The sequence below is a fragment of the Pseudoalteromonas sp. SWXJZ94C genome, from assembly GCF_015864385.1.
Lineage (GTDB): Bacteria > Pseudomonadota > Gammaproteobacteria > Enterobacterales > Alteromonadaceae > Pseudoalteromonas.
The window spans coordinates 115,344-155,734 of record NZ_JADYXF010000003.1; the positions used below are offsets into that span (position 1 = coordinate 115,344).

39 protein-coding genes (1 of these 39 only partly in view) are annotated in these 40,391 nt (G+C 36.8%); 12 read left to right on the forward strand and 27 right to left on the reverse strand.

Annotated features, from left to right (window positions below):
• The 10 genes from I6F65_RS02085 to galU form a co-directional block, all read right to left on the reverse strand.
• Positions 1 to 434, reverse strand: the start of a protein-coding gene (locus I6F65_RS02085) for a glycosyltransferase (protein WP_197111314.1). Its footprint begins 505 nt before the window's first position; only the first 434 of its 939 coding nucleotides appear in the window; the start codon lies at positions 432 to 434; its stop codon lies beyond the left edge, outside the window.
• Between the two features lies 1 nt (position 435).
• On the reverse strand, positions 436 to 1,545 hold the full coding sequence (locus I6F65_RS02090; RefSeq protein ID WP_197111316.1) for a glycosyltransferase family 4 protein: 1,110 nt from the start codon (positions 1,543 to 1,545) through the stop codon (positions 436 to 438).
• Complete coding sequence (locus tag I6F65_RS02095; protein ID WP_197111318.1) at positions 1,546 to 2,697, reverse strand: glycosyltransferase family 4 protein; 1,152 nt, start codon at positions 2,695 to 2,697, stop codon at positions 1,546 to 1,548.
• A complete protein-coding gene (locus I6F65_RS02100; RefSeq protein ID WP_197111320.1) occupies positions 2,694 to 3,737 on the reverse strand; it encodes an acyltransferase in 1,044 nt (347 codons plus the stop codon). Before I6F65_RS02100 ends, I6F65_RS02095 begins: the two co-directional genes overlap by 4 nt.
• Positions 3,738 to 3,916: 179 nt before the next feature.
• On the reverse strand, positions 3,917 to 5,374 hold the full coding sequence (locus tag I6F65_RS02105; RefSeq protein WP_197111322.1) for an oligosaccharide flippase family protein: 1,458 nt from the start codon (positions 5,372 to 5,374) through the stop codon (positions 3,917 to 3,919).
• Complete coding sequence (locus I6F65_RS02110; protein ID WP_197111324.1) at positions 5,367 to 6,284, reverse strand: glycosyltransferase; 918 nt, start codon at positions 6,282 to 6,284, stop codon at positions 5,367 to 5,369. The genes I6F65_RS02105 and I6F65_RS02110 overlap by 8 nt, the downstream gene beginning before the upstream one ends.
• A 2-nt stretch (positions 6,285 to 6,286) precedes the next feature.
• Positions 6,287 to 7,291, reverse strand: a complete 1,005-nt coding sequence (locus I6F65_RS02115) for an NAD-dependent epimerase (RefSeq protein WP_197111326.1) — start codon at positions 7,289 to 7,291, stop codon at positions 6,287 to 6,289.
• On the reverse strand, positions 7,288 to 7,677 hold the full coding sequence (locus I6F65_RS02120) for an acyltransferase (RefSeq protein ID WP_197111328.1): 390 nt from the start codon (positions 7,675 to 7,677) through the stop codon (positions 7,288 to 7,290). The genes I6F65_RS02115 and I6F65_RS02120 overlap by 4 nt, the downstream gene beginning before the upstream one ends.
• Before the next feature lie 163 nt (positions 7,678 to 7,840).
• Positions 7,841 to 9,202: a UDP-glucose/GDP-mannose dehydrogenase family protein gene (locus I6F65_RS02125; RefSeq protein WP_197111330.1), complete on the reverse strand. Its 1,362-nt coding sequence runs from the start codon at positions 9,200 to 9,202 to the stop codon at positions 7,841 to 7,843.
• A gap of 28 nt (positions 9,203 to 9,230) precedes the next feature.
• Positions 9,231 to 10,121 (reverse strand): UTP--glucose-1-phosphate uridylyltransferase GalU, encoded by an 891-nt coding sequence (gene galU / locus I6F65_RS02130; RefSeq protein ID WP_197111332.1) that lies wholly within the window; start codon positions 10,119 to 10,121, stop codon positions 9,231 to 9,233.
• Between the two features lie 266 nt (positions 10,122 to 10,387).
• On the opposite strand from galU, the gene I6F65_RS02135 reads away from it, so the two are divergent.
• The 4 genes from I6F65_RS02135 (at position 10,388) to I6F65_RS02150 (ending at position 15,030) form a co-directional block, all read left to right on the forward strand.
• Positions 10,388 to 11,086, forward strand: a complete 699-nt coding sequence (locus I6F65_RS02135; protein ID WP_197111334.1) for a transglutaminase-like cysteine peptidase — start codon at positions 10,388 to 10,390, stop codon at positions 11,084 to 11,086.
• Positions 11,070 to 13,076: an EAL domain-containing protein gene (locus I6F65_RS02140; RefSeq protein ID WP_197111336.1), complete on the forward strand. Its 2,007-nt coding sequence runs from the start codon at positions 11,070 to 11,072 to the stop codon at positions 13,074 to 13,076. The genes I6F65_RS02135 and I6F65_RS02140 overlap by 17 nt, the downstream gene beginning before the upstream one ends.
• Positions 13,077 to 13,098: 22 nt before the next feature.
• Positions 13,099 to 13,650 (forward strand): hypothetical protein, encoded by a 552-nt coding sequence (locus tag I6F65_RS02145; protein ID WP_197111338.1) that lies wholly within the window; start codon positions 13,099 to 13,101, stop codon positions 13,648 to 13,650.
• Between the two features lie 63 nt (positions 13,651 to 13,713).
• Positions 13,714 to 15,030 (forward strand): O-antigen ligase, encoded by a 1,317-nt coding sequence (locus I6F65_RS02150; RefSeq protein WP_197111340.1) that lies wholly within the window; start codon positions 13,714 to 13,716, stop codon positions 15,028 to 15,030.
• 601 nt (positions 15,031 to 15,631) lie between these two features.
• On the opposite strand, the gene I6F65_RS02155 is transcribed toward I6F65_RS02150, so the two are convergent.
• The 13 genes from I6F65_RS02155 to yceD all read right to left on the reverse strand — a co-directional run bounded on the left by I6F65_RS02155 (position 15,632) and on the right by yceD (position 25,615).
• Positions 15,632 to 16,411 (reverse strand): TatD family hydrolase, encoded by a 780-nt coding sequence (locus I6F65_RS02155; protein ID WP_197111342.1) that lies wholly within the window; start codon positions 16,409 to 16,411, stop codon positions 15,632 to 15,634.
• A 12-nt stretch (positions 16,412 to 16,423) separates the two neighbouring features.
• A complete protein-coding gene (locus I6F65_RS02160) occupies positions 16,424 to 16,750 on the reverse strand; it encodes a PilZ domain-containing protein (protein ID WP_024612057.1) in 327 nt (108 codons plus the stop codon).
• 11 nt (positions 16,751 to 16,761) lie between these two features.
• The gene (locus tag I6F65_RS02165) at positions 16,762 to 17,676 is read right to left on the reverse strand and encodes an AAA family ATPase (protein WP_166114862.1); all 915 of its coding nucleotides are present in this window, start codon (positions 17,674 to 17,676) and stop codon (positions 16,762 to 16,764) included.
• A gap of 1 nt (position 17,677) precedes the next feature.
• Positions 17,678 to 18,304, reverse strand: a complete 627-nt coding sequence (gene tmk / locus I6F65_RS02170) for a dTMP kinase (protein WP_166114865.1) — start codon at positions 18,302 to 18,304, stop codon at positions 17,678 to 17,680.
• A 7-nt stretch (positions 18,305 to 18,311) separates the two neighbouring features.
• Complete coding sequence (mltG, locus tag I6F65_RS02175; protein ID WP_166114868.1) at positions 18,312 to 19,298, reverse strand: endolytic transglycosylase MltG; 987 nt, start codon at positions 19,296 to 19,298, stop codon at positions 18,312 to 18,314.
• Positions 19,292 to 20,116: an aminodeoxychorismate lyase gene (gene pabC, locus I6F65_RS02180; protein ID WP_197111344.1), complete on the reverse strand. Its 825-nt coding sequence runs from the start codon at positions 20,114 to 20,116 to the stop codon at positions 19,292 to 19,294. Before pabC ends, mltG begins: the two co-directional genes overlap by 7 nt.
• A gap of 59 nt (positions 20,117 to 20,175) precedes the next feature.
• Positions 20,176 to 21,414: a beta-ketoacyl-ACP synthase II gene (gene fabF, locus I6F65_RS02185; protein ID WP_024612915.1), complete on the reverse strand. Its 1,239-nt coding sequence runs from the start codon at positions 21,412 to 21,414 to the stop codon at positions 20,176 to 20,178.
• Positions 21,415 to 21,631: 217 nt separating this feature from the next.
• Positions 21,632 to 21,868, reverse strand: a complete 237-nt coding sequence (gene acpP / locus I6F65_RS02190; protein ID WP_002962377.1) for an acyl carrier protein — start codon at positions 21,866 to 21,868, stop codon at positions 21,632 to 21,634.
• Positions 21,869 to 22,118: 250 nt separating this feature from the next.
• Complete coding sequence (gene fabG / locus I6F65_RS02195; protein ID WP_197111346.1) at positions 22,119 to 22,865, reverse strand: 3-oxoacyl-ACP reductase FabG; 747 nt, start codon at positions 22,863 to 22,865, stop codon at positions 22,119 to 22,121.
• A gap of 11 nt (positions 22,866 to 22,876) precedes the next feature.
• Positions 22,877 to 23,803, reverse strand: coding sequence for an ACP S-malonyltransferase (gene fabD / locus I6F65_RS02200; protein WP_197111348.1), 927 nt, complete (start codon positions 23,801 to 23,803; stop codon positions 22,877 to 22,879).
• A gap of 55 nt (positions 23,804 to 23,858) precedes the next feature.
• Entirely contained in the window at positions 23,859 to 24,899 is a 1,041-nt protein-coding gene (gene plsX, locus I6F65_RS02205) for a phosphate acyltransferase PlsX (protein ID WP_024612914.1), read from the reverse strand.
• An 11-nt stretch (positions 24,900 to 24,910) separates the two neighbouring features.
• The gene (gene rpmF, locus I6F65_RS02210; protein WP_002962381.1) at positions 24,911 to 25,081 is read right to left on the reverse strand and encodes a 50S ribosomal protein L32; all 171 of its coding nucleotides are present in this window, start codon (positions 25,079 to 25,081) and stop codon (positions 24,911 to 24,913) included.
• Between the two features lie 9 nt (positions 25,082 to 25,090).
• Positions 25,091 to 25,615, reverse strand: coding sequence for a 23S rRNA accumulation protein YceD (gene yceD, locus I6F65_RS02215; protein ID WP_166114877.1), 525 nt, complete (start codon positions 25,613 to 25,615; stop codon positions 25,091 to 25,093).
• Between the two features lie 130 nt (positions 25,616 to 25,745).
• Between yceD and I6F65_RS02220 the strand changes: the two genes are divergently transcribed.
• Entirely contained in the window at positions 25,746 to 26,345 is a 600-nt protein-coding gene (locus I6F65_RS02220) for a nucleoside triphosphate pyrophosphatase (RefSeq protein WP_024612912.1), read from the forward strand.
• An 8-nt stretch (positions 26,346 to 26,353) separates the two neighbouring features.
• On the opposite strand, the gene I6F65_RS02225 is transcribed toward I6F65_RS02220, so the two are convergent.
• Both I6F65_RS02225 and rluC read right to left on the reverse strand, forming a co-directional pair.
• Positions 26,354 to 27,016: an HAD-IA family hydrolase gene (locus I6F65_RS02225; protein WP_197111351.1), complete on the reverse strand. Its 663-nt coding sequence runs from the start codon at positions 27,014 to 27,016 to the stop codon at positions 26,354 to 26,356.
• Complete coding sequence (rluC, locus tag I6F65_RS02230; protein WP_024612910.1) at positions 27,013 to 27,972, reverse strand: 23S rRNA pseudouridine(955/2504/2580) synthase RluC; 960 nt, start codon at positions 27,970 to 27,972, stop codon at positions 27,013 to 27,015. Before rluC ends, I6F65_RS02225 begins: the two co-directional genes overlap by 4 nt.
• A gap of 772 nt (positions 27,973 to 28,744) precedes the next feature.
• Between rluC and rne the strand changes: the two genes are divergently transcribed.
• Entirely contained in the window at positions 28,745 to 31,924 is a 3,180-nt protein-coding gene (gene rne, locus I6F65_RS02235; protein ID WP_197111353.1) for a ribonuclease E, read from the forward strand.
• A gap of 136 nt (positions 31,925 to 32,060) precedes the next feature.
• On the opposite strand, the gene I6F65_RS02240 is transcribed toward rne, so the two are convergent.
• The gene (locus I6F65_RS02240; RefSeq protein ID WP_197111355.1) at positions 32,061 to 33,002 is read right to left on the reverse strand and encodes a hypothetical protein; all 942 of its coding nucleotides are present in this window, start codon (positions 33,000 to 33,002) and stop codon (positions 32,061 to 32,063) included.
• Positions 33,003 to 33,489: 487 nt separating this feature from the next.
• Positions 33,490 to 34,509: a nucleoid-associated protein YejK gene (gene yejK / locus I6F65_RS02245; RefSeq protein WP_197111357.1), complete on the reverse strand. Its 1,020-nt coding sequence runs from the start codon at positions 34,507 to 34,509 to the stop codon at positions 33,490 to 33,492.
• A gap of 62 nt (positions 34,510 to 34,571) precedes the next feature.
• Here yejK and I6F65_RS02250 point away from each other — a divergent pair, with 62 nt between their 5' ends.
• The 6 genes from I6F65_RS02250 to I6F65_RS02275 all read left to right on the forward strand — a co-directional run bounded on the left by I6F65_RS02250 (position 34,572) and on the right by I6F65_RS02275 (position 40,279).
• Positions 34,572 to 34,784 carry a DUF1414 domain-containing protein gene (locus I6F65_RS02250; protein ID WP_002961475.1) on the forward strand — a complete coding sequence of 71 codons (213 nt, stop codon included), beginning with the start codon at positions 34,572 to 34,574 and terminating at the stop codon, positions 34,782 to 34,784.
• Between the two features lie 5 nt (positions 34,785 to 34,789).
• Positions 34,790 to 36,283 (forward strand): DUF3413 domain-containing protein, encoded by a 1,494-nt coding sequence (locus I6F65_RS02255; RefSeq protein ID WP_197111359.1) that lies wholly within the window; start codon positions 34,790 to 34,792, stop codon positions 36,281 to 36,283.
• 102 nt (positions 36,284 to 36,385) lie between these two features.
• Entirely contained in the window at positions 36,386 to 36,865 is a 480-nt protein-coding gene (locus tag I6F65_RS02260; protein WP_024612906.1) for a hypothetical protein, read from the forward strand.
• Between the two features lie 122 nt (positions 36,866 to 36,987).
• Complete coding sequence (gene aceK, locus I6F65_RS02265; RefSeq protein WP_024612905.1) at positions 36,988 to 38,706, forward strand: bifunctional isocitrate dehydrogenase kinase/phosphatase; 1,719 nt, start codon at positions 36,988 to 36,990, stop codon at positions 38,704 to 38,706.
• Between the two features lie 13 nt (positions 38,707 to 38,719).
• Positions 38,720 to 39,658, forward strand: coding sequence for a LysR family transcriptional regulator (locus tag I6F65_RS02270; protein ID WP_024612904.1), 939 nt, complete (start codon positions 38,720 to 38,722; stop codon positions 39,656 to 39,658).
• A 177-nt stretch (positions 39,659 to 39,835) separates the two neighbouring features.
• On the forward strand, positions 39,836 to 40,279 hold the full coding sequence (locus tag I6F65_RS02275) for a PA2169 family four-helix-bundle protein (protein ID WP_024612903.1): 444 nt from the start codon (positions 39,836 to 39,838) through the stop codon (positions 40,277 to 40,279).
• Positions 40,280 to 40,391 lie beyond the last annotated feature (112 nt).

Here is a 40,391-nt window from a genome sequence, read left to right on the forward strand (position 1 = left end):
CTAAGTTCTGTTGTTTCGCTACTATCACATAACGGTAAAATAGAAGTAAATTCTTGAAAATTAAATTCAATTATATCCTTTTGAGCCGCTTGAACATAAGGGTAAAGCACGTCCCAGTAATTTGCTGCTATCGCATCATCAGAATCTATAAAACCTATATACTTACCTTTTGCAATTAATAATGCAGCATTACGTGCAGCCGCCTGCCCTTTATTTTGTGATTGTTTAATTATGGTCGAATTAAACTTTATTTTTTTTGCATTTTCTAAAATAAATGTTTCGCAAATATCTATTGAGTTTTCTGGGCAACAGTCATCTACAAAAATTATTTCTACTTGATCGGTATTAACCCCTATTAATAAACTTTGCATTAAAGCAGGAATAAATTCAGCTACTTTATAAACTGGGCATATAAGTGAAAGTTGAATTGGCATATTAATTAACTACACCTTGCTTTAGCACTCCATATTCTTTTGCATAACAATCAAGCATTACTGGTAAATAATATTTTTGTTTATATAGTTCGTAAGCATTACTGCCATGTGAAACTGTTTTAGCTTTGTCGGTAATATATTCGCTCATTGCGTCAGCCATTAACGATGCATCGCGAATTGGAACTAAATACCCGGTCTTACCTTCAATTATTAACTCAGAACAACCACCAACGTCAGACGCTATAACAGCTTTTTTGCAAGCCATTGCTTCTATAATGCTACGTGGTAAACCTTCCCAAAAACTAGAAAGTATAAATACATCAGCTTCAGCTAGTTTTTCAGCAAAGTTATCAACCACACCACAAAAGTTTACGACCCCTTCAGGAAAGTGGGCAAACAACTGTTTTACTTTAGCTTCATACTGGCCATCGCCATATATGCTTAAAGTAAAGGGTTTACCTTGGCTTAATAAAGAGCCACATGCTCGAGCGAGGGTAGTGTAGTCTTTTTGATCTTCAAAGCGAGCTGCGGTAATAAAATTAACGGGTTTGTAGGTTAGTTCCCACTTATCGTTAAATTTACCAAGCATGCCGTTACGTATCACTAACAACTTTTTGTCAGGCACGCCTATTCGTAAATACTCGTTTTTATCAAACTCGCACACGCCTATTATTTTTGACGGTAAATACGATAGTAACTTTTCAAGTTGCTCATATTTTTTAAAACCTTTATTTTCAGGTGTATTAACAAAAGGCACACCATGAGGAACATAATAAGAGCGTTTAAAAGTAAGCATTGCAGCTATACGCCCAAGCGCACCTATTTTAGCCGTATGCCAAGAACAAACTTGCGGATTTTCTGAAATAATTAGCCATATTAATTTTAACAATGACCAAATGTCGCTCAATGGGCTTAAATCTCTTTTTAAATTAGTTAAAGCATGCACTTTAAAGCCAGCCGATCGTAATTTAGTTATAGCATCGCCGTCGCCACCTAATGCGTATACAACCTCTGCACCTTCGTCTCTAAACTTTTCGCCAATTTGGCAAATATGTTTAAATGAACCAGATACAATAGTATCAGAGCGCGTCATCCCTATTAAAACCTTCATCTATGAAGCTCCAAGTAATTTTTTATAAAGCTTTACGTATTCTTTTGCTATTACGTCTACTGTAAAATTAGATGCTATTAATTGCTCAGAAAAAACCTGTACTTCACCACTATTTTTATAATGTAATGCAATACCATCTTCTGTACTTTTAGCAATTTCAGCCGCACTAAAACCTGTAGCAATATAACCGTTTTTATCTGTAAAAATAGCATCGCTTGCCCCACTTACAGGTGTCGACACTAGCACCTTTCCAGCTAACAAAGCCTCAAGTAATGAGTTCGAAAACCCTTCAGCCTCAGAGGCATTAACAAAAATATCAAATTTCTTAATAAAGTTTACCGGGTCGTTAACCTCACCATAAAATGTTATTTTTTTTTGCAGGTTGCTTGCCTTAATATATTTTTTTGCTGCAGGTAGTACACTACCACTGCCTATTAAATGAAAATGCACTTGATCATGCTTTTTAGTAAGCAATGCAAACGCTTCCATTAAAACGTCTACTTTTTTTATTTGCTCTAACCGACCATGATAAAAAATATTTATTACAGAATCATTTTTATCATTTAAAACTAGGCTATCAGCATTAATTAAGCTTTTATCAATACTGTTTGGTATATTAATAATATTTTTAAAGCCAAACTCTTTACAGTTTTGTGCGATAACACCCGATATTGCGACTATTGTAGGGTTAGTTTTTAATGCAAAATCAGTCATTATTGGCCCAACAATTTTTTTAGATTTCAAAGCTTTGAAATCCATATATTGGTTAGAATTCCCTACTTTAATTAATATTGGTTTTTTAAATAAACGAGCTAAACAGCACCCAACAAAAGCGCCAAATTTACCTTGATGGCAATGTATTATGTCAAAGTTTTTATTATTAAATACTCCCCAAATTAATACCCGCATTAACCAATATACCGAAAAGGGTAACCAGCGACCAAGTAAGTCAGGGGCTATTGGCGAATATAAACGCGTTACAGGCACGTCGTTCATTATCTCATTTGCTTTGCCTTTAAATTTTTGGCGTGATGTTAATATATGTACACTAACACCTTCAGTTTGAATTCCTTTAGAGACTCGCCCGCATTGTTTTTCAGCACCACCAAATACATCTGGCATGTATTGACATGTAAGCATTAAAATTTTCATTTAGATATATATTCCCTCAATCTAATGTTGATGTTTTTTTCGATAATATTATAAATAAAACAGCCAAATAGCACACTAATTAAAGTAATACCAAACCAAGTAATTACTATTGGTATATGTTGTATTTGAGGGATTAAATTTCGTCCCAAAATCCCGCTTATAATCATAATAGGAAACATATGAAATAAATATATTGAGTAAGAAGCATCACCTAAGTAAACAAATGACTTATGAATTTTCATATCTTTTATTGGTGTGTAAAGTACTGCCACAATAAAAACAGACAATGCTATAGGTGCTCTTGATATTAAAGACGTGTACTCCCATAAATAGGATGTTGTGAAGTACATAAATAACCATAAGCACCCAAATATAACCACTACAAGCATAATATTTTTAGATATTCTATAACCCGACAAGTATAGCTTCGCAAGCCAACCACCTATTACAAACTCAAATAAGACTGGATTTTTTAATAAGGTTATAATAGCTAAATCTAAATCAGTTAAATGTGCAAATATGGAAAGTACTATTATAAAAACAGTAATTACTTCTAACCTTTTTGACGCAGCAAGCAATAATGTAGGAGCAAATAACATATAAAATATAATTTCATAGTTTAAAGTCCAACCTACTTTTAAAAAAGGAACTATCGCCTCTTCGTAAGCATGTGGAATCAATAATAATGAATAAAATACATGCAGCCCGTCAAACACAGCTGAAGATCCAGGCAATAAAGCTAATACACTCATAAAAAATATAGCGACAAACCAAATAGGATATATTCTGACAATTCTTTTTTTAAGGTATAAACCTATATCATTTGTATTTCTTGATGTATAAAAAATAATAAAGCCAGACAATATAAAAAATATGTCTACTCCTATAGCCCCTATCTTTACAAACTGGTTTTCTGCTAGCCAAAAAGAATGCTCTGTACCTAACTCAATGTGTCGTTTAATAATTAAACCATGAACATGGTAGGCAACAACAATTATAGATGCCCAGCCTCTTAAAAACTGAAGTGTTAATAACTTCATATACATCCCTTAGAAATCTCATTATGAACCGCTCTTTAATGCTCTGATAAAAGATTTAGATACTTACATTCAAAAAACATTCTCGAGTTTATTTATAACTAAAACATTGCTCTTATATTATTAAAAATTACAATAAACTATTAAGCGTTAATCTAATAACTAATAAATAAAATCTTAATTTAAAAACACTTCTTAAAGATAAACCCTAACTTACTAGATCTAATATAATTTACTATTACAGCAAAGTCTCTATTAAAGAAAACCTTCATTGATAATGCATATGTAAACAAACCTAGCAAAGAAAATAAAACTAATGAATTTAAAGGATTAATCATTAAATAATTATCAGCAAAGTAATTAATAAAAAACAAAACAAATAACATCAAACTAGTTGATACAGCTGCTGATTTAATACTAAAAACCAAGTCAAAGTAGTTTTCACCTAACGCATTTGATAATAAAAGTAAACCAAAAAAAGTTAAAATTATCGTTACAAGTATTTCTGAAAGTACGATATAAAAAACCCCGTATTTGGATGTACTGTATAGTAATGCGAACAGTATAAAAAAGTGCATTACCCTTAATTTTACAAGAATCCCCCCTCGCTCTAAAACACTAAAAACAGGCTTAAACATATGAATATAAATTGATGAAGCACCTAATATGCATAACATTTGCAAAGCTAAAGCTGAGTCTTTCCATTCATCTTTAAATAAAACACTCAACAAATCAGTAGAGGTTATTGCCAATCCACCAAAAATAGGAAATGACAATATAGCCATCCATTTAATAAATGAAGATAATGTTCCTTTAAACTCGCTCTTTTTTACTCTAGCTAAGCTAGGAATAGCAATAGCTGTAATTGGGCCTAATGTTAGTTTAACAACAAAATCTTGTAACTTAATTGCAAGCCTATAGAGGCCTAACACTGATGGGCCTAATACAGATGCAATAAATATATCTTTTAGTTTATTTACTGCAACGTTAGTCAATCCTGCAACCAGCAATGGAATGCCGACTCTAAGTTGATCTTTTAAAATAGAGTAATTAATTAACAAACTTGGTCGCCATTTAATTGAATTCCAAATAATTATTAGCATAATAAATTCATATATAACTTTTTGAAATGCAAATGCAAGCTCTGAAAACTCAGTAAGTGCAACAACAACTGCAATTAAACAAGATACTAAACTTGCCATAAATGTGGCAAAAGCTATTTTTTTATACAAAAATTTTCTTTGTAATTGGGCATCAGGAACGCTACCCAGTGAAAAAATTAAAGGTATGATAGACATTATTTGAAGAACTAATAGGTATCTGGATATTTCAAAATAAGATGTAATAAAACCAGCTGAGTAGTAAAACGCAACACTTACTAAAATACCGATTAATAATGTACTAAAGAAGGCATTATTTAGTGCAACACTTACATTTTTTTTTCTATTAATTAAATTAGCTGATAGCCCTAAACGAACTAATTGGCAAAATATCTCAGAAAAAATTAAACCGATTGCATATACACCAAAATACTCTGGGGATAGCAAATAAGTCATTCCACCAAAAAATAGAAAACCAATAAGTTGTTGGGCACTACTATTTAAAAAAGCCCATTTACTACTATTTACTGTTTTATTCATTATCTTTAGAATTCATAGGTATTTTTTTTAAGTTATATTTAAAATTTTCTAACGAAAAAAAGAAAGAAATTAATAAATATATTTTAGACCGAAAAGTGTTACCATTTTTATAGGCTACTGATTTGTGCATTTTTATTATTGAATATATATATCTACTGCTAAATATTGAGATATGCTTTCGAATTAATTTTTTATGGTAGAAAACCACCTTATCAAAACCTTTATCTTCAGATAAAGTTAGATTTTGCGTAATAACTTCAACATCAGTACCAACACATACCCCTCCATTATCACAATGACGGATTACCAAATCGACATCTTCCATCCTTCGAAATGACTCATCAAACCCATTTAATCTCTGAAGTGTTGATAACCGTGAAAATAAAACACCTGTACCAGCTGGATTCAAACTGGGATTATCAAACTTGTCCCCTGATATGAAAAAGTTTTTTAATTCCACACCACCAACGATATTTGGGTAACCCAATGGTGATTTATGATTTGTAGAGCCATCTAAATGTTTCTGTAAACGACCTCCGTAACATAATACAGGTACGCTATAATCCTGTTCAGTAGCTAACAATACTTGCTTCTGCTCATTATACCTTGACGGTAACCATTCATCGTCATCGTCTAAAAAAGCAAAATACTCGCCTTTTGCATGCTTAAGTATCTCATTTCTAGCCCCTGCTACACCTTTGTTTTTAGGTAACTTAAAAAGAGAAAAGTAACTTAAATCATGAGTAGTAATATATTCTTCAACAATTCTCATTGTATTATCACTTGAAGCATCATCAACAATTATAACTTCATAATCGATATAGGAATTACTTAATTCACGAACACTATCTAGTGCTCGTATAATCGAATCTTCTGCATTCCAACAAGTAACACCTATCGTTAAATCCACAGTCAATCCTTACTATTATAAAGTTTATACCAATCAACAAACTGCTGCATGCCGTACTCGATATTGGTATTAGGTTTAAAACCTACTTCTTTTTGTAAGCTATCTATATCAGCAAATGTTGCAGGTACATCACCGGCTTGCATTGGCATGTAGTTTTTATCGGCAACTTTACCAGCAGCTTTTTCGATTGATTCAATAAAGGTCATAAGTGCTATAGGTTCGTTGTTACCTATATTAAACACTCGGTATGGTGCTTTGCTCGAAGCTGGCGATATATTGCTATCGTTAGAATCACGCACAGGCACTACATCTTGAATACGAATAATACCTTCAACAATATCGTCGATATAGGTGAAGTCGCGTTTCATTTTACCGTTATTAAATACTTTAATTTCACGGTCGTTTAATATTGCATCGGTAAATAGGTAAGGTGCCATGTCTGGGCGACCCCATGGTCCATATACCGTAAAAAAGCGTAAGCCTGTTGTTGGCAAATCATATAAGTGGCTATAACTGTGCGCCATTAGCTCGTTTGATTTTTTAGTGGCAGCATAAAGCGATACTGGGTGATCGACGGCATCGTCAGTAGAAAATGGCATTTTTTCGTTCATACCATAAACAGAGCTTGATGATGCATATACTAAATGCTGTATTTTATTATGACGACAACCTTCTAAAATAGTGGCTGTGCCAACTAAGTTAGAATCAATATACGCCATTGGATTTTCTATTGAGTAACGCACGCCAGCTTGCGCTGCAAGATGTATTACACGGTCAAACTTTTCGTCTTTAAATAAGTTGGCTATGCCGTCTCTGTCGGCTAAATCCATTTTTACAAAACTAAATGACTCAAGATGTTTTATACGCTCAAGCCTTGCATGTTTTAATGCAGGATCGTAGTAATCGTTTAAGTTATCTAACCCTATAACTTCATGACCCATTTCGCATAAGCGTTCGCTAACAAAGTTACCAATAAAGCCCGCAGCACCTGTTACTAAATATTTCATGATGTTATCTCTTCATAAGTTACAATTGATTCTTGGCAATTTGTACCTATTGTACTTTTTATTAAACTACCATCAGGATAATTACCTTTTAATACACACCCAGCTCCAACTACACAGTTATTTCCAATAGTTGTACCTCGTAAAATAGTAACATTAGATCCGATCCAAACATTTGAGCCTATATTTACAATTCCAACTTTAAATCCCTGATTTTTAATTAGAGCTTGTTGATTAAATATATGATCATGATCATATATTTTAACCGACTCACCTATTAGCGTATTATTCCCAATTTTTATTTTTCCTCTGGAGGTCATTGATGAGTAGTTATTAATAAAAACATCATCCCCAATAACTATTTCTCCGCCACTGCTAGAAATAGTCACAAACCTCCTACAAGAAAATTTGCCTAAGAATGAAATTAAACCTTTAGAATCATATTGAAGCTTTGTATATTTACCAAGCTTTACATCGCGTATTGAATTTATTGTGATTCTTTTTTGCGATATTTTACATGTTAAAAATAACTTGGCTAAATCAATTAAATTATTAAACTTTCTTATCAGAAACATAATTTACACGACCAATGCTATAGTACTTAATTGCTTTTTTATCCATACGTTCAGGATCGAATAAGTTACGACCATCAAATATTACCGATTCTGTTAATTGTGATGTAATTAAATCAAAATCGGGGGCTCTAAAATTCTGCCATTCTGTACAAATTACTAAGGCATCAGCATTATTTAAGGCAGACTCTTTAGTACCCATTAATCTTAAATCTGAGCGCGTACCGTAAATACGTTGAGTTTCTTCCATTGCTTCTGGGTCATATGCTTGTACATTTGCACCCGCTGCCCAAAGCTGTTCCATTAATACTCGGCTAGGTGCTTCGCGCATATCGTCGGTGTTTGGTTTAAAGCTTAGCCCCCATACTGCGAAGGTTTTACCTTTTATTGCCGCTGGATTATTAGCTAAATCAAAATGTTTACTTATATATTCAAACATTTTATTTTTTTGTGCGTAATTGACTGCTTCAACCGCTTTTAATATTTGTGACTCGTAACCTATGCCATCGGCAGTACGGACTAATGCTTGCACGTCTTTTGGAAAACACGATCCACCGTAACCACAACCTGGGTAAATAAACTGAAAACCAATACGTGAGTCAGATCCAATACCTTGGCGTACATTTTCTATATCTGCCCCTACTCGCTCTGCTATGTTAGCCATTTCGTTCATAAAGCTTATTTTAGTTGCTAACATACAGTTGGCAGCATATTTAGTTAACTCGGCACTTTTTATATCCATAACAATTATTTTTTCGTGGTTACGGTTAAAAGGTGCGTATAACTCACGCATTTGTTCTTCTGCTGTTTTTGAGTCGGTACCAATTATAATGCGATCTGGGCGTTTACAGTCGTTTACTGCTGCGCCTTCTTTTAAAAACTCTGGGTTTGATACAACAGCAAATTCTAAATCACTTTTACGCTCGTTAAGCACGCTTTGTATTTTTGCTCTTACTTTATCTGCGGTGCCTACTGGTACGGTTGATTTATCAATAATTACTTTAGGGGTTGTCATATGCGTAGCGACTGTTTCGGCTACTTTAAGCACGTATTTTAAATCGGCTGAACCATCTTCGTCTGGTGGTGTGCCCACGGCTATAAATTGTAAATCACCAAATTCGACACCAAACTTGGCATCGGTAGTAAATATTAAACGACCGTCAGCATAGTTTTTTTCAACTAAAGGAGTTAAACCTGGCTCGTAAATAGGAATAATGCCTTTTTTTAGGTTATTTATACGCGTTTCGTCAATATCTACACAACATACATCATGTCCTGCATCTGCAAGCACAGTAGCTTGCACTAGGCCTACATAGCCTATGCCGTAAAAGGTAACTTTCATTTTAAATCCTTGAGGTATGTTTGGTGTTTTACAGAATTAATTTTTTAACTTGTTTAGTAAACTCTTCGCCCATGTCACTTGATTGCATTGCGTACTCTACATTTGCAAGCATGTATCCTAATTTTGAACCGCAATCGTGCGATTTACCTTTTAAATGATAGGCTTCTAGGGTTTCTATGTGGCGAAGTTGTAATAGTGCATCGGTAAGTTGTATTTCGCCCCCGGCACCTGGTGGGGTGTATTCTAATAAATCCCAAATTGCTGTAGATACAACGTAACGACCCGTAATAGCTAAATTACTTGGTGCATCTATGTTATTTGGTTTTTCGACCATGTTTGTAATTGTGGCGTTTTCGCCTTCGGTTATTTTTTCACCTGATATATCTACTACACCATATTGATGTACTTGGCTTTCAGGTACAGGCTCTACCATTACTTGGTTATAACCTGTTTTGTTAAACCGGGCGATCATTTGGCTTAAGTTATCTACTTTTGGGTTTGATTTATATTTATCAATTATTACGTCGGGTAGTAATATAGCGAAAGGATTATTACCTACAATTGGGCGCGCGGCTAAAACAGCATGTCCTAAACCTAATGGTGCTGATTGGCGCACCGAAATAATAGTTACATCTTTAGGTACTATTGAGCGTACTTCTTCTAGTAGGCTTCTTTTTACCCGTGCTTCTAATGTTGCTTCTAGTTCAAAGCTTGTATCGAAATGGTTTTCTATCGAGTTTTTTGAAGCATGAGTAACTAATATAATTTCTTTAATACCAGCTTGTACGGCTTCGTTTACTACGTATTGAATAAGTGGCTTATCTACAAGAGGGAGCATTTCTTTTGGTGTTGCTTTAGTCGCAGGCAACATACGAGTACCCAAACCAGCAACGGGCAGAACGGCTTTTAAGACTTTCAATTTAATTCCTTTTTTTTGATTACTTTTGTAAAAAAAATAATAAAATAACGATTTTAAAACACATCCATTTACGTTATTTACATACCGCACAATATTTTTATTATTATACACAACATAATATTGGACTCAATGATAAAAACCTCCTTTCGGCTGTTTTTTTGTTATACCTATGTTAACAAACAACATTGCATAATACTTTTTTGCTAGCTACCTTTTTTATACTAATAAGACTATAATTCTTATGTTTATTTACTAGGGATATGTTTGTGCGCTTTGGATTTTGCATTTTTATATTGTTGTCGTTTTTTGTGTGCGCACAAGACATGCTTTTGTATTTACGCAACAGCGACATAATAACGCGTGCTAAAATACAATATGGTGAAGACGGTCATCAACGTATAAAAAACTGGCTAACCTTTATCGATGAATCTATGGATAAAAGCGAATGGCAAAAAATCCACTTGGTAAACAGTTTTTTTAATAAAAATATACAATATAAAACTGATGAAGCACTTTGGAATCAAAAAGATTATTGGGCTACCCCACTCGAGAGTTTAGGCGTGGGTATGGGTGACTGCGAAGACTACGTAATAGCCAAGTACTTTACGCTTATAGCGTTGGGTATTCCTGAAGAAAAAGTTAGATTAATGTATGTACGCCAGCGTACTGTTAATCAGCCCCACATGGTGCTTATTTATATCGAAAAACCTAATCAAATTCCTTTTGTATTAGGCAACTTTAATACAAAATTATTACCTGCTAATAAACGTACCGATTTAACGCCTATTTACAGCTTTAATGGTCAAGGCTTGTGGTTAGCCAAATCGAAAGGATTAGGTAATAAAGTAAAAAATAGCCGTGGTGTGTCTGCCTGGAATACAATGCTTGAAAGAATTGAACAAGGTGAACTTGCTCCTGCAAACACTGATAAAAAAGGAATAAAGAGCTATGTCTCGAATTTTTAAAAATGGATTGAGCCTTAAAACTCAAGTATATGGCTTAATAATTGTTATTTCGGTTATTTCGTTTGTTGCACGTGTAATTACAGATGTAGAAACTACTCGTGATTATTTACAAACACAAATGGGCAGCCATGCACAAGACACAGCAACTAGTTTAGGACTTTCTATCTCTCCTTATTTAGATGACGAGAGCTTAATGATTGCCCAAACAATGGCGACCGCTATTTTTGATTCGGGTTATTACAAAGAAATTAAATTTACTAACTCGCAAAACGCCGTTGTATTCGATCTTGAAAATCCTAAACGGGTTGAGTCTGTGCCTAATTGGTTTATTGCACTTTGCAGATTAAATGCACCTACTATGCAGTCTGAGCTCAATAGTGGTTGGATAATGGCGGGCGTGCTTGAAGTTACTAGCCATACTGGCCAATCCTATTTAACACTTTGGGAACATACAAAGCGTAGCTTTTATGGATCTTTTTTATTATTAATTGCCTCACTTGCGGTTGCTTTTTTAATTTTACGCGCTGTATTTAAGCCTTTAAAAGCAGTTGAAAATCAGGCCCACCTTGTTACTCGCAAACGCTTTACATTAAACGAAGAAATTCCTGTTGCTCGTGAATTACGCACAGTGACAAAAGCAATTAATAATATGGTTATTAACTTACAAAGCACCTTTGATTCGCTCACTAAACAAACACAAGCGCTAACCGAAGAAGTGTATATTGATTCTTTAACGGGGCTTGGTAATCGTAAATCGTTTGAAAATCATTTTAATTCGGTTGTCGATACAATAACAACTGATGCGCCAATTACTGCAATGATGATCACCCTACCTTCTCTAGCAAATATAAATCAGACTGTAAGTTATCAAGATGGCGATGAGCATGTTAATGATGTCAGTATTATTTTAAAAAAGATTATTGGCGATCTCACTAATTCAAAAATATTTAGATTAAATGGCAGTACGTTTATTGCTTTGGCTCCTTTTGATGAAGTGTTTTTAAACAGAACTCGATTAGAAATTACCGATGCTTTTAGTCAAAAGAAAAATAGCTTACACGTAAATGGTTTTGCTAACTTTGCGCTTATTTCCGTTGAAAAGGGTTCGTCTATTGGTGGTGTTTTATCTGAGCTTGATACTGGTAGCACTATTGGTACAAAAGTGAGCTTGGATAAGGTAGACAAGGATACTTTATTTAGTGTTAAACAATGGCGTACTCTTATTCAATCGATTATTGACTCTGGTGATGTAAGTTTTTCGGTGCAACCAGTTAAACGTGCTAATTCGCAAAATAAACAATGTTATTTTGAGGTGTTTGCTCATTTTATCCATAATGGCGAAAAGGTAAATAATGGTCATTTGTTTGCAATGGCCGAAAAACTAAACTTAACAGAAGAACTTGATAAAAAACTAATTCGAAATTTTGTAAATATTAAAGAGCAATACCCTAACGATGTATTTGCATTAAATGTGAGTAAAGCGTCTTTATATTCAACCGATTTTATCCAATGGCTTACGCTATACGCACACACTAAGCCGATTATAAAAACTAACCTGATTTTTGAGCTTCATGAAATTAGCTTACTTTATAATGTTCATATTGCGTCTATGCATATAGATGCCATTAAAGATATTGGTATTGGTGTATGTGTTGAGCACTTTGGTACTAGCTTAACGTCGTTTAGGTATTTGCAGGGTCTTGATATTGAATACGTGAAAATTGACGGCAGTTACATACAAGACCTATTAGATAACACCCAGAGTCAGTTTTTTATTCAAACCGTTAATAATATTTGTCATGGTTTTGGGATTAAGGTTTTAGCTTGTTTAATTGAAAAACCTGAGACATTAAAGATACTTGAAAACCTAGGGTGTGATGGTGTGCAAGGAAACCTAATTATGTCGCCTTCAAAAATTATTAAAGAAAGTGGTAATAATACGAATAAAGAGTTTACTTTTTGCGCTGATACGCTAAAATTTTGTAATTAGATATTCAATCATGGGATGATAGATGAAATCACTTATTTTAGCTGGCTTAGTAGCTAGCGCCTTTGCAGTTACGACGTTACCTGTTTACGCTGTAACAGACACTGCTGCAGTTGTAAAACAACAAAGCATGGATACTATACTTAGTATTTTAAATAATGCTGATGCAGATACATCTCCTGAGCAGCTTAAAAAAGAGTTAGTTGAAGCTATTAAATTATTATGCCAAAACGATGTACCAACCAAACTACAAGATGATGTTGAATCAGGGCTTTGCTCTGCAACTAACATTGATAGAATGATTGCAGATGTTGTTGCTGCACTTGGTGCAGACAATCCTTTGATTAGTGATTTTTTAGCTGCGCTTGTAGAAGCTGGCGTTAACAGCGATGCAGTTACTTTAGCAGCTATTACTGCTGGTATTGATGCAACTATTGCATCAGAAGCTACTGCTGCAGGTCCAACGCCTGGTCTTGCCCCAGCTGCACCTGTTGTTGTTACTTTGCCTACTACTACAGTACCACCAGGTGCTGGCGGTACTGGTGGCGATGCTGGAATTTCAGAAGTAGGTAATTAATACCACTTATAAAATATAATATAAACGCAGCTCTTGAGCTGCGTTTTTACTTTTGAGCTTACTGTGAATCGTTTTATATTTTTGTTGCTGTGTGCAATACTATTTCTGTTGCCTATTCCTTTAGGTAGCTATCGCCCTTGGGCTATTTTAGCAATGGGCATTTTAATCGGGGCTACATTTTTAGTTCACTTAATAAATTGTACTATTGATAACGACCAACCCCTTTACCCCCCTTTATATTCTTGGCCTTTATTTGCTGCTCTTGGTATTGTTGTTTTAATTTGCTGCGTCCAGTTATTAGGCATAAGTATTGATCCCTTTCAGACCAAACAAATGCTAATTAAAACCAGTTTTATAATACTGTTTTGCTGGTTAATATTTATTTATTGCAATAGCAGCCAATGTATTAAGAAACTTATTTACGCCATTATTTGTGCTGGGGTTTTTCAAGCTTTATATGCAAGCTACTTAAATTTATCCCCTGATATTGTTAGCCCTTTGTTTGGCTACAGGCATACCGAGCGTGCTATTGGCACTTTTACTTACTCTAACTTTTTAGCTAACTTTTTAGCTTTGTGTTTATGTTTAGGTATTGGCGTTTTAGTAAGTGAATTAAAACGCTCTGATAGTGACTATAAACAAACATTTAAACAAACTTTACGTGCCTGGGCGGAAATACTTTTAAGCTCAAAAATTATTTTACGTATCTCGTTAATTATAATTATTGTGGCGCTTATATTAACGCGTAGTCGTATGGGTAATTCGGCATTTTTTATTGCATTAATTGTTGTAAGCTTTTTAGCTTTATTTGTATATAAGCACAAACCAAAAGCGTTTAAACCATTAATAATCAGTTTTTTTATTATTGATTTAATTATTATTGGTGCAATTTTTGACGTTGAAAAAGTTAAACAGCGAATTAGCGAAACAAGTATTCAATCAGAAACACGCGATGAAGTAGTCCGAGACTCAATTCCACTTATATTAGATAAACCTTTATTGGGCTCTGGTGGTGGTACATTTTATACGGCGTTTCCGGCGTATCAATCTGAGCCTTATTCTGGTTACTACGATAACGCCCATAACGATTACGTACAGTTTGCAGTAGAGCTGGGTATACCCGCTACAGCTGCACTAGGCTCACTTATACTCTATTGTTTATGGTTATGTGTTAATACTATGCGAATGCGTAAAACAGCGTTGTTCCAGGGCGTTGCTTTTGGCTGTGCCATTGCAATTATAGATATGTTGCTGCATTCATTGGTAGATTACTCTTTACAAGCGGGTGCAAACTCAATGTTGTTCATGGCTATTTTATGCTTGGCAATATTAAGTAATAAATTACCCGCAGCTAAACGAAGTCGAAAAGAGCATGGTTAAATGCAGGATCTAATGTAACTAATTATCTAATTTAGAGTATAAGTAGAAGTTTCGCTTCTCTTTATGAATAGTGTTTTATTTAAGCAATTAAAAGCTACGCTTTTCACGTGAGCAAGCTCTACGTCTACCGCCAAAGTATAGCTGTGTGTTTAACTTGTAGACGCGAAGCTTGCTTGCGTGACGGGCAAAGACCGTAAAGTAATTTATGCACAAAGAATTTAAGAGGCGCTACGCTTTTAGAGGAAGTGATTAATTTAAAGCTATGCTTGGCTTATGTCTTCTCATTTACTCCTCTTTTACTCCTCTTTCACTCCTCTTTCACTTCTCTTTATGAATAGTGCTTTATTTAAGCAATTAAAAGCTACGCTTTTCACGTGAGCAAGCTCTACGTCTACCGCCAAAGTATAGCTGTGTGTTTAACTTGTAGAGGCGAAGCTTGCTTGCGTGGCAGGTACATCTCGTAACAAGTGATTTATGCATTAACAGATTAAGAATTGCTGATTGTGTAGTCAAACTGAATGCAAACACCCGTTTGCTCTGCACGGCGCACCATTGGTCCCATTAGTAAAACAGGAAGTTGCGCCGTGTGAGTTGTCATTTTTTAGCCTTTAGCTGCTAATTTAAATAAAGAATAAAAATTGTCGGTGGTTGCTTTTGCAAGTTCATTAAAACTAATGCCCTTTAACTCGCTAATGTAATAAGCAACATCTTCTACATAAGCTGGCTGATTAGTTTTACCACGGTACGGGACTGGCGCTAAATAAGGTGAATCTGTTTCTATTAGTAGGCGATCAAGCGGTATTTGCTTTACAACTTCTTTTAGCTCTACTGCATTTTTAAAAGTAACAATGCCCGAAATAGAAATATAAAAGCCCATATCAATCGCTTTTTTAGCCATATCCCAATCTTCGGTAAAACAGTGTAGTACACCACCACAGTTTTCGGCTTTATGCTCACGCATTAAGTTAATGGTGTCTGCACGTGCATCGCGGGTATGAATTATTAACGGTTTCTGTAATTCGTTAGCTACTTCTATGTGCCCAACAAAGCTGGCTTGTTGCACTGCGTGGGTATCTTGTGAGTAATAATAATCCAGACCTGTTTCGCCAATAGCGACTACTTTTTTATGAGAAGCAAGGTCGATTAACTGTTGTTTATTTAGCGCGTCTTTTTGATCGAGTGGATGTACGCCGCACGAGGCTGATACATCGTCGTAATGTTTAATTTTATCAAGCATACTTGGGAACTGATCAAGCGTTACGCTTACACATAAAAAGTGTTCAACCTTTTTTGCACGTGCGTTATCTAGCACTTGGTCGAGGTTTAAATCAAGTTTATCAAAATCAAGACGGTCTAAATGGCAATGAGAATCTACAATCACAATTAATGCTTACTACATGGTATAAGTTGGATTACCAGAGTTTAACATAGTCCCTAGTAGTTTTTCGATCTTAGCGTTTAGGTTTGTTTTGTCATCTAAAAAGCTAATACCAATACCCGGCGGGTTAGAACTTTGAGCACCTTGAGGAGTGATCCAAGCAACTTTACCTGTTACTACGTCATCTTCTAGGGCATCGGGGAGCGTTACACGTAAAGCCAATGAGTGCCCTATTTCATAGCGCATATTTGTACGTACAAACAAACCACCTTTTTTTATGTAAGGCATGTAACAACGGTACAATTCGTCTAGGTCGTCTATATCTACTAAGAGCTCTTGCATGTTTGGTCCTTTTAAGTGTTTCGTAGTGTGTAAGCTAATCGCGACACCGCGAGTGGTAAATTAAGCCCGAGTATTTTAGTGTTATTTTGTAAAAACTCACTCAAAGCTTGTTGTGCAATTTGATAAGCGTCAAAACTCATGCCTTGCATAAGTTGTTGCTTTAATTGTTCGCTTAAAAATAATGTAAATATACGAACAAGTTCAGGCTGTTTATTTATTATATCGACTAACGCTTTAAAATTATGGCTTTGTTTAAACCCAGTTGCAAATTTATAAAGTGTATCAATGCTTTCGAGCTGATTTTGTTCTTGCCATTGCTTTACTTGCAATGGTTGGCTGTAAAAAAGCGGTAACCAGTTGTAACCTGTAATCTGTAACGACTCAAGCCATTGTTGTGCAAGTTCGATATTTGTTACTTTTACATCGGTTTTAGCGCAACGACTTAAAATAGTGGCTGGTAGCTGTGCTGGTTGGCTTGTCGTTAATATTAAAAATCGGCTATTACTTGGCTCTTCTAATGTTTTTAAAAGTGCATTTGCTGCGGCTGTAGTCATTTTTTCGCAGTTTTCGATAATAACGACTTTATTACCATTTTGTGCTGCTGAGTGATTCATAAAATCACTAATACCGCGTATATCATCTACGCCTATGCTTTGCCCGTCGACTTGCGTTAATCGTTTGTCGGGGTGAGTACCAGCAAGTGTTAACAAGCAGCTTTTACATTGTCCACAAGGCGATAAAATACTGTTTGGTACAGTTAAGCGCTCTACTGTATTTTGACACAGTAATGCATTTGCTAACTGATCGCTCAGTTCAAATTTACCTACACCCGTCGGTCCACAAAATAGTTGTGCATGATGAAAACGCTGACCACGAAAGCTTTGTGCTAAGCGTTGCTGTACATCATGTAACCAAGGCAATGCCATGTTATTTTAATCCGTCAAAAAACGTGCGTAATACATGGGTTATATCGCGGTGTACTTTGTCTATGTCTTGATTTGCATCTACAGTTTTAATTGATGAATCGTCATTTGCAAGCTCTACGTAGCGCATACGTGTTCGCTGAAAAAACTCGATAGCTTCTTGCTCTATTCGATCTAGCTCACCACGTCCTTTTGCACGCTCAAGACCAATAACAGGGTCAATATCAAGGTAAATAGTTAAATCGGGCTTTAATCCTTTTAATACCATTGAGGATAGCGAAGCTAATGTATTTGAACTAATACCGCGCCCACCGCCCTGATACGCCTGAGACGATAAGTCATGGCGATCAGCAAGTATCCACTTACCTTGCTCAAGTGCTGGGTTAATTACGTTATGCATTAATTGCGAACGTGCGGCGTACATAATTAAAAGCTCAGTCTCGAATGCTATTTCTTCTTCGTGCTCAGCTTTTACTAGAGTACGTAGCGACTCGGCCAGTGGTGTTCCACCTGGTTCGCGTACATTAATAAAGTCGATATGCTTTTTATTTAAAAAATCTTGGCATAACGAAATAGCTGTCGATTTACCTGCGCCTTCTAGGCCTTCAATTACTATAAATTTTGGTTTCATAAAAGAGTTAGTTCTTTTTATTTAATATGTATGTGTTAACTGCCGCATTATGTTGTTTTAATGTGGTCGAAAATTGGTGGCTGCCATCGCCTTTTGATACAAAATAAACGTATTGCGTTTGCGGCGGATTAACAGCAGCTAAAATAGCGGCTTTTGACGGCATAGCAATAGGTGTTGGCGGTAAACCATTAATACGGTACGTATTATAGGGTGTGTAATCACGTAAATCTTTACGTTTAATATCGCCATCAAACCCCTCTCCTAAGCCATATATTACGGTAGGGTCGGTTTGAAGACGCATATTAGTGTTTAATCGGTTTACAAATGCAGAAGCAATTAACGGGCGCTCGCTTGCAAGGCCTGTTTCTTTTTCTATAATCGATGCCATTATTAAAGCTTCGTATGCTGTTTTGTACGGTAAATCAGCAGCTCGTTGCTCCCACGCATTACTTAACGTTAGCTGCATTTTTTGAACTGCACGTTTTAGTACACTACTTGCTGTATCGTTATTATGATAATGATACGTATCTGGAAACAACCAACCTTCTAGGTTTGAGTTATTTCCTAGTAGTTGCTCACTTAATTTATCTACCTTTAAATCGTTTTGTAAATTACTGGCGCTTTTAATTACGGTCAATATATCACGAAGCGATTGACCTTCAATTATAGTAAAAATAAAGTTTACTTGCTGACCTTGGTTTATTTTTTTAATATTTTCGATAACACTATCGTTATTAAGCTCGTAAAGTCCTGCTTTTAAATCGGTAAGGGTTGGGTCTAGCTTTGCAATAACTTGGTAGCGCCAACAGTCTTCCACCCATTTATTTGCTTGCCATTGACGACATAACTGATTAAAGCCAGTGCCATGTTTGACTTCAAATTGCGTGCTATTTGCTACCTGTAATGGGCTGTTTATTGTTGATTGTATTTGCTGATACCCAATTGCGGTTGTAATAAGCGCTAACAATAATACCGATAAAATAACTTTTAACACTTAGCCTCCTTGGCTAATAATTCGTTTAATAATAACTGGCTCTGCTTAACATTAAATATGTGCTGTTCTATGCTACGTACAGGCACTGCACCCATTAAGCTGTTGCATACAAAAACCGCATCTGCATTGATTAACTCATCCACACCAACACGCTTAAATTCAACGGGTAATTTATCACATAACGATTGTAGATAAACACCCTTTATACCGCACTCATCAAGCTGTGGCGTAAATAATTTATTATGCTTAATGGCAAAAATATTTGCCGCAGACGCTTCTATCACATTATTGTTGTAATCGAGCACAAGTACATCGTCGCAATCTTGTGTTTGCATTGCTTTTTTTATCAATACTTGTTCAAGGCGGTTTAGAGTTTTAAGCCCTGCAAGTAATGGTTGAGAGGCTAATTTAATAGGACTAACATTAAGGCTTAAACCCATATGAGAAAGTGTGTTGTAATTTTTTGGGTAATCTAAAACACTTACTACAATAGTTAAATTATATTCACTAGGTAAACCATAGCCACGCCCGCCTTCTCCTCGTGTAATTACAATTTTTAGTACACTGAGTGTTTGCTCTGCTATTTGCTTAGTAATATGCTTTTCAAGATTATTAAAATCTATTTGAGGAAAACCCAATCGTGCTGCGCACTCAGCTAAACGTGCCTTATGATATGACCAGTGCTGTACTTGCCCGCTGACTACTTTTGCGGTTGTAAAAAAGCCGTCACCATAGTTTAAACCACGATCGGATGTACTTATAACGCTACTTTTTCCCGCTACGATAATTGTTTGTGTGTGCTTTATTGTTTTATGCATATAAAAAAAGCCCAGTTAAACAACTGAGCTCTTATAATTTGATTCGTTGTTAAAAAAGATTATACCTTTTTAAATAGCAACGAGCCATTAGTACCACCAAAACCAAACGAGTTACATAGCGCAAAGTCTAACTTTGCATCACGTGCGGTGTGAGCAATGTAATCTAAATCACACCCTTCATCAGGATTATCAAGGTTAATAGTTGGCGACACTTTTTGGTCTGTTAGCGATAAAATCGAAATAATAGACTCTACCGAACCAGCAGCGCCGAGTAAGTGACCCATCATTGACTTAGACGAACCAACCATTACATCTTTTGCTGCATTGCCAAATATAGATTTAACCGCTGAGGTTTCTGCTTTGTCGCCAGCATTTGTAGATGTACCGTGTGCATTAATGTAGCCCACTTGCTCTGCATTTACTTGCGCATCGTTTAATGCGTTTTCCATTGCAAGCGCTGCACCAGCACCATCTTCCGGTGGAGATGTCATGTGGTAAGCATCGCCACTCATGCCAAAACCTACTAGCTCTGCATAAATTTTAGCGCCACGTGCTTTAGCATGTTCATATTCTTCAACAACAACAACGCCAGCACCATCCGACAATACAAAACCGTCGCGGTCTTTATCCCAAGGGCGAGAAGCCGCTTGTGGATCGTCGTTACGTGTCGATAGTGCGCGTGCTGCATTAAAACCACCCATACCAATTGGAGTACAGGCTTTTTCTGCACCGCCGGCAACCATTGCATCTGCATCACCATAAGCAATCATACGTGCAGCATGACCTATGTTGTGCAAACCAGTTGTACACGCGGTAACAATAGATATATTTGGACCACGAAGCCCATGCATTATTGATAAATGACCAGAGATCATATTAATAATGGTTGATGGTACATAGAACGGCGATAACTTACGTGGACCACTATTTAATAGTTTAATGTGGTTTTCTTCAATAAGTGTTAATCCACCAATACCAGAGCCTACCGCTACACCAATACGTGTTGCATTTTGCTCAGTTACTTCTAGACCAGAATCTTGAAAGGCTTGTACACCTGCTGCAATGCCATATTGGATAAATAAATCCATTTTTTTAGCATCTTTAGGTTGCATGTATGCCGATGCATCAAAGTCGTTAATTAAACCAGCGAACTTTGTACCAAATTTTGATGTATCAAAGTGAGTTATTGTTTGAATACCACTTTTACCATCTAATAAGCCTTGCCAGGTTGATTGCACATCATTACCTAGCGGCGTCAACATTCCTAAGCCAGTTACGACAACTCGACGTTTAGCCACGGTTTGCCTCCAATAAGGGATTATTTTTATAAGTATGTGATCATACCCAAGCTACCTCAAAGTGCTAGTCCCAAAATAGATTAAAAACGTATAACACACGCAAAAATAATTGTTAGTTAAAATTGGACGTTAAGGTTTGGGTTTCGGATCGTGTACTTTGAGGTGGTTTGGATATATAAATTAAGGGCAGCGAATGCTGCCCTTAATTTGCGATTAATTACTCAGCGTGAGCTGTAACGTAATCGATTGCAGTTTGTACTGTAGTGATCTTTTCAGCTTCTTCATCTGGGATCTCAGTATCAAACTCTTCTTCAAGAGCCATAACTAGTTCAACAGTATCAAGAGAATCTGCACCTAGGTCATCTACGAAAGAAGATTCGTTTTTAACTTCTTCTTCTTTAACACCTAGTTGTTCGATGATAATTTTCTTTACGCGTTCTTGGATATCGCTCATTCTTCTTTCCTTTATTAAAAACGCCAATGCGTTATTTTCAGATTGCCGCGTAGTTTACGCCGCATAATTCTCTGATTCAATGATTTGACCATAAATAATTGTCTGGTCAAACCTCTGAGTGTTTGTTTTATCTTTTATCGCTTATTTTCGCAGCGATTTCAAGTATGTTTAAAGCAAGTTTACTAAAAATTCAATGTTTTTTAGATGCCCTGCTCAACTTAATTTGGTTACAGTGCAAATTAAATGGCGATTAAACCATGTACATCGCACCATTTACATGCAAAGTTTCGCCTGAAACATAAGCAGCAGCATCTGATGCTAGGTAACAAACTGCAGCAGCAATTTCATCTGGCTGACCCAAACGTCCTGCTGGTACATTAGCGAGTGTAGCTGCTTTTTGATCTTCTGTTAACTCATCGGTCATATCTGTTTGAATAAAACCAGGTGATACAACGTTTACTGTAATACCACGCGATGCAACTTCACGAGCCAATGACTTAGAAAAGCCAATAACACCTGCTTTAGCAGCTGCATAGTTAGCTTGACCTGCATTGCCCATAGTACCCACTACTGAGCCTATGTTGATAATACGACCGTTTCTTTTCTTCATCATTGGGCGTAATACTGCTTTAGATAAGCGGAAGATTGAGCTTAAGTTGGTGTCGATAATATCGTTCCACTCATCATCTTTCATACGCATTAATAAATTATCGCGTGTAATACCTGCGTTGTTTACAAGTACGTCAATATCGCCTAAATCAGCTTTAATTGCTGCTAAAGTTGCTTCTATAGAAGCAGCATCGGTTACATTTAATGCGTAACCTTTACCGCTACCACCTAGGTATTCGCTAATTTTAGCTGCACCAGACTCACTCGTCGCTGTACCAGCTACTTTCGCGCCTTGTGCAATTAAAGTTGTTGCAATTGCTTTACCAATACCACGGCTAGCGCCAGTAATTAGGACAACTTTGCCCTCTAAAGAAAATAAGTTAGACATTTTATATACTCTTATTTAGCTGCATCAATTGAAGCACAGTCGTTTACTGAGCCACAAATCATTGCTTTATCAATTCGTTTTGCAAGACCAGTTAATACTTTACCTGGACCAAATTCGTAACTTTGCGTAATGCCTTGTGCAACAAGTGCTTGCACTGTTTCCGTCCAGCGTACTGGGCTGTATAATTGGCGTACTAATGCTTCTTTAATCGCATCAGCTGCTGCTTCAGCTTTCACGTCTACATTATTAATTACACCACACTTAGGTGTATTAAATGTTAAAGCGGCTAAATCTGCTGCAAGTTTTTCAGCAGCCGGTTTCATTAACTCACAATGTGAAGGCACGCTTACAGAAAGAGGTAACGCACGTTTAGCGCCTGCATCTTTACATGCTTGTGATGCTCTATCTACTGCAGCTTTATGCCCTGCAATAACAACTTGACCAGGCGAGTTGTAATTTACTGGAGAAACAACCTCACCTTGTGCTGATGCATCGCACGCAGCTTGAATTTCAGCATCACCTAAACCAATGATAGCAGCCATTGAACCAACACCTGCTGGTACTGCCTCTTGCATGTATAAACCACGATTTTCGACAAGCTTAACAGCTTCGCTCAAGCTAATAACATCACTGCATACTAATGCAGAGTATTCACCTAAGCTGTGGCCAGCCATAACAACATCTGTATCAGGGTTTGCTGCTAACCAATGACGATAAATAGCAACACTTGCCGTTAATAATGCAGGTTGAGTACGATGTGTTTCATTAAGTTTTTCTTCTGGACCATTAAGTACTAACTCAGCGAGATCGTAGCCTAATGCATCAGACGCTTCGCCAAACGTTGCTTTAACAATGTCTGAGCTTTCTAGTAACTCTTGTAACATACCAACGCTTTGTGAGCCTTGGCCTGGGAATAGAAGTGCAATTTGTTGTGCCATACTTTGCTCTTTTTAATTAAACAAATAAATATTATTGTAAAACACGGCACATCAATTATTGATTAACCGCCGTGTTTTCGGAATGTGTTTTTTCGAAAATTGCGGCTATTTTATCAGGAAGTTGACGTTCAACTTCTTTTACCGCTTCATCGATCGCTGCTTGAAATGCCTTAGCTGAGGCATTTCCATGGCTTTTAACGACAATGCCGCGCAATCCTACCAGACTTGCACCGTTATACTGGTCGGGGTTCACCTTTTTATAGAGTTTTTTTATGATTGGGCGAAGTATAAAGGCCATACATTTATAAAGAAGGTGCTTTTCGAGTGCTGCTGTAAACTTATTCATAATAAGTTTTGCTATGCCTTCGCATGTTTTGAGCGCTACATTACCTACAAAGCCTTCGCATACAATTACATCGGCTTTGCCTGTAAAAATGTCACTACCTTCACTATAACCAACATAATTTATATGAGGGCTTTGTTGCATTAACTGAGCAGCTTGCTTAATGCCTTCGTGACCTTTTATGTCTTCAGAACCAATATTTAATAAACTCACTTTGGGGTTGTTACAACCCAATGCTTGACCGGCAACTACTGAGCCCATAATGCCAAACTGATACAGTATTTCGGCATCGCAGTGCACGTTAGCGCCTAAATCTAGAAGATATACTGGGTTTTTACCTTCGGTAGGCACAGCTGATATAAGTGCGGCACGTTTAACGCCTGGTAGCATTTTTAAAACATAGTGAGCCATAAAAAATAACGCACCCGTGTTACCAGAACTTACGCATGCTTGAGCTTCGCCCGATTTAACCAAATCGAGGGCAACACGCATAGATGAATCTTTTTTTGAACGTACAGCAATTGAAGGTTCGCAAGCATTAGTGACTATTTCACTACAATGGCGAATAATTAATCTTGGATGTGATAAAGAATCGAGGGATTCGAGTTCTTTAGATATAACGTGTTCGTTACCACACAAAATGAGTGTTAAGTTGGCATGAACGTTTACCGCATGTACGGCAGCGGGAATAGATGAACGGGGGCCGTAATCGCCCCCCATCATATCTAACGCTATGGTTAGATCTTTCAGCATAAAGCAATCTCTTATTTAGAAATTACTTGAACGCCTTTGTAGTAACCATCTGCAGTCACATGGTGACGACGATGAGTCTCACCAGATGTTTGATCTACAGTTAAAGTTGGACCACTGATCGCATCGTGTGAACGGCGCATGCCGCGTCTTGCACGAGACTTTTTGCTTTTTTGTACAGCCATAGTCTTCTCCTAAGAATCTTTCTTAAGTTGTTTCAAAATATCAAATGGATTAGGTTTATCATCTTCCGCCTTTAAAACACCAAAGCTGGCAGGCTTTGCTGAATAACTGCATGAAGCTTCGTTGTGGGTAGCAACTAATGGAATTGCTAAAATTAGTTCGTCTTCAATTAAATCAAAAACGTTAACTTCACCATTTTCATCAAGCGCTACTTCATCGTAGTCTTCTGGAAAAATATCTGACTCAGTGTCTTCACCTACTGGAGAATATACAAAGTCTTGAACCAAATCCAACCCTAAATCACCATTACAACGTTGACAAGTGACAGTTACGTGTGTGGACAAATTGCCTCTAATCACAACGAAACCTTGATCATCGTTTTTGCAATGAATTTTTACCGCTATTTCACCTACTTCTTCCTGCACAACTTTCTCTAAACGAGTAAGTTTTTCAAGCGGTACAATTCCGTCATACTTTAAACGGTGCTGCGCTGCTTTGCCTGGATGAAGAGTGATGGGAATTTTCACCTTTTGCATAGGGGCTGCATCATATAGATAGTTAGTTTGTTAGTCAAAGTAAAAAACCATTTTTACGTGGTTTTTAACGTGTTTTACTTACGGATCTGATTTATCCTAACTCAATCTGATTTATCATAGGAAAAAATCCGTGAAGTACCCACTTATTTTAGCGTCAAGCTCACCTTTTAGGCAGTCTTTATTACAAAAATTTAATTTACCATTTGATACGTTTTCACCAGATGTTGACGAATCAGCACTTGAAGGCGAAACACCCACAGAGCTGGTTAAGCGTTTAAGTGAATTAAAGGCTTCAGTAGCAAATAAGCACTTTAACAAAGGTTTAGCTATTGGATCAGACCAGGTCGCAGTATTTAATAATCAAATTTTAGGTAAACCGCATAATAAACAGAATGCCGTAAAACAACTAAATTTATTTAGCGGGCATACTGTAACATTTTTAACGGGTTTATGTGTTTACGATATTGTAACTGGTAATAAAAAAACGTGTGTTGAACCCTTTAATGTTACTTTTAAAACCCTAAGTGACGCACAAATTAGTGCTTATTGCGATGCAGAACAACCTTACAACTGCGCAGGTAGTTTTAAAAGTGAAGGTTTGGGTATTTGCTTGTTTGAAAAATTAACTGGGGACGATCCAAATAGTTTAATTGGTTTACCATTAATTAAACTCAGCCAATTGCTGGCTGAGTTTGGTTTAGATGTATTAGCTGCCCAAAACAAATTTTAATTACAAAGCTAGCCAATTAACACGTGTTGCAGCTGTAGATAATTATCTACCGTTGCAACAGGGCTAAGCTTATTTAGCTGCTGTGCGTTGTGTACACCCATTGTTACGCCAATTCTATCCATGCCAGCAGCTTTTGCCATGGTCATGTCTATTTGAGTATCACCAATCATTACAGCGTCATTAGCGCTTATGCCAAGTTCTTCAAGTAATTGATACAACATATCTGGAGAAGGCTTTGATTGCGCTTCATCGCTTGTACGCGTTGCACTAAAAAAATGACGTAATTGACTTTGTTCAAGTAAACGCTCTAACCCACCCCTACCTTTACCTGTTGCAACCGCTAAAATAATGCCCTGCTCTTTTAAAGTATTTAAAACGCTGGCAACATTAGCAAATACGGGAGTGGGAGTCGTATCGACACTGTATTGATATTTATAGCCTGAAATTAACGCTTGGTGATGCGCTGCATTATCAGGAAATAAAACGTCAATTGCTTTTTCAAGCGACATACCAATAATGCTTTTAATTACTTCATCGCTAGGCGGCACAATATTAAGTGCAACGGCACTACTACGAATACAATTTACTATTTTAGTAATTGAATCCATAACGGTGCCGTCCCAGTCAAAAATGACAAGTTTGTACTTTTTGACTGATTTATTACTTATCACGCTTTACTAGCACGTAATTTAAGCAAGCAACTACTCAATGCTTTATCAAGTGGTGCTTCTACTCGCATAGTCGTTTCATTTTTTGGATGATAAAAACTTAAATCGTGTGCGTGTAAAAATAAACGATTTAAACCAACTTTACGCATTGAATCATCAAATTCTTGTTCACCATATTTATCATCGCACGCAATAGCATGACCTTTACATTGTGTGTGCACACGAATTTGATGCGTACGACCTGTAACCGGTGATGCTTGTACAAGTGAGCAATCGTCAAAACGCTCAAGTACTTTAAAACGAGTATGTGACGGTTTACCTTCAACATTATCAACACGTACTACACGCTCACCCGACTTAAGTGTGTTTTTTCGTAGCCCTTCGGTTACATTTTTAGTTTTACCATCCCATTGACCGCTAACTAACGCCCAATAGTTTTTTTCCATGGTTTTTTCACGTAACTGTTCATGTAAAGCTGTCAGTACTGAGCGACGTTTAGAAATTAATAAACAACCCGATGTATCACGGTCAAGTCTATGTACAAGCTCTAAACTACGTTCTTCAGGGCGTAGTACGCGCAATGCTTCGATTAAGCCGTAGCTTAAACCACTGCCGCCATGAACTGCCATACCTGATGGTTTATTGATTACAATAAGATACTTATCTTCAAATAAAATATCATTTTCAAGGCGTGTTACTTTATCAAGTTTTGCTGGTACAAATTCTTCGCGTTCAGCCACTCTAATTGGCGCTATACGAATAACATCTTCAAGCTGAAGTTTATATACAGGCTTAATACGTTTTTTATTAACGCGTACCTCACCTTTTCGTAAAAGTTTATAAATAGCGCTTTTAGGCACCCCTTTTAAATGGGTAATAAGAAAGTTATCAATTCGCTGACCTAAATGGTCTTCGTTGATCGTGACATAAGTTACTTGTAAGTCGTTTTTTTCTGACATTGCCTAATCACTAATTTAAGTAAAATAATTTAGTTGCTAACACTGTAATAATAGTGGGATAATCAGCAGCGCAAATATTTAATATTTGCAAATAACAACGGTGCTTTTTAACACATTAAAACATTCGTGATGCACATTCTGGGTAGCCGATCATACAGATCCGAGTTAAGTTTTCCAAAGCTTTTATACATACCTAGTCAACACGTGCGATCAATTAACGGCAATGCGCGTAATATATTGCAAGTTAAGTTTGAACATGAAGCGATTTTTAATGTGATAGAAAAAGCAATGAACAGATAATTTGTCTGATAGTGACGACGTAAAAACACGTCGTTCAGCATTTGCTCAATTATTGTAGTGCCGTATAGCAGCTTATTTAGAACTAAAAAAATCTAAAAAATAAGCGTTCATTAACATCGGCAGCGACTACTGCTCATAAACCGAATACTAGCGATACATGAAGTATGTGTATTGCTTACGATTTAATGAGCCCTACGCGCCTAATATGAATGATATTTAGTAAGATTAATATGACAGGCCGACTTCTGGGTAAACGTGTAATGCAGCTGAAAAGCCGACACTTTTACACCATTAAGAATTTAATAGCGTGACTACGCACTATTGTTTGCCACCATTTAAAATACTGCATACGGAAATACAGAGCCGTTCCGTTAAAGACCCAGTCGTGAGGCTGCACATTCTAAAAATAGGAACAACTGAACAGGCGAGAAAACATCGTCATGTCAGAGACATAAACAAGTAGAGTAATAATATGAAACGTATGCTAATCAATGCAACGCAACAAGAAGAAATGCGTGTAGCACTGGTTGACGGACAGCGCCTATATGATTTAGATATAGAGAGCCCAGGTCACGAACAGAAAAAAGCGAATATTTACAAAGGTAAAATCACACGTATTGAACCATCTCTTGAAGCAGCATTTGTAGATTATGGTGCTGATCGCCATGGTTTCCTTCCTTTAAAAGAAATTGCCCGTACTTACTTCCCTGCAGGTTACACTTTTCATGGTCGTCCGAATATTCGTGACGTGATCAAAGAAGGTCAAGAAGTAATAGTTCAAGTAGATAAAGAAGAGCGTGGCCAAAAAGGCGCAGCCCTAACTACTTTTATTAGTGTTGCTGGTAGTTATTTAGTACTGATGCCAAACAACCCACGTGCTGGCGGTATTTCTCGTCGCATTGAAGGCGATGAGCGAACTGAGCTTAAAGAAGCTCTTGGTCGTTTAGAGCTACCTAAAGGTATGGGCTTAATTGTTCGTACTGCGGGCGTTGGTAAATCATTTGAAGAACTAAACTACGATTTAAAAGCATTATTAGTACATTGGGAAGCAATAAGACTTGCTGCTGAAAGTGCTAAAGCACCGTTTTTAATCCACCAAGAAAGTAACGTAATATTCCGCGCAATTCGCGATTATTTACGCCGTGACATTGGTGAAATTTTAATTGATAAACCACGTGTATTTGAAGAAGCACAAGCGCACATAGAACGCTTTCGCCCTGATTTCATGAGCCGTGTTAAACTTTATCAAGGCGACACTCCATTATTCACGCATTACCAAATTGAAAGCCAAATTGAATCTGCGTTTCAACGTGAAGTACGCCTCCCATCAGGTGGTTCAATTGTAATTGACCCTACTGAAGCGCTTACCTCTATCGATATCAACTCGTCTAAAGCAACAAAAGGCGGCGATATTGAAGAAACAGCACTGAATACTAACTTAGAAGCGGCTGATGAAATTGCACGTCAATTACGTCTGCGTGACTTAGGTGGTTTAATTGTTATCGACTTTATCGATATGACTCCTCCACGCCATCAGCGTGAAGTAGAAAACCGTTTAAAAGATGCCGTTCGTCCAGATCGTGCTCGCGTACAAATTGGTAAAATATCTCGCTTTGGTTTACTTGAAATGTCGCGCCAGCGCCTGCGCCCTTCATTAGGTGAAGCAAGCCAAGGACCATGCCCTCGTTGTAGCGGTCAAGGTACTATTCGTTCTAACGAATCAATTGCTCTTTCTATACTTCGTTTAATTGAAGAAGAAGCAATTAAAGACAATACAACACAAGTAAATGCGCAAGTACCTGTTGCTGTTGCCGCTTATTTATTAAATGAGCAACGCCGCAGTGTTCAGCGCATGGAAAAGCAACATAGTTGCGACATAGTGATTATTCCTAATCAACACATGGAAACGCCACACTATGAAGTAATGCGCTTACGTAAAGACGAAACACTTGAAACAGTAAGCTATGAACAAGTTGTTGCGCCAGAGCCTGAAGCATATGAAATGTCTAAATCGCCGGTAGCAGCAGTACGAGAAGAGCCAATGCTAAAAGGTGTTGTTATGCCTTCTACGCCAGCTCCACAAGCCGCGCCAGTAGCTAAAGCTCCTGTTGTTGAAGTGAAAGCTGAAAGTGGATTATTTGAAGCTATTGCTAAATGGTTTAAATCGTTATTTGCTAGCGAAACCGTAGAAGAGAAAAAAGAAGCTGCTGATAAAGAACAGCAAGAACAAGACGCTCGCAATAAGAGCCGTGGTAACGATAATCGTCGTCGTAATAACAATCAACGTCGTCGTAATAATCCTCGCTCTAAACCACGTGTTGAACGCACTACTAACGAAGATGAAGTTAAAACTGATTCTCCTGCAGTAACAAACGAGAACCAAGAGAGAAGCGAAAATCGCAATAAGCGTCGTCGTAATCCTAATTCACGTAAGCGACCTGAGCATAAAAGCGAAGATAAAGAGCAAGTAAAATCAGAAGTACCTGCGAAGGTAGAAACAACTGAAAAAGTTGCAGTTGATTCTAAACCAGCTCCGGCGCAAGAACCTAGGGAACAGAAGCCTAAAGTTCGCCGCCAACGTCGTAATTTACGTAAAAAAGTACGTTTACAAGACGAGAATGCTGAACAAGTAAAAGTAGCGGATCAAACAACTGAGCAAGCTGTGGTTAATGATGAAAAGCCACAAGTTCAAGAACAAGCACCTGTTGTAGAAAAGCAAACGCAAGCTCCTGCAGAAAAAGCAGCGCACATTAAAGAAGAAGTAGTGGCTATTGAATCTAACGATGAAACAGTTGCAACAACAGAAGACGAACAAGAGCAAACACGTACACGTTCGCGTCGCTCTCCTCGTCATCTTCGTGCATCAGGACAACGTCGTCGTCGCCCTGAAGGTGAAGGCAATGAAGCTAAATCAGATGAAGCGCCTGCATTCGTGCCAGTTGCTGACCAAGCCGCTGCAGAGTATGAAGCTGAACTTAAAGCGAAGTCTGAAGAAACAGTTGTTGATTCATCTGAGCAAGTTGAGAAAGCAATTGCTGTTGAAGACTTAGCTAAAGTTGAAGCACAAACTGAACAACCAGCTAAAGTTGAAGCGCCAGTTATCACTGAGCAACCAGCTAAAGTTGAAGCGCCAGTTGTCACTGAGCAACCAGCTAAAGTTGAAGCGCCAGTTGTCAATGAGCAACCAGCTAAAGTTAAAGCGCCAGTTGTCACTGAGCAACCAGCTAAAGCTGAAGCACCAGTTGTCACTGAGCAACCAGCTAAAGCTGAAGCACCAGTTGTCACTGAGCAACCAGCTAAAGTTGAAACGCCAGTTGTCACTGAGCAACCAGCTAAAGTTGAAACGCCAGTTGCCACTGAGCAACCAGCTAAAGTTGAATCGCCAGTAGTCACTGAGCAACCAGCTAAAGCAGAAAAGACAGCAGTAACTGAAAAATCAGTACCGCATGTTAAAACAGTGGTTTCTCAAGGTGCTGCAAGTGCTCCAATGGCACAGCCAACACCTGTTGCTGATAGCGAAGTAAAACATGTATCTGTTGCTATGGCTCACGATAAACGTGAACTAGTACCAGACAGTGGTTTACGTGCAGGTTCAGTTAAACCTGCTGGTCGTGCAAGTGCTGCAACGACTAAAACATTGAGTGTTGATTAATAACTAACACTCATTAAAAAAGCCCCGCTATTTAATAAATAGCGGGGCTTTTTTGTGTTTATTGCCGAACAAAGCTTAGATTATGAGATTTGAGTATTATCTAAATATATCAAATATATAAGTATAATATGAACCCCTAAGCACTCATCGGTTCGATCTCTAACTTACTTATAACTTCCCAAAGATTTTCTTTCTTTCTGAATACATAACGATATACATCATAGGGGTTAGAATACTGCCCCTTTGCTTTTTCAGCAAAACGCCATAAGGTTATTTGTATGTCGCCATTTTCCATTTTGTTAGTATCAATAATGCGGTGCCTTGTTAATACCATAGATGAGCGATTCATTTCTTCTTTCAAAAATTCGTATAAAAAATGATATAAGCTAAAATCTTTATCTTTATCAATTCGTTTAAGCACGATCTGGTGTTTTCTGACACTCTGGTCTAGTTCGATCAGGATCTCATTTTTTTCTCTTCTTACAATTGAAAAAACCAGCTCATGCTTCATTAAGAAGCTAATCTTATTTTCTTCAATTATACGCCAATGACCATTTGAGATGATCCCATCACTAAAATACTTAGTAACTGTGCCATCATTCTCTAAGCAATAGTATGTATTGTAATCACCAATCCAATTACCGCTCATTTCATGTTGAATATGTAAATATTCATCGGCTGTTGCAATAGGTTTTATTTCTTTATGCTGCTTACAGCTATCAAGCCAATCAAAAATATTATTCGATAATTTCTGGCAATCTCCACCATCATGCCACCATAACCAAACTGAAAAAGCATCTTCTGGATCTATAAATAATAGATCACCATCCTGTTGAGAAATAACGATAACATTATCCAGTCTTTTTAATAAAAACACATCTTTGCCACAAGTCGTGGTTATATAATCTTGCGATAAAACCTCTAATAACATATTTTTAATTGGAACCATCGCTTGAGGATCATTTAGTGATAGTTTAAATTTTTTATCCGTGCATTTAGGATCTTCAATCGTGAATTTACTAAATGCATTTATTAACTCACTAATCTCTTTAGGAAGTGATACATTATTTATTTCCATAATAATTTCCCTATATTAAATAAACGTCTCAAAAGTAATTTGTTATAAAAATTACACTTACATTTAGTTTTTTGATGTTCAACTGCTACCAAGCCTATTGTTGATCTGAATTGATAACTTTAGATTCATTGTTTATCAATAATTCAAGGAATGAATCAGTTGGAAGTGGTGTATTCAAAAGAAGTGAACTGTTCATACAATCATTTTCAATATCAGAAAGGAATATTCTCTGTTGATAGTTTCTTCAAAGATTAAATTTGTTTTTCTGATAATCTAAAAAATAGATTTCCTAGATAAAAAACGAATCACTTTCACAAACGACTCTTTTAAACGTAGGATAACTTTGAGCTAAAATTATGCTTCTATAATTTATTTAATTAAGATCAATCAATTGCAAAAGTATTATCCCACTAACAAAATGCAAAAAAGCGCAGTTTTAATTACTGCACTTTTAATTACTGCAACGTGTCGACATATTTAAAATGCTTTACGACTCGCTTTCACTTTCCATAAAGCGCTGAAGCTGATCTTTTAAATTTGGCGGAATACCTTTAATTACAAGCGTATCAGTTGCTTCGTTATAAGTAACACGCTCACCTAAATGTTTACGCTCAAAACTCACGCTTACACCACCACCAAGACCCGAGAATTTAACCATACTGGTTACTGTTTTTTTATCTACCGGAAACGACTCTTCTAAATCGTAACTTTGTTCTTTACAAAAACTATCGAACGGACTGTCGTCACCTTTAGTAAGTGTAGCCGAAAGCTCACTTACGCTTGCATCTTCACCGGTCGTTACACAATCACTGCAGTAATCGAAAACTTGCTTGCGTAAATCGTCTTTTTCAGATTTATCGAATTGCTGCTCTGATAAGTAATCTTCAACGGCACTTAGCATCACTTGGCTTTGCTGTTTTGAGTCTATACCCTCTTCACAGCCTAAAAAGTCTAAGAAAAAGTCAGCAACTTTTCGACCAGCACGTCCTTTAATAAATGAAATATAACGATTGTCTTCAGCTTGTGTATCCCACGCAGTTAAGTCAATACGAGCAGCAAGTTGCATGCGCGATATATCTAGGTGACGTGAAGCGGCTAAATCAAGCTCAGATGTAATTGAATAATGCTCTTTAATGTTAATCATCGCAATTAACATATAATCAGTCGCAACGTACTGATAATGACAAAATACTAAATACCCGGTTTCGTTAAACGCATATTTATCTAGCTCTTCTTTTAAAACCGTTGAAGCTTGCTCAGTCATATGCCAAAAGCCTAGCTCATCGTTACGATAGCTTTGCATTGCAGAGGCTACTACACTGTTTTTATCACCACTAAATGCACAATAACCTTTACCAGGTTTGCCGTTGTATGCATGATGCAATTGTTCGATGAACACAGCCACTTTATCGTTAATGATCATTTCATCATTTCGAAGATGAATTTGCGTATCGTCGTCTTTTTTGTCTACATAATGAACGACTAATTTTTTAACGTCTGTTGTCATCTTTGTTTTTCACGCCTCTAGTGTTAAAATATGGAAATATAACTATTTTATTGAACCAACTGATGCCAATCTTATCAAAATATTCGAATGAAGAAGTAGAACAAATCGTCGATCAGCTCATTGATGTGCTAACTAAACACAATGCGCCGGTTGATCTGAGTCTTATGTGTTTAGGAAATTCTATCACGCATATCTTAAAAGAGCATGTACCAACAGGGAAAAGACAAGCCGTTACCGAGAACTTTGCAAAAGCTCTTGCGCAGTCGGTTAAATAAAATATATGAATTTATCGCAGCACAATGAGTTTTCATCAAAAGCGAGTCAGTTGCTAAGCTGGGGGCATTGGTTTACCTTTGCCAACATTGGCTTAGCGCTACTTATTAGTTTAAGCTATTTATTTGCCGACTCGCCACCTACAAGCTTTTTAGGCATTACTTATATGCTAGTTACATGGCTCAGCCACACTAGCTTTATTGCCTTTTTAGCGTTTGTGCTGACGGTATTTCCGCTTAGTTTAGTTTTCCCCTACCCTAGGCATATTCGCGGTATGGCTGCGGTAATTGCTACGGTTGGGGCTTCATTACTTACACTTGATGCATATGTGTATTTTAATTTAGGATATCATTTAAGCACATCCGCTTTACCCGAAATTTTATCGCTTTTATGGCATCGTTTAACAAGCTCACCAGCGCTAACAACAATACTTGCTAGCGGCATTGTTTTACTTATATTAGCCTTTCAGTTAGTTGTAAGTAATTTTACATGGCAACGTTTAGAGCAATTAAAACAATTTAAATTTGCGCGATATGCAATTTCATTATTAATCGTTTGTTTTGCACTAAGCCACAGCATTCATATTTGGGCTGATGCAAATTTAGAGTTTGATGTTACTAAACAAGATAACGTATTACCGCTTTCGTACCCTACAACAGCTAAAAGCTTATTAGCTAAAAACGACCTGCTTGATATAGAAACGTATAACCAAGCGCATAACGTTAAAATTAATAATCAAAATATAAATTATCAAATGCCAGCGCCTTTAGAAAAATGTGAAGACTACACTCAAGCTAACGTAGATATATTTGTATTTGAAACTGATGAACAATTAGCACAGTTTGTAGCTAAAAATAAAAACATGTATAAAACCGAGCGATTTTTACAACCAACTGATCATAGCGATATGCTATTTAGTCTTGTATATGGTTTACCTGCTTTTTATAAAGCCGCAATTGTGAAAGATCAAACTTTACCTGCATGGCAAAGTCAACGTCGTAGTATTGAAATATCAGGAATAGATGAGCTAAGCTTTGTTAACGACCAAGCACACACAAACAGTGCTATTAGGGTTATTAAAGGCTCTGAAATTACAGTACCTCGTGATCACGCACAGTTTTTTGCTTTTAGCCTAGCAAGTGAAAACCAAGAGGTTGTAAGTACTTCTAGCTTATATAGTTCTGACAAGCGAATTTCTAAGGTTGACGGGTTAATTCAACCAAGTGACTTAATTGCGACAAGTGTTGGACAGTATTTAAATTGTAAAGCAATTACAACGCAAACAATGCTTGGCGTTAACTTATACAATAAAAAAGACGACATAGGCGTTAACTATTCACAAGGTGTCGTTATAGCCTATAAAAAAGATAGAATTACACTAATAGATTCAGATGGTAATTTTAAAAATATTTCTGCCGCTGAAGGTTTTTCTATTGAACAAGGACTCGATATTCCATTTTTAGTGCAAAGCATTAAAAAACTAAAAACATTTATTCAGTAACCGTTACCCCTAACCTAGCTTGCTATACTACCAAGCTAGGTTATAGTTTTACTTTAAGGCTATGGCGCCTAATAAAGTAGAATAATCACAGGGATGACCGCTATGTTTAAACTGTTTACTTACTCTTTTTACGTATATTGTATTTGTATTAGCTTTTATAGTAATAGCGCAAATACTTACTACAAATGTGTTACGGAAAAAGGCACTACCTTTTCTCAATTTCCCTGTGATAATGACGCTACTGTTTATAAAGTACACACTACAACAAATCAGCAAACTGGGCCTAAAGTTGACTACACCAAACAATTGAACGAACTAGAACGTGAACGGTTGTTAAGTGGTTTGCAGGCGGAACTTCGTAGTAATAATCATAAATTAACGATACTCGAGCGTGAAAAAGAACGTGCTGAATATAAGCAGCAGCAACGCCTCAATCATATTTTAGCTAACGACGATAAAAAACGTATTACTAGCGATATTACTAAAAAGCTAAAAGTGATTAATAAAGAGTATAAAAAGGATGTATCCGCGATTACTAAGCGGATAAAATCACTCGAAAAGAAGATAAATTCATATAAATAAGTTAAACAGAGATTAAAATATTACATCCGTACCATGTACTTTATTTAGCTTGGTTTTAAACTTAAAATAACATACCCTTAACACAATAGAGTATAAGCTCTAGCGTCTATTAAGGAGTTCACATGCAGGCACGTCGTATTGCCGAACTAATTTTAACAGGCTTTAAAAAGCACTATAAACTATTTCAAAAAATAACAGCGAAAGCCCCCCATGCTTTCGCCAATAAAGATTGGCAAGCAATAAATGATATTAGCCGATTACGTATTAGCTATTACGATAATCGCGTTAACGAAACTACACAAGCCTTACAAAAAGCACAATCGACCGATGAGCTAAATGAAGCTCTATGGCTTGAAGTAAAAAAAATATACCAACACTTTTTATGTTTTCATCCTCAGGCTGAACTTGCAGAAACCTTTTATAACTCCGTATTTTGTCGTCTGTATCATAGACGCTACTTTCATAATGACTTTATATTTGTACAAGCCACATTAAAAGATGACCCACCGGTACCAGTTGAAGCAGAATATAGAAGTTATTTTCCGGTAGTCGATGGTTTAAAACCAACAATAAAACAAATTATCAATCACTTTGATTTTAAAGCTTCATTTGTCGATTTAGAGAGAGATATTCGCCTGCTCGTTAAGGCATTTTATAAGCAAGCACCCGATACACATCATCAACCATGGCAAATGCGATTTGATATACTCCATACCCCATTTTATCGAAATAAAGCAGCTTACATTATTGGTCGAGTTGTATCTAAAAGTGGCGTACAGCCTTTTATAATTGCCGTGCTACACCATGAAGACAAAGGCTTATACTTAGATGCATTATTGACTAAATCATCGCAAATGCGTGTTATTTTTGGTTTTGCTCGTGCTTATTTTATGGTTGAAACTCACGCCCCATCAGCATTGGTACGCTTTTTAAATCAGCTTATGCCGAACAAAACAATAGCTGAACTTTATAATGCTGTTGGTTTTCACAAACAAGGTAAAACAGAATTTTATCGCGAATTTTTAAGTCACCTTACTCACTCTAATGATGAATTTACCATTGCCCCTGGTACGCTAGGCATGGTGATGATGGTATTTACACTCCCCTCTTTTGGCTATGTTTTTAAAGTAATTAAAGACAAGTTTGGTGAAAGTAAACCATTTGGTCGCGACACTGTTTTAAAACGCTATCAATTAGTAAAAAGTCATGATCGCGTTGGGCGTATGGCTGACACCATAGAGTATTCTAATGTCGTATTTCCTTTAGCCCGTTTTGATAGTAATTTACTTGCGCAATTACATAAAACAATTGGCTCATCAATGGTGATCGAAGGTGATTGGTTAATCATCAAACATTTATATATTGAAAGGCGCATGACACCACTGAACCTATTTTTAGAAAATGCAGATGACGAAAGTGCTGCTGATGCAATTGAAGAATATGGTCAAGCACTTAAAGAAATGATTGCCGTTAATATATTCCCAGGTGATATGCTATTAAAGAACTTTGGAGTAAGTAAACACAAACGTATAATTTTTTATGATTATGATGAAGTGCAATATTTAACGGATATGAACTTTAGAGCTCTACCTAAAGCAAAGAGCTACGATGACTATCTTACAAATGAGCAGAGCTATTCAGTGGCCCCTCAAGATGTATTTCCTGAACAGCTTTGTACTTTTGTAACGCCAAATCCAACGTACAAACAATTTTTATTAAGTACACACCCTGAATTAGTTGACGTTAATTTTTGGAAGCAGGCACAACAAAACATAAAAAATGGGCAAGTGAGCCATATTTACCCATACCCGACAGCACAGCGCTTTATCCATCACTGGTAAACGAAGGACACACATGAATATAAGTAAAATAGATTTAAATTTACTGGTTTACCTCGACACGCTACTACGAGAATGCAACGTAACACGCGCTGCAAACCAATTGAGTATTACACAACCTGCAATGAGTAATGGTCTTAAACGGTTGCGAAACCTCTTTAACGACCCTATTTTAGTACGAACCAGCGATGGTATGGTACCGACAGAGCGTGCATTAGAGTTACAACCTGTAATACGCGGTATATTAATGACTCTTGAAGAGACTCTTGCGCCAAACAGAGAGTTTGAAGCAAGCCAAAGTAAACGCGTATTTAGGATTATGGCAAGCGACTATGCGGCGAGCACTCTAGCACCCAAACTGCTTAGTAAATTACACGACGAAGCCCCCGACACGACATTAGATATACTCACCCCTAGTGATGTGACTTTTCATGATGTAGAAAATGGCAAAGTTGATATGGCTATTAATCGCTTTGAAAATCTACCTCAATCGTTTCATCATAAGCGTATTTGGAAAGATAGCTTTTGCTGCTTAGTTAAAGCTGACAATCCCATTATCGAAAGCTTTAGTTTAGATAGCTATTTAAAGGCACGTCATATTTGGGTAAGTAAAACAGGCTTTGGTGTTGGCGTTGGAATGGATCCTAAAGATGTACAAAAACTTGGTTGGGTAGATGAAGCCCTTGCTCATTTTGGTAAACATCGCAATATTGCTACTTTCACACGTAATTATCATGTGGCGATACACCTAGCCAAAGAAAAAAACCTCATTGCGACTCTTCCCTCTAAAGCTGCGAACATGTACTCGGATGATCCTGGGCTTAAAATTTTAGAACCGCCCTTTCCTATCCCTCCTTTTGAGTTAGATATGATTTGGAGTCCTCTTTTGCACAGAGATGCGAGCCATATTTGGTTACGACAAAAAGTAGCTGAGGTTGCCGAAGAGCTAAAATAACCTTATTACACAATATCTTGTAAAAATTGCTGGGTTAAAAATATTATAAATTAACTTAGCAATTTTAATTCGTTATTATTTCAATAAAAATCAACAGGTTAAAATAGATTAACATGGTGGAATAGCCTTTGCTTTATTAAGTTGTACTTTAATATTCATTTAATAAAAGAGGTCATTATGAACACCCATCAAGGAACAGAAGTAAATCATATTACTGACATTATTCAAGTAATGAACAGCGGCATCGACTTTTACGAAAAAGCCCAAGAAAAAGTAAAAGATCCTGCTATTGGCGCACTTTTCCAGCGTATGATTGATGCCCGTAAAGTAAGTGTTGAGCGCCTACAACCCTATGCTATTAACGAAAAAGGCGAACGCGAAGATGGCTCTTCATTTGCAGTAGAAGCACGCCGTGCATATACAGCCGTTTTAACTACATTTAGTTCAAATAACGATAGTACATACGTTAAAGAGCTTGAAGAAGTAGAAGATAAGACACTAGCAGAAATCAAAGCTGCAATGGATAAACCTCAACCCGCAGATTGTGAAGCAGCTTTAGCAAAAACATTGTTAACAATGCAAAGCTGTCATGCTGAGATGAGTCGAATGCAAAAGCATTAAGTTTTAATTTTTTACGTCAAAACGCCCAGCCTTGTGCTTAATGCCAGTCAGTTAACAGCTGACTGGCGTTTTTTATTGGGGTATTTACTGGGTTTTGGTTTCACACACCTCG

Coding starts and splice junctions, on each gene's coding strand:
- rne (WP_197111353.1), top strand. CDS start 28,745: ATGAAACGTATGCTAATCAATGCAACGCAACAAGAAGAAATGCGTGTA.
- pabC (WP_197111344.1), bottom strand. CDS start 20,116: ATGCATAAAACAATAAAGCACACACAAACAATTATCGTAGCGGGAAAA.
- yceD (WP_166114877.1), bottom strand. CDS start 25,615: ATGCAAAAGGTGAAAATTCCCATCACTCTTCATCCAGGCAAAGCAGCG.
- I6F65_RS02095 (WP_197111318.1), bottom strand. CDS start 2,697: ATGAAAATTTTAATGCTTACATGTCAATACATGCCAGATGTATTTGGT.
- I6F65_RS02115 (WP_197111326.1), bottom strand. CDS start 7,291: ATGAAATATTTAGTAACAGGTGCTGCGGGCTTTATTGGTAACTTTGTT.
- I6F65_RS02145 (WP_197111338.1), top strand. CDS start 13,099: ATGAAATCACTTATTTTAGCTGGCTTAGTAGCTAGCGCCTTTGCAGTT.
- rpmF (WP_002962381.1), bottom strand. CDS start 25,081: ATGGCTGTACAAAAAAGCAAAAAGTCTCGTGCAAGACGCGGCATGCGC.
- I6F65_RS02090 (WP_197111316.1), bottom strand. CDS start 1,545: ATGAAGGTTTTAATAGGGATGACGCGCTCTGATACTATTGTATCTGGT.
- I6F65_RS02100 (WP_197111320.1), bottom strand. CDS start 3,737: ATGAAGTTATTAACACTTCAGTTTTTAAGAGGCTGGGCATCTATAATT.
- I6F65_RS02140 (WP_197111336.1), top strand. CDS start 11,070: ATGTCTCGAATTTTTAAAAATGGATTGAGCCTTAAAACTCAAGTATAT.
- tmk (WP_166114865.1), bottom strand. CDS start 18,304: ATGAAACCAAAATTTATAGTAATTGAAGGCCTAGAAGGCGCAGGTAAA.
- I6F65_RS02240 (WP_197111355.1), bottom strand. CDS start 33,002: ATGGAAATAAATAATGTATCACTTCCTAAAGAGATTAGTGAGTTAATA.
- I6F65_RS02260 (WP_024612906.1), top strand. CDS start 36,386: ATGTTTAAACTGTTTACTTACTCTTTTTACGTATATTGTATTTGTATT.
- rluC (WP_024612910.1), bottom strand. CDS start 27,972: ATGTCAGAAAAAAACGACTTACAAGTAACTTATGTCACGATCAACGAA.
- I6F65_RS02255 (WP_197111359.1), top strand. CDS start 34,790: ATGAATTTATCGCAGCACAATGAGTTTTCATCAAAAGCGAGTCAGTTG.
- yejK (WP_197111357.1), bottom strand. CDS start 34,509: ATGACAACAGACGTTAAAAAATTAGTCGTTCATTATGTAGACAAAAAA.
- acpP (WP_002962377.1), bottom strand. CDS start 21,868: ATGAGCGATATCCAAGAACGCGTAAAGAAAATTATCATCGAACAACTA.
- I6F65_RS02270 (WP_024612904.1), top strand. CDS start 38,720: ATGAATATAAGTAAAATAGATTTAAATTTACTGGTTTACCTCGACACG.
- fabD (WP_197111348.1), bottom strand. CDS start 23,803: ATGGCACAACAAATTGCACTTCTATTCCCAGGCCAAGGCTCACAAAGC.
- I6F65_RS02125 (WP_197111330.1), bottom strand. CDS start 9,202: ATGAAAGTTACCTTTTACGGCATAGGCTATGTAGGCCTAGTGCAAGCT.
- I6F65_RS02275 (WP_024612903.1), top strand. CDS start 39,836: ATGAACACCCATCAAGGAACAGAAGTAAATCATATTACTGACATTATT.
- I6F65_RS02165 (WP_166114862.1), bottom strand. CDS start 17,676: ATGGCATTGCCTTGGTTACATGATGTACAGCAACGCTTAGCACAAAGC.
- I6F65_RS02105 (WP_197111322.1), bottom strand. CDS start 5,374: ATGAATAAAACAGTAAATAGTAGTAAATGGGCTTTTTTAAATAGTAGT.
- aceK (WP_024612905.1), top strand. CDS start 36,988: ATGCAGGCACGTCGTATTGCCGAACTAATTTTAACAGGCTTTAAAAAG.
- plsX (WP_024612914.1), bottom strand. CDS start 24,899: ATGCTGAAAGATCTAACCATAGCGTTAGATATGATGGGGGGCGATTAC.
- I6F65_RS02250 (WP_002961475.1), top strand. CDS start 34,572: ATGCCAATCTTATCAAAATATTCGAATGAAGAAGTAGAACAAATCGTC.
- fabG (WP_197111346.1), bottom strand. CDS start 22,865: ATGTCTAACTTATTTTCTTTAGAGGGCAAAGTTGTCCTAATTACTGGC.
- I6F65_RS02160 (WP_024612057.1), bottom strand. CDS start 16,750: ATGCAAGAGCTCTTAGTAGATATAGACGACCTAGACGAATTGTACCGT.